At 66.8% G+C, this 56716-nt stretch carries 52 protein-coding genes and 1 tRNA gene (1 of these 53 cut by a window edge); 50 read left to right on the forward strand and 3 right to left on the reverse strand.

Translation table 11 applies throughout. The features are described 5' to 3' along the window. Positions 1 to 191 precede the first annotated feature (191 nt). The 4 genes from serS to ACO07Z_RS22215 all read left to right on the forward strand — a co-directional run bounded on the left by serS (position 192) and on the right by ACO07Z_RS22215 (position 4470). Positions 192 to 1487: a serine--tRNA ligase gene (gene serS, locus ACO07Z_RS22200; protein ID WP_421700684.1), complete on the forward strand. Its 1296-nt coding sequence runs from the start codon at positions 192 to 194 to the stop codon at positions 1485 to 1487. Between the two features lie 130 nt (positions 1488 to 1617). Then, a complete protein-coding gene (surE, locus tag ACO07Z_RS22205) occupies positions 1618 to 2406 on the forward strand; it encodes a 5'/3'-nucleotidase SurE (protein WP_421700685.1) in 789 nt (262 codons plus the stop codon). A 42-nt stretch (positions 2407 to 2448) separates the two neighbouring features. Further along, positions 2449 to 3105: a protein-L-isoaspartate(D-aspartate) O-methyltransferase gene (locus ACO07Z_RS22210; RefSeq protein ID WP_244376375.1), complete on the forward strand. Its 657-nt coding sequence runs from the start codon at positions 2449 to 2451 to the stop codon at positions 3103 to 3105. 108 nt (positions 3106 to 3213) lie between these two features. Next, positions 3214 to 4470, forward strand: coding sequence for a peptidoglycan DD-metalloendopeptidase family protein (locus ACO07Z_RS22215; protein ID WP_421700686.1), 1257 nt, complete (start codon positions 3214 to 3216; stop codon positions 4468 to 4470). Between the two features lie 91 nt (positions 4471 to 4561). Here ACO07Z_RS22215 and ACO07Z_RS22220 read toward each other — a convergent pair whose 3' ends face one another. Continuing rightward, entirely contained in the window at positions 4562 to 5458 is an 897-nt protein-coding gene (locus ACO07Z_RS22220) for an ATP-binding protein (protein WP_421700687.1), read from the reverse strand. Between the two features lie 197 nt (positions 5459 to 5655). Here ACO07Z_RS22220 and yajC point away from each other — a divergent pair, with 197 nt between their 5' ends. From yajC to ACO07Z_RS22245, 5 genes are read left to right on the forward strand one after another with little or no spacing between them, the layout of a single operon-like run. Continuing rightward, on the forward strand, positions 5656 to 5997 hold the full coding sequence (gene yajC / locus ACO07Z_RS22225; RefSeq protein ID WP_421700688.1) for a preprotein translocase subunit YajC: 342 nt from the start codon (positions 5656 to 5658) through the stop codon (positions 5995 to 5997). A 49-nt stretch (positions 5998 to 6046) separates the two neighbouring features. Further along, positions 6047 to 7645: a protein translocase subunit SecD gene (gene secD, locus ACO07Z_RS22230; RefSeq protein ID WP_421700689.1), complete on the forward strand. Its 1599-nt coding sequence runs from the start codon at positions 6047 to 6049 to the stop codon at positions 7643 to 7645. A 15-nt stretch (positions 7646 to 7660) separates the two neighbouring features. Next, positions 7661 to 8626: a protein translocase subunit SecF gene (secF, locus tag ACO07Z_RS22235; protein ID WP_244376379.1), complete on the forward strand. Its 966-nt coding sequence runs from the start codon at positions 7661 to 7663 to the stop codon at positions 8624 to 8626. A 31-nt stretch (positions 8627 to 8657) separates the two neighbouring features. Beyond that, positions 8658 to 9035, forward strand: coding sequence for an Mth938-like domain-containing protein (locus ACO07Z_RS22240; RefSeq protein WP_421700690.1), 378 nt, complete (start codon positions 8658 to 8660; stop codon positions 9033 to 9035). 39 nt (positions 9036 to 9074) lie between these two features. Then, positions 9075 to 9959 carry a phytoene/squalene synthase family protein gene (locus ACO07Z_RS22245; RefSeq protein ID WP_421700691.1) on the forward strand — a complete coding sequence of 295 codons (885 nt, stop codon included), beginning with the start codon at positions 9075 to 9077 and terminating at the stop codon, positions 9957 to 9959. Here ACO07Z_RS22245 and kdsA read toward each other — a convergent pair. Further along, positions 9956 to 10804 carry a 3-deoxy-8-phosphooctulonate synthase gene (gene kdsA, locus ACO07Z_RS22250; protein ID WP_244376382.1) on the reverse strand — a complete coding sequence of 283 codons (849 nt, stop codon included), beginning with the start codon at positions 10802 to 10804 and terminating at the stop codon, positions 9956 to 9958. The genes ACO07Z_RS22245 and kdsA overlap by 4 nt on opposite strands. A gap of 29 nt (positions 10805 to 10833) precedes the next feature. Continuing rightward, on the reverse strand, positions 10834 to 11853 hold the full coding sequence (locus ACO07Z_RS22255) for a KpsF/GutQ family sugar-phosphate isomerase (RefSeq protein WP_421700692.1): 1020 nt from the start codon (positions 11851 to 11853) through the stop codon (positions 10834 to 10836). Between the two features lie 172 nt (positions 11854 to 12025). Between ACO07Z_RS22255 and ACO07Z_RS22260 the strand changes: the two genes are divergently transcribed. The 41 genes from ACO07Z_RS22260 to lpxB all read left to right on the forward strand — a co-directional run. Next, entirely contained in the window at positions 12026 to 13138 is a 1113-nt protein-coding gene (locus tag ACO07Z_RS22260) for an AI-2E family transporter (protein ID WP_421700693.1), read from the forward strand. 102 nt (positions 13139 to 13240) lie between these two features. Then, positions 13241 to 13317: transfer RNA gene (locus ACO07Z_RS22265), tRNA-Asp, on the forward strand. Between the two features lie 194 nt (positions 13318 to 13511). Beyond that, on the forward strand, positions 13512 to 13796 hold the full coding sequence (locus ACO07Z_RS22270) for a hypothetical protein (protein WP_421700694.1): 285 nt from the start codon (positions 13512 to 13514) through the stop codon (positions 13794 to 13796). 197 nt (positions 13797 to 13993) lie between these two features. Next, the gene (locus tag ACO07Z_RS22275; protein WP_421700695.1) at positions 13994 to 15409 is read left to right on the forward strand and encodes an alanine/glycine:cation symporter family protein; all 1416 of its coding nucleotides are present in this window, start codon (positions 13994 to 13996) and stop codon (positions 15407 to 15409) included. Between the two features lie 434 nt (positions 15410 to 15843). Next, positions 15844 to 16209: an NADH-quinone oxidoreductase subunit A gene (locus tag ACO07Z_RS22280; protein ID WP_244376387.1), complete on the forward strand. Its 366-nt coding sequence runs from the start codon at positions 15844 to 15846 to the stop codon at positions 16207 to 16209. Further along, entirely contained in the window at positions 16200 to 16778 is a 579-nt protein-coding gene (locus ACO07Z_RS22285; protein WP_213372402.1) for a NuoB/complex I 20 kDa subunit family protein, read from the forward strand. The genes ACO07Z_RS22280 and ACO07Z_RS22285 overlap by 10 nt, the downstream gene beginning before the upstream one ends. A 14-nt stretch (positions 16779 to 16792) precedes the next feature. Beyond that, positions 16793 to 17407 carry an NADH-quinone oxidoreductase subunit C gene (locus ACO07Z_RS22290; RefSeq protein WP_307018086.1) on the forward strand — a complete coding sequence of 205 codons (615 nt, stop codon included), beginning with the start codon at positions 16793 to 16795 and terminating at the stop codon, positions 17405 to 17407. A gap of 15 nt (positions 17408 to 17422) precedes the next feature. After that, on the forward strand, positions 17423 to 18622 hold the full coding sequence (locus ACO07Z_RS22295) for an NADH-quinone oxidoreductase subunit D (RefSeq protein ID WP_421700696.1): 1200 nt from the start codon (positions 17423 to 17425) through the stop codon (positions 18620 to 18622). 37 nt (positions 18623 to 18659) lie between these two features. Then, positions 18660 to 19538, forward strand: coding sequence for an NADH-quinone oxidoreductase subunit NuoE (nuoE, locus tag ACO07Z_RS22300; protein WP_421700697.1), 879 nt, complete (start codon positions 18660 to 18662; stop codon positions 19536 to 19538). Between the two features lie 10 nt (positions 19539 to 19548). Then, a complete protein-coding gene (gene nuoF, locus ACO07Z_RS22305; protein WP_244376391.1) occupies positions 19549 to 20850 on the forward strand; it encodes an NADH-quinone oxidoreductase subunit NuoF in 1302 nt (433 codons plus the stop codon). 9 nt (positions 20851 to 20859) lie between these two features. Next, positions 20860 to 22938 (forward strand): NADH-quinone oxidoreductase subunit NuoG, encoded by a 2079-nt coding sequence (gene nuoG / locus ACO07Z_RS22310; RefSeq protein WP_421700698.1) that lies wholly within the window; start codon positions 20860 to 20862, stop codon positions 22936 to 22938. A 13-nt stretch (positions 22939 to 22951) separates the two neighbouring features. Next, complete coding sequence (gene nuoH, locus ACO07Z_RS22315) at positions 22952 to 23986, forward strand: NADH-quinone oxidoreductase subunit NuoH (RefSeq protein WP_244376393.1); 1035 nt, start codon at positions 22952 to 22954, stop codon at positions 23984 to 23986. A 1-nt stretch (position 23987) separates the two neighbouring features. Then, positions 23988 to 24251 (forward strand): hypothetical protein, encoded by a 264-nt coding sequence (locus tag ACO07Z_RS22320; RefSeq protein WP_421700699.1) that lies wholly within the window; start codon positions 23988 to 23990, stop codon positions 24249 to 24251. A gap of 10 nt (positions 24252 to 24261) precedes the next feature. Continuing rightward, positions 24262 to 24750, forward strand: a complete 489-nt coding sequence (gene nuoI, locus ACO07Z_RS22325; protein WP_018963955.1) for an NADH-quinone oxidoreductase subunit NuoI — start codon at positions 24262 to 24264, stop codon at positions 24748 to 24750. A 107-nt stretch (positions 24751 to 24857) separates the two neighbouring features. Then, positions 24858 to 25463 (forward strand): NADH-quinone oxidoreductase subunit J, encoded by a 606-nt coding sequence (locus ACO07Z_RS22330; RefSeq protein WP_421700700.1) that lies wholly within the window; start codon positions 24858 to 24860, stop codon positions 25461 to 25463. 3 nt (positions 25464 to 25466) lie between these two features. Then, positions 25467 to 25775 carry an NADH-quinone oxidoreductase subunit NuoK gene (gene nuoK, locus ACO07Z_RS22335; protein WP_244376396.1) on the forward strand — a complete coding sequence of 103 codons (309 nt, stop codon included), beginning with the start codon at positions 25467 to 25469 and terminating at the stop codon, positions 25773 to 25775. Positions 25776 to 25784: 9 nt separating this feature from the next. Beyond that, positions 25785 to 27716 (forward strand): NADH-quinone oxidoreductase subunit L, encoded by a 1932-nt coding sequence (gene nuoL, locus ACO07Z_RS22340; RefSeq protein WP_421700701.1) that lies wholly within the window; start codon positions 25785 to 25787, stop codon positions 27714 to 27716. Continuing rightward, on the forward strand, positions 27716 to 29230 hold the full coding sequence (locus ACO07Z_RS22345; RefSeq protein ID WP_421700702.1) for an NADH-quinone oxidoreductase subunit M: 1515 nt from the start codon (positions 27716 to 27718) through the stop codon (positions 29228 to 29230). The genes nuoL and ACO07Z_RS22345 overlap by 1 nt, the downstream gene beginning before the upstream one ends. Positions 29231 to 29261: 31 nt before the next feature. Continuing rightward, a complete protein-coding gene (gene nuoN / locus ACO07Z_RS22350; RefSeq protein WP_421700703.1) occupies positions 29262 to 30689 on the forward strand; it encodes an NADH-quinone oxidoreductase subunit NuoN in 1428 nt (475 codons plus the stop codon). Between the two features lie 2 nt (positions 30690 to 30691). Beyond that, entirely contained in the window at positions 30692 to 31447 is a 756-nt protein-coding gene (locus tag ACO07Z_RS22355; RefSeq protein ID WP_421700704.1) for a biotin--[acetyl-CoA-carboxylase] ligase, read from the forward strand. Between the two features lie 71 nt (positions 31448 to 31518). Continuing rightward, positions 31519 to 33147: a ribonuclease J gene (locus ACO07Z_RS22360; RefSeq protein ID WP_421700864.1), complete on the forward strand. Its 1629-nt coding sequence runs from the start codon at positions 31519 to 31521 to the stop codon at positions 33145 to 33147. Between the two features lie 105 nt (positions 33148 to 33252). After that, complete coding sequence (gene mce / locus ACO07Z_RS22365) at positions 33253 to 33657, forward strand: methylmalonyl-CoA epimerase (protein WP_421700705.1); 405 nt, start codon at positions 33253 to 33255, stop codon at positions 33655 to 33657. 9 nt (positions 33658 to 33666) lie between these two features. Continuing rightward, a complete protein-coding gene (locus tag ACO07Z_RS22370) occupies positions 33667 to 33942 on the forward strand; it encodes a DUF1467 family protein (RefSeq protein WP_244376403.1) in 276 nt (91 codons plus the stop codon). 418 nt (positions 33943 to 34360) lie between these two features. Further along, positions 34361 to 35683 (forward strand): proline--tRNA ligase, encoded by a 1323-nt coding sequence (proS, locus tag ACO07Z_RS22375; RefSeq protein WP_421700706.1) that lies wholly within the window; start codon positions 34361 to 34363, stop codon positions 35681 to 35683. A 50-nt stretch (positions 35684 to 35733) separates the two neighbouring features. Continuing rightward, on the forward strand, positions 35734 to 37062 hold the full coding sequence (locus ACO07Z_RS22380; RefSeq protein WP_421700707.1) for a lipoprotein-releasing ABC transporter permease subunit: 1329 nt from the start codon (positions 35734 to 35736) through the stop codon (positions 37060 to 37062). Between the two features lie 9 nt (positions 37063 to 37071). Continuing rightward, positions 37072 to 37767: an ABC transporter ATP-binding protein gene (locus ACO07Z_RS22385; RefSeq protein ID WP_244376405.1), complete on the forward strand. Its 696-nt coding sequence runs from the start codon at positions 37072 to 37074 to the stop codon at positions 37765 to 37767. A gap of 534 nt (positions 37768 to 38301) precedes the next feature. Beyond that, complete coding sequence (gene dnaE, locus ACO07Z_RS22390; protein WP_421700708.1) at positions 38302 to 41736, forward strand: DNA polymerase III subunit alpha; 3435 nt, start codon at positions 38302 to 38304, stop codon at positions 41734 to 41736. A gap of 340 nt (positions 41737 to 42076) precedes the next feature. Beyond that, positions 42077 to 42955 (forward strand): sulfotransferase family protein, encoded by an 879-nt coding sequence (locus ACO07Z_RS22395; RefSeq protein ID WP_421700709.1) that lies wholly within the window; start codon positions 42077 to 42079, stop codon positions 42953 to 42955. Positions 42956 to 43136: 181 nt separating this feature from the next. Next, complete coding sequence (locus tag ACO07Z_RS22400; RefSeq protein ID WP_421700710.1) at positions 43137 to 44135, forward strand: 30S ribosomal protein S2; 999 nt, start codon at positions 43137 to 43139, stop codon at positions 44133 to 44135. 123 nt (positions 44136 to 44258) lie between these two features. Then, positions 44259 to 45182, forward strand: coding sequence for a translation elongation factor Ts (gene tsf / locus ACO07Z_RS22405; RefSeq protein ID WP_421700711.1), 924 nt, complete (start codon positions 44259 to 44261; stop codon positions 45180 to 45182). Positions 45183 to 45283: 101 nt separating this feature from the next. Beyond that, on the forward strand, positions 45284 to 46015 hold the full coding sequence (gene pyrH / locus ACO07Z_RS22410) for a UMP kinase (protein ID WP_244376410.1): 732 nt from the start codon (positions 45284 to 45286) through the stop codon (positions 46013 to 46015). 143 nt (positions 46016 to 46158) lie between these two features. Beyond that, positions 46159 to 46722 (forward strand): ribosome recycling factor, encoded by a 564-nt coding sequence (gene frr / locus ACO07Z_RS22415; RefSeq protein ID WP_421700712.1) that lies wholly within the window; start codon positions 46159 to 46161, stop codon positions 46720 to 46722. Positions 46723 to 46837: 115 nt separating this feature from the next. Beyond that, on the forward strand, positions 46838 to 47545 hold the full coding sequence (locus ACO07Z_RS22420) for an isoprenyl transferase (protein WP_421700865.1): 708 nt from the start codon (positions 46838 to 46840) through the stop codon (positions 47543 to 47545). Positions 47546 to 47549: 4 nt separating this feature from the next. Continuing rightward, positions 47550 to 48371, forward strand: coding sequence for a phosphatidate cytidylyltransferase (locus ACO07Z_RS22425; RefSeq protein ID WP_421700713.1), 822 nt, complete (start codon positions 47550 to 47552; stop codon positions 48369 to 48371). A gap of 161 nt (positions 48372 to 48532) precedes the next feature. Beyond that, the gene (rseP, locus tag ACO07Z_RS22430) at positions 48533 to 49678 is read left to right on the forward strand and encodes an RIP metalloprotease RseP (protein WP_421700714.1); all 1146 of its coding nucleotides are present in this window, start codon (positions 48533 to 48535) and stop codon (positions 49676 to 49678) included. A 188-nt stretch (positions 49679 to 49866) separates the two neighbouring features. Then, complete coding sequence (gene bamA, locus ACO07Z_RS22435; RefSeq protein ID WP_421700715.1) at positions 49867 to 52293, forward strand: outer membrane protein assembly factor BamA; 2427 nt, start codon at positions 49867 to 49869, stop codon at positions 52291 to 52293. 87 nt (positions 52294 to 52380) lie between these two features. Further along, on the forward strand, positions 52381 to 53454 hold the full coding sequence (gene lpxD / locus ACO07Z_RS22440) for a UDP-3-O-(3-hydroxymyristoyl)glucosamine N-acyltransferase (RefSeq protein ID WP_421700716.1): 1074 nt from the start codon (positions 52381 to 52383) through the stop codon (positions 53452 to 53454). A 4-nt stretch (positions 53455 to 53458) separates the two neighbouring features. Next, a complete protein-coding gene (gene fabZ, locus ACO07Z_RS22445; protein ID WP_244376415.1) occupies positions 53459 to 53947 on the forward strand; it encodes a 3-hydroxyacyl-ACP dehydratase FabZ in 489 nt (162 codons plus the stop codon). Further along, on the forward strand, positions 53944 to 54777 hold the full coding sequence (lpxA, locus tag ACO07Z_RS22450) for an acyl-ACP--UDP-N-acetylglucosamine O-acyltransferase (protein ID WP_421700717.1): 834 nt from the start codon (positions 53944 to 53946) through the stop codon (positions 54775 to 54777). Before fabZ ends, lpxA begins: the two co-directional genes overlap by 4 nt. Further along, entirely contained in the window at positions 54752 to 55651 is a 900-nt protein-coding gene (locus ACO07Z_RS22455) for an LpxI family protein (protein WP_421700718.1), read from the forward strand. Before lpxA ends, ACO07Z_RS22455 begins: the two co-directional genes overlap by 26 nt. After that, a protein-coding gene (gene lpxB / locus ACO07Z_RS22460; RefSeq protein ID WP_421700719.1) for a lipid-A-disaccharide synthase crosses the window boundary here: on the forward strand, positions 55648 to 56716 show its 5' portion. Its footprint extends 110 nt past the window's final position; the window shows 1069 of its 1179 coding nt (coding positions 1-1069); the start codon lies at positions 55648 to 55650; its stop codon lies beyond the right edge, outside the window. The genes ACO07Z_RS22455 and lpxB overlap by 4 nt, the downstream gene beginning before the upstream one ends.

A 56716-nucleotide genomic window follows, 5' to 3' on the forward strand; every position in this document is an offset into this window, starting at 1 on the left:
CGGGCACCTCAGGATGACGTTGCTCCGGCATGGCGCGGCCCCGTCATGCTGAGGTGCGAGCGAAGCGAGCCTCGAAGCACGCACGCCCCCACGCGCTTTCGCCACGCCGCACTTGTCCCCGCCTTCCCGATTGGCTACGTCCCTCCCGTTCCGGCGCGAGGCCGGGAGCGGCGTTTGAAGGCGAGACTGCCATGCACGACATCAAGTGGATCCGCGAAGAGCCGAACGGGCTCGTCAACGCGCTGGTGCGGCGCGGCACCGATGCCTCGGAAGCGCAGGCGCTGGTCGAGGGGCTGATCGCCCTCGACGAGACCCGCCGTTCCGGCATCGTGAAGCTGGAAGAGCTGCAGGCCCGCCGCAACGCCGCCTCCAAGGAGATCGGCGCGGCCAAGAAGGCGGGCGAAAACGACCGCGCCGAGGCGCTGATGGCCGAGGTCGGCGCGCTGAAGACCGACATTCCCGCACTGGAAGAGCAGGTGAAGGCGGCCGAGACCGACCTGCACAACCGGCTCGCCGCCATTCCCAACGTGCCGCTGGACGTGGTGCCCGAGGGCAAGGACGAGCACGACAATGTCGAGATCGCCCTCGTCGGGCAGAAGATCGGCTTCCCCTTCGTGCCGAAGCAGCATTTCGAGATCGGCGAAGGCCTCGGCCAGATGGATTTCGAGGCGGCGGCAAAGCTCTCCGGCGCGCGCTTCGTGGTGCTGAAGAACAAGCTGGCGCGGCTGGAGCGCGCCATCGGCCAGTTCTTCATCAACACCCACACCGAGGAACACGGCTACACGGAAGTGGCGCCGCCGGTGCTGGTCAAGGACGAGGCCATGTTCGGCACCGCCCAGCTGCCGAAGTTCCGCGAGGATCAGTTCCGCGCCGGTGAGGACTTCTGGCTCATCCCCACCGCCGAAGTGCCGCTGACCAATCTCGTCGCCCAGTCCATCCTCTCCGAGGAAGAGCTGCCGCTGCGCTTCACCGCGCTCACCCCCTGCTTCCGCGCCGAGGCGGGGTCGGCGGGGCGCGATACGCGCGGCATGATCCGCCAGCACCAGTTCAACAAGGTGGAGATGGTCTCCATCACCACGCCGGAACAGTCGGCGGACGAGCATGAGCGCATGCTCGCCTGTGCGCAGGCGGTGCTGAAGAAGCTCGGCCTGCATTTTCGCGTGGTCACGCTCTGCACCGGCGACATGGGCTTCGCCTCGGCCAAGACCTATGACATCGAGGTCTGGCTGCCCGGCCAGAACGCCTTCCGCGAGATTTCCTCCTGCTCCACCTGCACTGATTTCCAGGCGCGGCGGATGAATGCGCGCTACCGCCCGGCGGGCGCCAAGGCGCCGCGCTACCTGCACACGCTCAACGGTTCGGGCGTCGCGGTCGGCCGGGCGATGGTGGCGATCCTGGAAAATTACCAGAACGAGGACGGCTCCGTCACGGTGCCGGACGTGCTGGTGCCCTATATGGGCGGGCTGACGCGGATCGAGCGCGCCTGAACCGGCCGCGTGCGGCGTCATCCCGGAAACGCCGTCAGGCGATATCCGGGATCGCGTGCAAATGGAGAAAGATCTCGGCTCTGCGCTTCGCTTCTGCCGGGATGACGTCGAACTTAACAAGCGAGGACAGATGCGCATCCTGGTGACGAATGACGACGGCATCCACGCGCCGGGGCTAGACGCCTGCGCCCGCATTGCCCGGGCGCTGTCCGACGATGTGTGGGTGGTGGCGCCGGAAACCGACCAGTCCGGCGTGTCGCATTCGCTCTCCCTGTCCGATCCGCTGCGGCTGCGGCAGGTGGAGGAGAAGCGCTTCGCGGTGAAGGGCACCCCCACCGATTGCGTCATCATGGCGGTGCGGCACCTCCTCGCCGACCACAAGCCCGATCTCGTGCTCTCCGGCGTCAATCGCGGCCAGAACGTGGCCGAGGATGTCGGCTATTCCGGCACGGTGGCCGGCGCGATGGAAGGCACGGTGCTCGGCATCCCCTCCATCGCCCTGTCGCAGGCCTATGGCTTCGAGACCCGCAAGGCGCCGCCCTATGATGTCGCCGAGCATTGGGGCCCGCAGGTGGTGCGCACGCTGCTGGAAGAGGGCATTCCGCCCGGCATCGTGGTCAATGTGAACTTCCCCAACCGCCCGGTGGACGAGGTGCGCGGCATCGCCGTCACCGCGCAGGGCCGGCGCGACCAGGATTTGCTGCGCATCGACGCGCGTAATGACGGAAGGGGAAACCCCTATTTCTGGATCGCCTTCGAGAAGCGTATCTTCGACACGGTCAACGGCTCGGACCTGCACGCGCTCGACGAGGGCTGCATTTCCGTCACGCCGCTGCGCCTCGACATGACCGACGAGCCGATGATGACGCGACTGGCTCAGGTCTTCGCCAAGCCCTCGGCGACCGCGAAGCCGCGCTGAGCCGGAGGCCCGGCGTTCCGGGCAGGGCAGGGGAGGTCGCCCGTGAGCGGCGCCGAGATAAGCGAGGATCTGCAGCGCGCCGAATTGCTGCTGGCACTGCGCAAGCGCGGGATGCGCGAGTGGCAGGTGATGCGCGCCATGGAACAGGTGCCGCGCGAGCGCTTCGTCGAGCCGGCCTTCCGCCCCATCGCCTGGCGCGACCTCGCTCTGCCGCTCGATTGTGGCCAGACCATCAGCCAGCCCACCGTGGTGGCGCTGATGACCGAGGCGCTGGAACTCGGCCCTTCCCATAGCGTGCTGGAGATCGGCACCGGCTCCGGCTACCAGGCCGCCATCCTCGCCAGCATCGCCGGCCATGTGGTGACGCTGGAGCGCTTCCGCACGCTGGCGGACTCGGCGGCGCGGCGGCTGGCCGCGCTCGGCTATGCCAATGTCGAGGTACTGGTGGCCGACGGGCGCGAGGGGGCTCCCCAGCGCGCGCCGTTCGACCGCATCATCCTCACCGCCGCCGTGGAGGAAGTGCCCCCGGCGCTGTTCGAGCAACTGGCCATGGGGGGCATTCTGGTGGCCCCTGTCGGGCCGCCCGAGGCGACGCAGACTCTCATGCGCTACCGGCGTGGACTGCAGGGGCTGGAGACCCGCGAACTGGCGCGCGTGCGCTTCGTGCCGATGCTCGCGGGTGTCGCGGTAGTGCTCTGAGAATGCCGGGAATCCGCCATTTTTCCTGATGTGTACGGGTCGGCTTAAGCGGCTGTTTACCTGTACGCCGCATTAATCATCCCGAGTCCAGCGTTCGGGTGGGGTGCGATGCGTAAGTTTCTGAAGGTGTCCGGTGCCGGTCCCCTCATGCGGATTTCCGCCGTCGCTCTGATGGCAGCGGGAATGGCCGCGTGCAGTGCCGATTCCGCCCGGTTCAGCGCCAATCCGAACAGCAATCCCTTCGCCTCGCAGCCGACGTACACCGGCTCCGTCGTCGCCGCGCCGACCGGCGCGGTGCAGAGCGCGCCCATGGCGGCGGCGCCCGGCAATGGAGTGCCGCTGGCCCCGGTTCAGCAGACGGCGAGCGCATACCCCGCGCCCGGCGCCGCGCCGGCCCCCTATGGCGCGCAGTCCCCCTACGGCGCCCCGGCCTATGGCGCCCCGGTGGCGACCGCCCCTTATGGTGCGCCCGCGCAGCCGGCTTCCACGCAGGTTGCGGCGGCCCCGACGCATCTCTCTTCCCCCGTCCCTGCCCAGCCGGGCTATGGCGGCACGCAGCCGCTCTATGGCAGCCAGCCGCAGCCTCTCGCCGCCGCCACGCCGGCCCCCGTCCGCACCCCGCAGGTCGCGGCGTCCGGCGGTTCGCATGTGGTGGCACCGGGCGAGACGCTGAGCTCCATCGCCCGCAATTACGGCCTGACGCGCACCGAGCTCGCCAATGCCAATGGCATCGACTTCAACACGATGGTGCGCATCGGCCAGAAGCTGACCATTCCGGGTGCCTCGGGCGGGGCGGTGATCGCCGCCGCGCCGAAGCCCGCTGCCACGCCGGCGGCGCCGAAGCCGACGCCCGTCGTCGCCACCGCGCCGGCCGCGCCTGCTGCCACTCCCGCGCCGGTCGCCCAGGCTGCGGCGCCGAAGCCGCAGACGATCGCCGCCGTCAAGCCCTCCGAGACGCCGGACGAAATCCGCACCGCCGCTGCGGGTCCGCAGTTCCGCTGGCCGGTGCGCGGGCGCGTCATCTCCGGCTTCGGGCCGAAGCCGGGCGGCCAGCAGAATGAGGGCATCAACATCTCGGTGCCGGAAGGCACGGCGGTGAAGGCCGCCGAGGACGGCGTCGTCGCCTATGCCGGCAGCGAGCTGAAGGGTTATGGCAATCTCGTCCTCATCAAGCACGCCGATGGCTGGGTGACCGCCTATGCCAATAACAGCGCGCTGGACGTGAAGAAGGGCGATACGGTCAAGCGCGGCCAGGTGATCGCCAAGGCCGGCCAGACCGGCAATGTCTCCTCGCCGCAGCTGCATTTCGAGATCCGCAAGGGCTCGCAGCCGGTCGACCCGTCGCAGTACCTCGCCGGCCTCTGAGCCGCCGCCTCTCTCCCAAGAGAAGATTTCATGGCGGAGCCGCAGTGCTCCGCCATTCGTTTCCGGCGCGACGTTTGGACCTTGGCGCCGGTCAGCGCGGGGCGGCCGGCGGTTCTGTCAGGGCCACGCCCAGCCGCCCCGCGACATCCTGCACATATTGCCAGGCCGTCCGCCCCGAACGCGCCCCGCGCGTGGTGGACCATTCCAGCGCTTCCTGCCGCAGCGTCTCCGGCGCGATGGGAATCGCGAAATGCGCGACATAGCTGTCGATCATCGCGAGATAATCGTCCTGGCTGCATTTGTGGAAGCCGAGCCACAGGCCGAAACGGTCGGAGAGCGAGACCTTTTCTTCCACCGCCTCGCCGGGATTGATCGCCGTCGAGCGCTCGTTCTCCACCATCTCGCGCGCCAGGATATGGCGGCGGTTTGAAGTGGCGTAGAAGATCACATTCTCCGGCCGCCCTTCGATGCCGCCCTCCAGTACCGCTTTCAGCGACTTGTAGGAGGTGTCGTCGGCGTCGAAGGACAGGTCGTCGCAGAAGATGACGAATCGGAACGGCGCCGGCCGCACCAGGCTCATCAGCGCCGGCAGGGTCTCGATATCCTCACGGTGGATTTCCACCAGCTTGAGCGGCGGCTTGCCCTCGCGGGCCATCTCGGCATTCACGGAGGCGTGGGCGGCCTTCACCAGCGAGCTCTTGCCCATGCCGCGCGCGCCCCACAGCAGCGCATTGTTGGCCGGCAGGTCCCGGGCGAAGCGCAGCGTGTTGTCGAGCAGCAGGTCGCGGGTGCGCTCGATGCCCTTGAGCAGGTCCATCTCCACCCGGCTGACACGCGGCACGGCCTCAAGCCGGCGCTCGTCGGCGTGCCAGATGAAGGCGTCGGCCGCGGAGAAATCCGCCGTGGCCGGCCGGGCGGGGGCGATGCGTTCGAGCGCCTCGGCAATGCGGGTGAGAACGGCGCCGAGATCATCCGGTGTGTGCGTCATGGTGGGGCTCCTCCGCGAGGGGGAATAGTCCGTGCCGCGCCGGGGGACAAGAAGAACCGTAACGCCGGGTACGCTTTGCCCGCCGGATGCCGCGCACAGTGCGGTGAGGGCGTTTGCAATCGCCGGGCGCCTCAGTATAGTCCGCGCCGCTTCGCCGGGCCTTTCGCCCGCCTTCGATCGACGGACAAGGAACCGACATGTTGATTACGCCCGCCTATGCGCAGGCCGCCCCCGCCGCCGGCGGTACCGACATGCTGATGTCGCTGCTGCCCTTCGTGCTGATTTTCGTGATCATGTACTTCCTGATTCTGCGTCCGCAGCAGAAGAAGGTGAAGGCGCATCAGGAAATGGTGAAGAGCATCCGTCGCGGCGACACGGTCGTCACCTCGGGCGGTCTCATCGGCAAGGTGGCCCGGGTGATCGACGACAGCGAGATCGAGCTGCAGCTTTCCGAAGGCGTGAAGATCCGCCAGCTGCGTGGCATGATCTCCGAGGTTCGCGCCAAGGGCGAGCCGGCCAAGGAAGAAACCGAGTCCTGAGCGCTGACCTCTTGCGGCCGTAGCCGTTCGCGCGGCCGGAAGGAACCCCATGCTTTACTTCTCGAAATGGAAGGCGTTCGCGATCCTGGCGGTCTCGGCCATCATCTGTCTGATGGCCGTGCCGAGCCTGTTGTCGCAATCCGCCTATGACAGCCTGCCGCACGTCCTCCAGCGCAAGATCGTGCTGGGCCTCGACCTTCAGGGCGGGTCCTACATCGTCCTGCAGGTCGACGCCCAGTCCGTGCGCAAGATCCGCCTTGAGCATCTGCGCGACGACGCCCGTCGCGTGCTTCGTGATGCCAAGATTGGCTACACCGGCCTTGCCATTCAGGGCGACGCGGTGCAGGTGCGCATCCGCGACGGCCAGGATGTCGACGCGGCGCTGACCCAGCTGCGGGGCCTTGCCCAGCCGCTCGGCGGCGCGATGTCCACCAGCGGCCAGCTCGACACCGATGTCTCGCGCGATGGCAACACCATCTCGCTCTCGCCCACGACGGCGGGCATCCAGTCGCGCACCATCCAGGCGGTGTCGCAGTCCATCGAGATCATCCGCAAGCGTATCGACCAGCTCGGCACCACCGAACCGTCGATCCAGCGTCAGGGTGCCGACCGCATCCAGGTGCAGGTGCCCGGCCTGCAGGACCCGTCGCGCCTCAAGGCGCTGCTGGGCCAGACTGCGCAGCTGAGCTTCCGCCTCGTCGACAACACGATGAGCGCGCAGCAGGCGCTGCAGGGGCGCCCCCCCGCCGGCACCGACGTGCTCTATTCCCAGGACAACCCGCCGGTTCCCTATCTGATCGAGCAGCGCGTGCTGGTCGCCGGCGAGGATCTCACCGACGCGCAGCCGAGCTTCGACCCGACCACGCGCGAGCCGGTGGTAACGTTCCGCTTCAACACCAACGGCGCCCGCCGCTTCGCCGAGGCGACGCAGGCCAATGTCGGTCGGCCCTTCGCCATCATTCTCGACAACCACGTGATCTCGGCGCCGGTCATCCGCGAGCCGATCATGGGCGGTTCCGGCCAGATCAGCGGCAATTTCACCGTGCAGCAGGCGAATGATCTCGCCATCCTGCTGCGCGCCGGCGCGCTGCCGGTGCCGCTGCAGGTGGTGGAAGAGCGCACCGTCGGCCCCGGCCTCGGCGCGGATTCGATCCGGGCCGGCCTCATCGCCTCCATTGTCGGCGCGACGCTGGTGGCGCTGTTCATGGTGGCGACCTATGGCCTGTTCGGCGTCATCGCCAACATCGCGGTCGCGATCAATGTCGGCATGATCTTTGGCGTGCTGGCCATGCTGGGGGCGACACTGACCCTGCCCGGCATTGCCGGCGTGGTGCTCACCGTCGGCATCGCGGTCGATTCCAACGTGCTGATCTATGAGCGCATCCGCGAGGAGGCGAGGGCGGGACGCTCGGCGATCTCCGCCATCGACGCGGGCTTCTCGCGCGCCTTGGCGACCATCCTCGACTCCAACATCACCACCTTCATCGCGGCGGCAGTGCTGTTCTATGTCGGTTCCGGCCCGGTGCGCGGCTTCGCCATCACCTTCGGCATCGGCATCATCACCACCGTGTTCACCGCCTTCACGCTGACCCGCCTTATGGTGGCGCTGTGGGTGCGCTGGCAGCGCCCCCAGCGCGTGCCGATCTGAGAAAGGCGAGCTTCCATGCGTCTGCTCCGCATCGTTCCGGACGACACGAATTTCGACTTCATCCGCTTCCGGCGGATCAGCTTCCCGATCTCGGCGCTGCTGTCGATCGTGGCGCTGGTGGCGTTCTTCACGCTCGGCCTTAACTTCGGCATCGACTTCAAGGGCGGCACGCTGCTTGAGGTGCGCTACGCCAACAACACGCTGAACATCTCCGATGTCCGCTCCCGCCTTGAGTCGCTGGACCTTGGCGAGGTGCAGATCCAGGAGATCGGCAATGACGGCGAGGTGCTGATCCGCGTCGCCCAGCAGCCGGGCGGCGAGCAGGCGCAGCAGGCCGTGGTCGGCAAGGTGCGGGCCGCGCTCGGCGACGGTGTGGAATATCGCCGCGTCGAAGTGGTCGGCCCGCGCGTCTCGCAGGAATTGCTGAGCTACGGCATCGTCGGCCTGATGATGGCGGTGTTCTGCATCCTCGTTTACCTGTGGTTCCGCTTCGAGTGGCAGTTCGCCCTCGGCGCCTCCATCGCCAACTTCCACGACATCGTGCTCACCATCGGGTTCATGGCGATCTTCCAGATCGACTTCGACCTGACCAGCGTGGCCGCGCTGCTGACCATTCTCGGCTATTCGCTGAACGACACGATCGTCATTTACGACCGCATCCGCGAAATGCTGCGGCGCTACAAGAAGATGCCGACCGAGGAACTGCTCAACGCCTCGATCAACTCCACCTTGTCGCGCTCGGTCATCACCCATGTGACGGTGACGCTGGCGCTGCTGGCGTTGGTGCTGTTCGGCGGCCGGGCGATCCATTCCTTCTCGGTGACGATGATGTTCGGCGTGGTGCTGGTCGGCACCTACACCTCCATCTTCATCGCCTCGCCGCTGCTCATCTATCTCGGGGTCTCCACCCGCGCGATGGCGGAAAAGGCGGAGAAGGAAGCCAAGAGCGCCAACACCAAGGCGGAACGCCTCGCGCCGTGAGCGCGGGCGTCCGCAAGGGGAAGGCCGGCTGATGGCGACGCCCGACGCCCATCTCCCGTATCAGGTGCCGATCGACGGCTATGCGCGCGGTGCGTTCCACTTCGCCGGCATGGCCTCGGCCGGCTCCATCCTCGCGTTGCCCTCCGGCATCCATGCCTGGGCGCCGCAGGAGCCGCGCGAGATCGACGAGGCGGCCCTCGCCCGCGTCTTCGCCGAGGCGGGCAGCTTCCAATTGCTGCTGATCGGCACCGGCGTCGATCCCTGGCCGCTGCCGGAGGCGCTGCGCTGGCGGCTGCGCGATGCCGGGCTCTCGGTCGACACCCTCCCTACACGGTCGGCCGCCTCGACCTATAATGTGCTTCTGGCGGAAGGCCGCCCGGTCGCCGCCGCGCTGCTCGCGCTGCCCTGAGGCGCGGCCGCCTCACGCCAACCCTTCCGGACCCATCACATGAGCCGTCCGAGCCTGACCACGCCGACGGAGTATTGCGCGGCGTTGGTGCGCGACCTCGACCGCGACCGCTACGTCGCCGATCTGTTCGCCCCCGCCGAGCGGCGCGGCGCGCTGTTTGCGCTGCACGCCTTCAACGCGGAAGTGGCGCGGGTGCGCGAGGCGATCACCAACCCGCTCGCCGGCGAGGTGCGGCTGCAATGGTGGCGCGAGGCGCTGGCGGGGGAAGGGCAGGCCGACGTGAGCGCCAATCCGGTGGCGGCGGCGCTGCTGGAAGCCATCGACACCCACCGCCTGCCGCGCGCGAGCTTCGAGGCGCTGCTGGAGGCGCGGCAGTTCGATCTCTATGACGACGCCATGCCGACGGTGAACGATCTCGAAGGCTATGCTGGCGAGACCTCCTCGGCGCTGATCCGCCTCGCGACGCTGGTGCTGGCGCCTGAGGCCGGCGCCGCCTCGGCGGAAGCGGCAGGCCATGCCGGGGTGGCCTATGCCGTCACCGGGCTGCTGCGGGCCTTCCCCGTGCATGCGCGGCGCGGCCAGTGCTACCTGCCGCTTGATCTGCTGATCGCCCACGGGCTAACCCGTGAGGACGCGGTGTCGGGTGTGCCCAGTCCCGCGCTCGGCGAGGTGCTTGCGGCGCTGCGGGCGCTGGCACGCCGACATCATAAGGCGGCGATGACGGCGCTTGCCGGCGTTTCGGCGGCGGAACTGCCGGCCTTTCTGCCGCTGACGCTGGTACCTAGCGATCTCGACCGGCTGGAGCGGCCGCACGATCCTTTCGCCGGTGTGCCGCCGGCGCCGGCCTTCCTGCGGCTGTGGCGGCTGTGGCGGGGCGCCGGCACATTGGCCAAGGCCGCCCGCGCCGGCGGGGCCCCGCTTTAGTTGGCGCGGTCCTTCGCTACCCGGTCGAAGGCCTGAAGCCGGGCGACGAGATCCTCGAACTGGTTGAGCGGCACCATGTTGGGGCCGTCCGACGGCGCCTTGTCCGGGTCGGGATGCGTCTCGACGAACACGCCGGCAATGCCGACCGCCACCGCCGCCCGCGCCAGCACCGGCACGAATTCGCGCTGGCCGCCGGAGGAGGTGCCCTGTCCGCCCGGCTGCTGCACCGAATGGGTGGCGTCGAAAATGACCGGCGCGCCGGTCGTCTCGGCCATGATCGGCAGCGCCCGCATGTCGGTGACCAGCGTGTTGTAGCCGAAGGACACGCCGCGCTCGGTCACCAGCACGTTCGGATTGCCGCTTTCGATCAGCTTGGCGACGACGTTCTTCATGTCCCAGGGGGCCAGAAACTGCCCCTTCTTCACATTGACCACGCGGCCCGTGGCGGCGGCGGCGATGAGCAGGTCGGTCTGGCGGCAGAGGAAGGCGGGAATCTGCAATATATCCACCACCTCGCCCACCGGCGCGCACTGGTCGTTCTCGTGCACGTCGGTCAGCACGGGCATGCCATAGCGTTCGCGAATCTCGGCGAAGACGGGCAGGGCGGCCTTGAGGCCCATGCCGCGCGCGCCCTTGATCGAGGTGCGGTTGGCCTTGTCGAAGGAGGTCTTGAACACCACGCCGATGCCCCGGCGCGTGGCGATCTCCTTGATCGCGGCGGCGCATTCCAGCGCATGCGCGGCGCTTTCCATCTGGCAGGGGCCGGCGATCAGCGCCAGCGGCAGGTCGTTGCCGAAGCGCACATCGCCAAGGGTGACCACGGAATTGGCGCCTGAGCCGCTCATGAAACGTTCCTTGGGGTCGGGCACGGGGGTCAGACGACGCCAGCGCGCAGAATGTCGTGAATGTGGAGGATGCCGACCGGCTTGCCCTCGGCCACCGCGAAAACGACGGTGATCGGCACCGGGCGCCGGTTCATCAGCCCCAGTGCGGCGCTGGCGAGTTCCAGCGGATCGACGACGAAGGGGGAGGCGGTCATCACCTTCTCCACCGGCGTCGCCAGCAGTTCGCTGCTCATATGCCGGCGCAGGTCGCCATCGGTAACGATACCGGCGAGGCAGCCTTCGCCATCGACCACGCCGCAGCAGCCGAAGCGCTTGCCGGTGATTTCGATCAGCACCTCGCTCATCAGCGTGCCGAGCCGCACCAGCGGCATTTCCGCCTCCTGGTGCATGATGTCGGCCACTTTCAGCAGCCGGGCCCCGAGCTTGCCGCCGGGATGGAAGACACGGAAATCGGACGCCGAGAAGCCCCGGCGCTCCAGCAGCGCCACCGCCAGCGCGTCGCCGATGGCAAGCTGCATCAGCGTCGAGGTGGTGGGCGCGAGCCCGTTGGGGCAGGCCTCCTCCACGCGTGGCAGCACCAGCGCGACATCGGCGGCGCGGCCGAGGGTGCTCTCGGCATTGGAGGTGATGGCGAGCAGCGGCACGGCGAAGCGGCCGGCATAGTGGACGATGTCGCCGAGCTCGGAGGTCTCGCCCGACCAGGAAATGGCGAGCAGCACATCGTCCGGCGTCACCATGCCGAGATCGCCATGGCTGGCTTCGGCGGCGTGCAGGAACAGCGCCGGCGTGCCGGTCGAGGCGAAGGTGGCAGCGAGCTTGCGCCCGATATGGCCACTCTTTCCCATGCCGGTGACGATGACGCGCCCGCGCGCGCCTTCGATCAGCGCGATGGCGCTTTCCACCGCCTCGCCGAGTTCCGCCTCGATGGCGGCGCTGAGCGCGGCGAGGCCCTTGGATTCGATGGCGAGGGTGCGCAGCACCCGTTCGCGCAGCCGGTCGTCCCGCAGGGGCGCGGCGGCGGCATTTTTCTGAGGCTGGGCCGTGCCCAAGGTTCGACTCTCCCTTGCTCGGGACCGCGGGGCGCGCTGCGCCCGGCCGCCCGTCAGCGCCACGCCGGGCGTCAATAAGCGCCAAATGCCCGCGATGCAATGGAGGAGCCGGGGAACCGGCGATACCACCCGCACGTTGGGAGGCGCTGAGACGGGGCGGGAGGAGACGGCAATGGACATGGGGCGCGGCGTGGCCGGCTCGGCGGTGGCGGCTCGGCGCGTGCCGCCGACGGAGGGGCGCACGGAACGGCTGTGGCGACGCTGCACCCAGATCGCGGTCATCGCCAGCGGGGTGGTGATCCTGGCGGCGGCGCTCGTCATCGCCAGCGCCGTGCTGATTCCCATCGTCGCCGCGGTCATCATCGGCAGCGTCATCGGCCCGGCCATTGAGGGCCTGGCCAAGCGCGGCGTGCCGAGCTGGCTCGGCGCGCTGCTGATGGTGATCGGCATCGCCGGATTGATCTATGGCCTCGCCGTGGCGCTGGCGGCGCCGCTGGCGGAATGGAGCGCCCGCGCGCCGGAGATAGGCGCCATCATGAAGGAGCGATTCGCCGCGCTGCGCCCGGTGGTGCAGACGCTCGCCTCCGTGGTCGAATCGATCCAGTCGATCGGCCGCGCCACCGAAAGGGCGCCGATGGTGGTGGAGGTGGCCGATTCAAAGATGCTGGAGAGCGTTCTCTCCATGGTCACCCCGGTCATCGGCCAGTTCATTCTCTTTCTCGGCTCGCTGCTGTTTTTTCTCGCCGGCCGTGTGCAGATCAAGCGCCGCGTCGTGCAGGTGATGACCCCGCGCCAGACCCGGCTGACGGCGCTGCGGGTGTTTCGCGAGATCGAGGACCGGCTCGGCGCCTATCTCGTCACCGCGACTTTCATCAATATCGGCCTCGGTATCGCCACCACGCTGGTGACCTGGGGGCTCGGCCTGCCGAATCCCCCGCTCTGGGGCGTGCTCGCCTGTGTGCTGAACTATGTGCCCTATGTCGGGCCGGCAGTGACGACGCTGATTCTGGCCATTGCCGGGATCGTGACCTTTCCCGGCATCCTCGAAGGGCTGCTGCCGGCGGCGGCGTTTCTGTTCATCACCAGCATCGAGGGTCAATTCCTCACGCCGATGATCGTCGGGCGCCGCGTCTCGCTCAATCCGTTCGCGGTGTTCCTGTCCATGGCGGTGTGGACCTGGCTGTGGGGACCAGCCGGCACCTTCCTGTCGGTGCCGCTGCTGATCGCGGCGATGGCGCTTGTGGATGGCATGCTGGCGAAAAGCCGTCCGCAGCTGCCGGGCTGAGACTATTCACAGGACATGTTGGGGGCGCGCTTGACACCTGCTGGGGCGTGCCTTAACACCCCGCTCACTCGCTGCGGGGCCCGGTGCTTCCGACCCGCGCAGGGGGGTGTAGCTCAGTTGGTTAGAGCGCCGGCCTGTCACGCCGGAGGTCGCGGGTTCGAGCCCCGTCACTCCCGCCATTCGCCACGAGTGGCTGCGCCAGAGGGCGTCAAAGTTCCCCCCATAACATTCCGACTCGAATGACGTGCACCGCTAACAGCGTGCCCTCGCTGCCACGCCGCACGTGCGATCGGGCTTTTGCGCCGATGCCGGCTTTTGCCGGGCGGGCGGGGCTGATAGTTTTGCCGCCGGTGATGAGTGTGAGGTAGGGCGCATGATCAAGGCATTCCCGTCGGCCATCCTTCTGGCCTCCGCGCTGCTGCTGGCGGGCGCCGCCGCGCCGGCCCTGGCCCAGGACGGCCTGAATCCGCCGCCGAACAACCAGGGCCAGAACTCCTCGCCCAACCCCTTCGTCAATGATCTCGGTCCTGACGCACCGCAGCCGCTGACGGGCGAACTCGTGCCGCTGCCCGGCCCGCCGCCGGAGGGCAAGGAAGCCGAGATCAAGCTGCCCGACTGCGCGCCGCCCAATTGCGGCACGCCGCAGATCATGGAGTAGGGCGCCCGCGCGCTCCCCGCATCGCCATAGGACGAGCGACCGGGCCGCACAGTCCTGGTGCGCGCCGGCGCGCTCTGTGGACGCCGCAGGCCGGAGGCGGCAGAGGGCGAATGCCCATGTGACAGCGGCATGAACGCCCGTGTAGCCTGGTAGCTTCTTACTGCGCTCCGGCGTGGTGATTCAGCGGGAGGGCGGGCATGGACACGATCATCGACTTTCTGAACACCATCTTCTGGGGCTACGTGCTGATCTACGGCCTGCTGGCGGTCGGCATCTATTTCACCATTCGGCTGAAATTCCTCCAGATCCTGCATTTCCCGGAGATGATCCGCTCGGTCATGGGGTCCAGCGAGACCGACCATGCCGGCATCACGCCGTTCCAGGCGTTGTGTACCAGCCTTGCCTCGCGGGTCGGCACCGGCAACATCGCCGGCGTGGCCGTCGCGCTTTATCTCGGCGGGCCGGGGGCAATCTTCTGGATGTGGGTGGTCGCCTCGCTCGGCATGGCCACCGCCTTCGCCGAGAGCACGCTCGCCCAGCTCTACAAGATCAAGGATGAGGACGGCCAGTATCGCGGCGGTCCCGCCTTCTATATGGCCAAGGGCCTCAAGGCGCCGTGGGCGGGCTCGGTGTTCTCGGTCTGCCTCATCCTCTCCTTCGGCCTCGTCTTCAATGCCGTGCAGGCCAATTCCATCGCCGACGCGATGGAAGGCGCCTTCGGCTTGCCCAAGCTCGGCACCGGCGTCGCCATCGCCGCGCTTACCGGCATCATCATTTTCGGCGGCATCGCCGCCATCGCCCGGGTGGCGGAAATCGTCGTGCCGTTCATGGCGGCTGGCTATCTCGGCATGGCGCTGTTCGCGGTGGCGATCAATATCGGCGAGGTGCCTTCCATGTTCTCGCTGATCATCGCCAGCGCCTTCGGCTTTGCGCCGGCGGCAGGCGGCGTCGCCGGCTCGGTGGCGGCAGCGATGCTCAACGGGGTGAAGCGCGGCCTGTTCTCCAACGAGGCCGGCATGGGCTCGGCGCCGAACATCGCTGCCGTCGCCACGCCCGACCCGCATCACCCGGTCAGCCAGGGCTTCGTGCAGTCGCTCGGCGTGTTCATCGACACCATCCTCATCTGCACCGCGACGGCGTTCCTGATCCTGCTCTCCGGCCTGCTGGAGCCCGGCTCCGGCCTCACCGGCACCCAGCTGACCCAGGCGGCGATGAACCACCATATCGGCTGGGCCGGCACCTATTTCGTGGCGGTTGCGATCTTCTTCTTCGCCTTCACCTCGATCATCGGCAATTATTCCTATGCCGAAGGCGCGCTGGTCTATCTCGGCATCGGCGGCCATGTCGGCCGCGCGGTGCTGCGGGTGGCGGTGCTCGGCATGGTGGTCTGGGGCGCCTACGAATCGGTGGCGACGGTGTTCAATGCCGCCGATGCCTCGATGGGGCTGATGGCCACGGTCAATCTCGTCGCCATCGTGCTGCTCTCGGGCCTTGTCGCGCGGTTGACCCGTGATTATCTGCAGCAGCGTCGGCAGGGGAAAAAGCCTCGCTTCACCGCCGCCTCCATGCCGGAACTCGCCAGCGAGATCGACACCGACATCTGGAGCCGGTGAACCCGGGCGGGCAGGGCGCCGGGGTGGACCAAGTGTCTCACCCCGGAGATTTCCGGTCCCCTCCGCGCCCGCTGTTTCGGAAGAGACCGGCCGTCTCGTGTCAGGGCTGCGGCTGGCCCTGGCGATCCGGCCGCCTCGCGGAAAGGCATCGTTCGCGCCCTTGGGGCCTCCGGTATCAGGAGGCTCAAGGCGGTACGATCAATTGAGCGAAATCCGCTGTTATTCGCGCGATTTCACGGGTTTGCGCGGGGGATCGCCGCGCCGCGCGGGACAGCTTCCGCAAGGTGTGAATTCTGTATACCAGACCTGCGCGATTGCCGAGCGATGCCCTTGCCTCGGTCAGGTCCGTGCGATAAGCCTGCCGCGTGCTTTGAATATTTCGCAACTGCGACGCCAAGGCCGACGACCCATCCTGTTCCGGGAGGATCCCATCCATGAGCAGCCTGCTTCAGGATTATCTGCCCGTCGTGATCTTCATCGGCGTCTCGGCCTTCATCGGCCTCGCCCTTCTGGTGGCGCCGTTCCTGGTCGCCTTCGGCCGGCCCGATCCGGAGAAGATGTCGGCCTATGAATGTGGCTTCAATGCGTTCGACGACGCGCGCATGAAGTTCGACGTGCGGTTCTATCTGGTCGCCATTCTCTTCATCATCTTCGATCTCGAAGTCGCCTTCCTGTTCCCCTGGGCGATCACGTTCGGGGAGCTGGGCAATTTCGGCTTCTGGTCGATGATGGTGTTCCTGGCCGTGCTGACCATCGGCTTCGTCTACGAGTGGAAGAAGGGAGCGCTCGAATGGGATTGAGCGCGAATAGCCCTCTCGTCGCCCCGGCGGCCAAGGGTATCATCGACCCCAATACCGGGCGTCCGGTCGGTGCCACCGATCCGTTCTTCGTCGAGGTCAATGCGGAGCTCGCCGACAAGGGCTTCCTCGTCACCGCGACCGACGATCTGATCAACTGGGCCCGCACCGGCTCGCTGATGTGGATGACCTTCGGCCTCGCCTGCTGCGCGGTCGAAATGATGCAGACATCCATGCCGCGCTACGATGTGGAGCGGTTCGGCTTCGCGCCGCGCGCCTCCCCGCGTCAGTCCGACGTGATGATCGTCGCCGGCACGCTGACCAACAAGATGGCGCCGGCGCTGCGCAAGGTCTACGACCAGATGCCGGAGCCGCGCTACGTCATCTCCATGGGCTCCTGCGCCAATGGCGGCGGCTATTACCACTATTCCTATTCGGTCGTGCGCGGCTGCGACCGCATCGTGCCGGTGGACATCTACATCCCCGGCTGCCCGCCGACCGCAGAGGCTCTGCTCTACGGCGTGCTGCTGCTGCAGAAGAAGATCCGCCGTACCGGAACGATCGAGCGCTGAGGGTTCGAGGCGAAATGGACGAGACGCTGAAAGAGCTGGGCGCGCATGTGAAGGAAGCGCTTCCCGACGCGGTCGAGGAAGTGCTCGTGGCCTATGGCGAGCTGACGCTGGTGGCGTCGGCGGCCGAGGTCATCAAGGTGCTGCGCTTCCTGCGTGACGACCCGTCCTGCCGCTTTGTGAGCTTCATCGACATTTGCGGTGTCGACTGGCCGCAGCGCGAGAAGCGCTTCGACGTGGTCTATCACCTGCTCTCGCCGACGCTGAACGCCCGCATCCGCATCCGCGTCGAGACCGATGAGACGACGCCGGTGGCCTCCGCCACCGCCGTGTTCCCGGGCGCCTTCTGGTTCGAGCGCGAGGCGTTCGACATGTACGGCATCCTCTTCTCCGGCCACCCGGAACTGCGCCGCATCCTCACGGATTACGGCTTCGACGGCTATCCGCTGCGCAAGGACTTCCCGACCACCGGCCTCGTCGAGGTGCGCTATGACGACGAGCGCAAGCGCGTGGTTTACGAGCCGGTGAAGCTCGCGCAGGAATTCCGCAGCTTCGACTTCCTCTCGCCCTGGGAGGGGCCCGACTACGTGCTCCCCGGCGACGAGAAGGCAACACCCCCGAAGGCGGGCTGAGGTGAGGTCCGAGCGATGAACGCACCCGGCAAGATCGACCCCAAGGTCCGCAACTTCCAGATCAATTTCGGCCCGCAGCATCCGGCGGCGCACGGCGTGCTGCGCCTCATCCTCGAACTCGACGGCGAAATCGTCGAGCGCGTCGATCCGCATATCGGCCTGCTGCATCGCGGCACCGAGAAGCTGATCGAGGCCAAGACCTATCTGCAGGCCGTGCCCTATTTCGACCGGCTCGACTATGTCGCGCCGATGAATCAGGAGCACGCCTTCTGCCTCGCCATCGAGCGCCTGCTCGGCGTCACCGTGCCCAAGCGCGGTCAGCTGATCCGCGTGCTCTATTCCGAGATCGGCCGCATCCTCTCCCACATGCTGAACGTGACCACGCAGGCGCTCGACGTCGGCGCGCTCACGCCGCCGCTGTGGGGCTTCGAGGAACGCGAAAAGCTGATGATGTTCTATGAGCGGGCCTCCGGCTCGCGCATGCACGCGGCCTATTTCCGTCCCGGCGGCGTGCACCAGGACCTGCCGCGTCAGCTGGTCGAGGACATCCTCGCCTGGACCAAGACCTTCCCGGCCTTCATGGACGACCTCGAAGGCCTGCTGACCGACAACCGCATCTTCAAGCAGCGCAATGTCGATATCGGCATTGTCAGCCTTGAGGACGCCTGGGCCTGGGGCTTCTCCGGCGTCATGGTGCGTGGTTCGGGCGCGGCATGGGACCTGCGCAAGTCGCAGCCCTATGAGTGCTATGACGAGCTGGAATTCGACATTCCGATCGGCAAGAACTGCGACAATTACGACCGCTACTGCATCCGCATGGAAGAGATGCGGCAGTCGGCGGAGATCATGCGCCAGTGTTGCGAGCGGCTGCTGAAGGAAGCGGGTCCGGTCTCGGCGGTCGACAACAAGATCGTGCCGCCCAAGCGCGGCGAGATGAAGCGCTCGATGGAAGCGCTCATCCACCACTTCAAGCTCTACACGGAAGGCTTCCACGTTCCCGCCGGCGAAGCCTATGCCGCCGTGGAAGCCCCGAAGGGTGAGTTCGGCGTCTATGTCGTCGCCGACGGCACCAACAAGCCCTATCGCTGCAAGATCCGCGCACCCGGTTTCGCGCATCTTCAGGCGATGGATTTCCTCTGCCGCGGCTACATGCTCGCGGATATTTCGGCGATCCTCGGGTCGCTGGATATCGTGTTCGGTGAAGTGGACCGCTGATCCCTGAGGGGAGGCGGTTCGATCGGAAGGGTACGGCATGTCTGTCCGTAGGCTTGCGCCAAAAGAGGTTCAGCCCGAGAGCTTCGCGTTCACGGCCGAGAATCTCGCCTGGGCCGAGAAGACCATCGCGAAGTATCCGCCGGGCCGTCAGGCCAGCGCGGTGATTCCGCTGCTCATGCGCGCGCAGGAGCAGGCGGGCGGCTGGGTGTCCGAGCCGGCGATGCGCTATGTCGGTGACATGCTCGGCATGGCGCCGATCCGTGTCTATGAGGTCGCGACCTTCTACACCCAGTTCCAGCTGCAGCCGGTGGGCAAGCGCGCGCATATCCAGGTGTGCGGCACCACGCCCTGCATGCTGCGCGGCGCGGGCGATCTCATGAAGTTGTGCAAGAGCCGCATTCATGAAGAGCCCTTCCATCTCTCCGCCAATGGCGACTTCTCCTGGGAAGAGGTCGAGTGCGCCGGCACCTGCGTGAACGCGCCGATGGTGCAGGTGTGGAAGGATGTCTATGAGGACCTGACGCCGGCGGATCTGGAAAAGATCCTCGACGCGTTCGAGCGCGGCGAGCATCCCGCCTCCGGTCCGCAGAACGGCCGCGTCACCTCCGCGCCCGTCACCGGGCTGCGCGTGCTGACCTCGCCGGAGCTGTTCGACGGCTCGATGGTCGGGCAGGGCGCCGGTCTGGCGCTGGCCCGCGAGGCGCTGGCCGCCAAGGCCAAGGGCGAGACGGCTCCGGCCGCGCCGCCCCCGGCCGCAGCTGCCGCCGCGCCGCCGCCGCCGCCGAAGAGCGATCCGGCGCCGGCCGCCGCCCCCGCCGCCAAGGCGGTCGAGGCCGCCGGCGAGGCCGACAAGGAGAAGCCGAAGAAGCCCGTCGCCCCGCCCCCCGGCGGCACGACGGACAGCAAGGCGGAATGAGGAGCGAACCATGCTTGCCGACAAGGATCGCATCTTCACCAATATTTACGGCCACCACGACTGGGGGCTGCAGGGCGCGCTGAAGCGCGGCTCGTGGGACGGCACCAAGCTGTTCCTCGACGCCGGCCGCGATTTCATCATCGAGCATATGAAGGCCTCGGGCCTGCGCGGGCGCGGTGGCGCCGGCTTCCCGACCGGCCTCAAATGGTCGTTTATGCCCAAGAACAATGACGGGCGCCCGCACTACCTCGTCGTCAATGCCGACGAATCCGAGCCCGGCACCTGCAAGGACCGCGAGATTCTGCGCCACGACCCGCACCATCTGGTCGAAGGTTGCCTGATCGCGGGCTTCGCCATGGGCGCGCACACGGCCTATATCTATGTGCGCGGCGAGTTCATCCAGGAGCGCGAGCACCTGCAGGCAGCGATCGACCAGGCCTATGAGGCCCGGCTGATCGGCAAGAACAACGTGCATGGCTGGGACTTCGACATCTATGTCCACCATGGCGCCGGCGCCTATATCTGCGGCGAGGAAACCGCGCTGCTGGAAAGCCTTGAGGGCAAGAAGGGCCAGCCGCGGCTGAAGCCGCCCTTCCCGGCGAATGTCGGCCTCTATGGCTGCCCGACGACGGTGAACAACGTCGAATCCATCGCCGTTGCGCCCACCATCCTGCGGCGCGGCGCGGCGTGGTTCTCGTCCATCGGCCGTGCCAACAATGTCGGCACCAAGCTGTTCGGCATCTCCGGCCATGTGAACACGCCCTGCATCGTCGAAGAGGCGATGAGCATCCCGTTCAAGGAATTGATCGAGAAGCATGGCGGCGGCGTGCGCGGCGGCTGGGACAATCTGCTCGCCATCATCCCCGGCGGCGCGTCCTGCCCGATCATCCCGGCCGACCAGTGCGAAGACCTGATCATGGACTTCGACGGCTGCCGCGCGGTGAAGTCCAGCTTCGGCACCGCCGGCGTGCTCGTCATGGACAAGTCTACCGACGTGGTGAGGGCGATCGCCCGCATCTCCTATTTCTTCCGGCACGAGAGCTGCGGCCAGTGCACCCCCTGCCGCGAAGGCACGGGCTGGATGTGGCGTGTGCTCGACCGCATGGTCGAGGGCCGGGCGCAGAAGCGTGAGATCGATCTCCTGTTGCAGGTCACCACCCAGGTCGAGGGCCACACCATCTGTGCGCTCGGGGATGCGGCGGCGTGGCCGGTGCAGGGCCTGATCCGGCATTTCCGTCCCGAGATCGAAAAGCGGATCGACCAGTATTCGGCGAACCCGCATTCCGACCCGGTGCCGGTGGCGGCGGAGTAAGAGAGCATCATGGCCAAGATCATCGTCGACAACATCGAGCTGGATGTTCCGCCGGAGTTCACGCTGCTCCAGGCCTGTGAGGCCGCGGGCGCGGAAATCCCGCGCTTCTGCTTCCATGAGCGCCTGTCCATCGCCGGCAATTGCCGCATGTGTCTCGTTGAGGTGAAGGGCGGCCCGCCCAAGCCGACCGCGAGCTGCGCGCAGAATGTCCGCGATCTGCGCCCCGGCCCGAATGGCGAGCCGCCGGTCATCCTCACCAAGTCGCCGATGGTGAAGAAGGCGCGCGAAGGGGTGATGGAGTTCCTGCTCATCAACCACCCGCTCGACTGCCCGATCTGCGACCAGGGCGGCGAGTGCGACCTGCAAGACCAGGCCATGGCCTATGGCGTGGACACGTCCCGCTATGCCGAGAACAAGCGCGCGGTCGAAGACAAGTATATCGGCCCGCTGATCAAGACCTCCATGACCCGGTGCATCCAGTGCACCCGCTGCGTGCGCTTCACCACCGAGGTGGCGGGCGTGGCCGAGCTCGGCGCCATCGGGCGCGGCGAGGACATGGAGATCACCACCTATCTGGAAGCGGCGCTGTCCTCGGAGCTGCAGGGCAATGTGGCGGATCTCTGCCCAGTCGGCGCGCTGACCCAGCGCCCCTATGCCTATCACGCCCGCCCGTGGGAGCTGTCGAAGACCGAATCCATCGACGTGATGGATGCGGTCGGCTCCAACATCCGCGTCGACACGCGCGGCCGCGAGGTGATGCGCGTCCTCCCGCGTCTGAATGAAGACGTGAACGAGGAGTGGATCTCCGACAAGACCCGCTACATCTGGGACGGCCTCAAGACCCAGCGCCTCGACCGCCCCTATGTGCGGGTTGGTGGCAAGCTGAAGGTCGCGAGCTGGCCGGAAGCCTTCGCCGCCATCGCCGCCAAGGTGAAGGCCGTGCCGGGCAATCGCATCGGCGGTCTGGTCGGCGATCTCGCCTCGGTGGAAGAGTCGTTCGCGCTGAAGTCGCTGCTCGCTTCGCTCGGCTCGGCGAACATCGACTGTAGGCAGGACGGGGCGAAGCTGGATCCCGCGCTCGGCCGCGCCAGCTACCTGTTCAACGCGACCATCGCCGGCATCGAGCAGGCCGACGCGCTGCTGATCATCGGCTCCAACCCGCGCCTTGAGGCGAGCGTGCTCAATGCCCGCATCCGCAAGCGCTGGCTGCAGGGCCATTTCCCCATCGGCCTCATCGGGCCGCATGTCGATTTGACCTACCCCTATGACTATCTCGGCGCCGGCTCCGACGCGCTGGCCGACCTCGTCAATGGTGGCGGCTTCGCCGAGGTGCTGAAGGGCGCGCAGCGTCCGCTGATCCTGATCGGGCAGGGCGCTCTCGCCCGTCCGGACGGCGCGGCGGTGCTGGCGCAGGCGGCACGGCTGGCGGCTGCCGTCGGCGCGGTGACGGAGGGCTGGAACGGCTTCTCCGTCCTCCACACGGCGGCGTCGCGCGTCGGTGCGCTCGATATCGGCGCGGTGCCGGGCGAGGGCGGGCTCGACGCCGTGGCGATGACCAATCCCGGCGGGTTGGACGTTCTGTTCGCCCTCGGCGCGGACGAGATCGACATCGCTCCCGGCGCCTTCGTCGTCTATCTCGGCACCCATGGTGACCGCGGCGCCCATCGCGCCGACGTGATCCTGCCGGGCGCGGCCTATACCGAGAAGTCCGGCACCTATGTGAACACGGAAGGGCGGGTGCAGGTCGCCAACCGCGCCGCTTTCCCGCCCGGGGAAGCGCGCGAGGACTGGGCGGTGCTGCGGGCGCTGTCCGATGTCGTCGGCCACCGCCTGCCCTTCGACAGCCTGGCGCAGCTGCGCGCCGCGCTCTATGCGGCGTATCCGCATCTCGCCCGGCTTGATCATGTCACGCCGGCCGATGCGGCGGCCGTGACCGCGCTGGCCGCGGCCGGCGGCACGCCGGCAAGCGGGCCTTTCACCGCCGCCGTCACCGATTTCTACCTCACCAATCCGATCGCCCGCGCCTCCGCCGTGATGGCCGAATGCTCCGCGCTCGCGTCCAGCCGCCACGCGGCGGCGGCCGAGTGAGGGGAGGGAGCACATGACCGAAACGACCTGGTTCGACACGCTGATACAGGTGCTCATCATCGTCGCGCAGAGCCTCGGGCTTCTGGTCGGCCTGCTGATCATCGTCGCCTATGTGCTGCTGGCCGACCGCAAGATCTGGGCGGCGGTGCAGTTGCGTCGCGGCCCCAACGTGGTCGGGCCGTTCGGCCTGTTCCAGTCCTTCGCCGACCTGATCAAGTTCGTGCTGAAGGAGCCGGTCATTCCCGACGGCGCCAACAAGGGCGTGTTCCTGCTCGCGCCCTTCGTCACCTGCCTGCTGGCGCTCGCCGCCTGGGCCGTGGTGCCGATCGACGCGGGCTGGGTCGTGGCCGACATCAATGTCGGCGTGCTCTACATCTTCGCGATTTCCTCGCTCGGCGTGTACGGCACCATCATGGCCGGCTGGGCGTCGAACTCGAAGTACCCGTTCCTGTCGGCGCTGCGCGCGGCGGCGCAGATGGTGTCCTATGAGGTCTCCATCGGCTTCGTCATCGTCACCGTGCTGCTCTGCGCCGGCTCGCTGAATCTCTCGGCCATCGTCGAGGCGCAGAACACCTCCTGGGGCATCCTGGGCTGGTACTGGCTGCCGCTGTTCCCGATGTTCGTGATCTTCTTCATCTCGGCGCTGGCCGAGACCAACCGCCCGCCCTTCGATCTCGGCGAAGCGGAATCCGAGCTCGTCGCCGGCTTCATGGTGGAGTACGGCTCCACCCCGTACATGATGTTCATGCTCGGCGAGTATGTGGCGATCATGACCATGTGCGCGCTGACCGCCATCCTGTTCATGGGCGGCTGGCTGCCGCCGGTGCCAATCGCGCCCTTCACCTGGGTGCCGGGCATCGTCTGGTTCCTGCTGAAGGTCCTGCTGGTGTTCTTCATGTTCGCCATGGTCAAGGCGATGGTCCCACGCTACCGCTACGACCAGCTCATGCGGCTCGGCTGGAAGGTGTTCCTGCCGATCTCGCTGGCGATGGTGGTGATCGTGGCCTCCGTGCTGCACTTCACCGGCCTTGCGGCGGCGGGGGGATGAGATGGATGAGGGCACGCTCCAGGCCCTGATGGAAGCTTCCGCCGTCGGTTGGGCGGGGGCGGCTGCGGGTGCGGTGTTTGGCGCACTCGAATGGTTCATACTGCCGCGGGTCGTCGAAACCTCGATCCGTGGTTCAAGGGAAGCCCGCAAATTGAACGCTGATCAACTCGCGGGCGTGATTTCGTGGTGGAAGACGGTGATCCGTATCTTCGCCGTTTCGATGCCGCTGGTGGGCTTCGGTCTTGCCGCGGCCATGGCCGATTGAGGAGAGCGACATGAGATTGGATCTGGCCGCACGCCAGCTGCTGCTCACCGAGTTCGTCTCGGCGTTCTTCCTGGCGATGCGCTATTTCTTCAAGCCGAAGGCGACGATCAACTATCCCTTCGAGAAGAACCCGGTGTCGCCGCGTTTCCGTGGCGAGCACGCGCTGCGCCGCTATCCCAACGGGGAAGAGCGCTGCATCGCCTGCAAGCTCTGCGAAGCGATCTGCCCGGCGCAGGCCATCACCATCGAGGCCGGCCCGCGCCGCAATGACGGCACGCGCCGCACCACCCGTTACGACATCGACATGGTGAAGTGCATCTATTGCGGCTTCTGCCAGGAAGCCTGCCCGGTCGATGCCATCGTCGAGGGGCCGAACTTCGAGTTCGCCACCGAGACGCGCGAAGAACTCTATTACGACAAGGCCAAGCTGCTCGCGAATGGCGACCGCTGGGAGCGCGAGATCGCGCGCAACATGGCGCTTGACGCGCCGTATCGTTGAGCGCTGGGGGCTGGGAACGTGAAGACCGAAACGATAAGGGCCGCTAGGGCCGTTCGCGCTGCGACCGCCGCAACGGCGGGCGCCGGAATGACTGGGGGGTGCCGGGCATGAGCCTCGCCGCGCTGTTCTTCTATCTCTTCGCCGGGGTCGCCGTGGCCTCGGCCTTCATGGTCATTGCGTCGCGGAACCCGGTCCATTCGGTGCTGTTCCTGATCCTGACCTTCGTCAACGCCTCGGGCCTGTTCATCCTGATCGGCGCCGAATACATCGCGATGCTGCTCATCGTGGTCTATGTCGGCGCGGTCGCGGTGCTATTCCTGTTCGTGGTCATGATGCTGGACGTGGATTTCGTCGAGCTGCGCCAGGGCTTCCTGCAGTATGTGCCGGTGGGCGTGCTGATCGGCATGGTGTTCCTCGCCGAGCTGGTGCTGGTCGTCGGCTCGTGGACCTTCGGCGCCGGCGTCACCGGTGCGGTCACCTCCGCCGCGCCCGGCGTCTCGAACGCGGTCGCCATCGGCCGGGTGCTGTACACGGACTATGTCTATTTCTTCCAGGCGGCGGGCTTCATCCTGCTGGTCGCCATGATCGGTGCCATCGTGCTGACCCTCCGCCACAAGGAGAACGTCAAGCGCCAGAGCATCCCGGTCCAGAACGCGCGCACCAAGGCGATGGCGATCGATGTCGTCAAGGTGCCTTCCGGCAAGGGGCTCTGAGCCATGGCGATCGGCCTTCCGCACTATCTGACCGTCGCGGCGATCCTGTTCACGCTTGGCACGCTCGGCATCTTCCTCAACCGGAAGAACGTCATCGTCATCCTGATGTCGGTGGAGCTCATCCTGCTGGCGGTGAACATCAACCTCGTCGCCTTCTCCGTCTTCCTCGGCAACATCGTCGGACAGGTCTTTGCCCTGTTCGTGCTGACGGTCGCCGCCGCCGAGGCCGCCATCGGCCTCGCCATCCTCGTGGTGTTCTACCGCAATCGCGGGTCGATCGCCGTCGAGGACATCAACACCATGAAGGGCTGAGCGGGCTTCATGTACCAGGCGATCGTATTTCTTCCCCTCGTCGGCTTTCTCATCGCCGGCCTGTTCGGCCGGCTGATCGGCGCCCGCGCCTCGGAGCTGGTGACGACCGGTCTGCTGATGATCTCCGCCTTCTTCGCGTGGATCGTGTTCTTCCAGACCGCCTTCGGCGGTCATGACGGCACGGTGGAGCTGTTCACCTGGTTTGCGTCGGGCAAGCTCGATGTGACCTGGGCGATCCGCGTCGACACGCTGACCGCGGTGATGCTGATCCTCGTCACCACCGTGTCCTCGCTCGTGCACCTCTATTCCATGGGGTACATGCACGAGGACCCCAGCCGTCCGCGCTTCTTCGCCTATCTCTCGCTGTTCACCTTCGCCATGCTGATGCTGGTGACGAGCGACAACCTCGTGCAGCTGTTCTTCGGCTGGGAGGGCGTCGGCCTCGCCTCCTACCTGCTCATCGGCTTCTGGTACGACAAGCCGTCGGCGTGCGCGGCGGCGATGAAAGCGTTCATCGTCAACCGCGTCGGCGATTTCGGCTTCGCGCTCGGCATCTTCGCCGTCTATCTCATGACCGGCTCGGTGGCTTTCGAGCAGGTCTTTGCGGCCGCGCCCTCGTTGATGGACAAGAACATCTTGTTCCTCGGCCATGAGTGGCACGCGCCGACCGTGATCTGCCTGCTGCTGTTCATCGGCGCCATGGGCAAGTCGGCGCAGCTCGGCCTGCACACCTGGCTGCCGGACGCTATGGAAGGCCCGACCCCGGTTTCGGCGCTCATCCACGCCGCCACCATGGTGACGGCCGGCGTGTTCATGGTCGCGCGGCTGTCGCCGCTGTTCGAGCTGTCCACGACGGCGCTCAATGTGGTGCTGTTCGTCGGTGCGTCCACCGCCTTCTTCGCGGCGACGATCGGCTGCGTGCAGAACGACATCAAGCGAGTGATCGCCTATTCCACCTGCTCGCAGCTCGGCTACATGTTCGTCGCGCTCGGCACCGGCGCCTATTCCGTCGGCGTGTTCCACCTGCTCACGCACGGCTTCTTCAAGGCGCTGCTGTTCCTTGCCGCCGGCTCGGTCATCCATGCGATGCACCATGAGCAGGACATGCGCCACATGGGCGGTCTGTGGCGGAAGATCCCCTTCACCTACGCCACCATGATGATCGGTGGCCTGGCGCTGACGGGCTTCCCCTTCACCGCCGGCTATTTCTCCAAGGACGCGATCATCGAGACCGCCTTCGTCAGTCACAGCCCCGCCGCCACCTATGCCTGGGTGATGACGGTGGCGGCGGCGGCGCTCACCGCCTTCTACACCTGGCGGCAGATGTTCATGACGTTCCACGGCAAGACGCGCGCGGATCACCACACCTACGATCACGCGCATGAATCACCGCTGACCATGCTCATCCCGCTCGGGGTTCTCTCGCTCGGCGCGCTGTTCGCCGGCATGATCCTCTACCCGTACTTCGTCGGGCACGATGTCGATCACTTCTTCCGGGAGTCGATCTTCATGGCGTCGGACAACAAGATCCTGGAAGAGATGCATCACATTCCCGGCTGGGCGAAGTGGGCCCCGACGGTGATGATGGCGCTCGGCTTCGCCGTCGCCTACTGGATGTACATCGCCAACACCGCCGTGCCGAAGGCGCTCGCCAAGCAGAACGACGTTCTGTACCGCTTCCTGCTCAACAAGTGGTACTTCGACGAGCTGTATGACTTCCTGTTCGTTCGCCCGACCATGTGGCTGGGCCGCTTCCTGTGGAAGCAGGGCGACATGCGGGTCATCGACGGCTACGGCCCGAACGGCGTCTCGGCCCGCGTCATCGACGTGACCAACCGCGTCGTGCGGCTGCAGACCGGCTATCTCTACCACTATGCGTTCGTGATGCTGGTGGGCGTCGCGGCCCTCATCACCTGGTTCATGTTCGGGGGCGCGCACTGATGTATGAGTGGCCCATTCTCTCCGTCGTCACCTTCCTGCCGCTCGTCGGCGCGCTGCTGATCGTCCTGATGATCCGCGGCGACGACGAGGTCGCCAAGCGCAACGCCCGCTGGGTGGCGCTGTGGGCGACCCTCGTCACCTTCGTCATCTCGCTGCTGCTGCTGGTCGGCTTCGATGCGTCGAACCCCGACTTCCAGTTCACCGAAGTCCAGCCCTGGCTGGGCGATGTCGCCGCCTACCGCATGGGCGTGGACGGCATTTCGCTGCCCTTCATCGTGCTGACCACGCTCCTGATGCCGATGTGCATCCTGGCGAGCTGGGAATCGATCCAGCACCGCGTGAAGGAGTACATGATCTGCTTCCTGGTGCTCGAAACGCTGATGATCGGCACCTTCGCGGCGCTGGACCTGCTGCAGTTCTACTTCTTCTTCGAAGGCGGCCTGATCCCGATGTTCCTCATCATCGGCATCTGGGGCGGCAGGCGGCGCATCTACGCGACGTTCAAGTTCTTCCTCTACACCCTCGCCGGCTCGGTGCTGATGATGCTCGCCATCATGGCGATGTACTGGCAGGCCGGCACCACCGACATCACCCAACTGCTGACCTTCAACTTCCCCTCGGGGATGCAGCACTGGCTGTGGCTGGCCTTCTTCGCCTCCTTCGCGGTGAAGATGCCGATGTGGCCGGTCCACACCTGGCTGCCCGACGCGCATGTCGAAGCGCCGACCGCCGGCTCGGTCATTCTGGCCGGCATCCTGCTGAAGATGGGCGGCTACGGCCTGCTGCGCTTCTCGCTGCCCATGTTCCCGGAGGCGTCGGCCTATTTCGCGCCCTTCGTCTTCACGCTCTCGGTGATCGCGATCGTCTACACCTCGCTGGTCGCGCTGATGCAGGAGGACATGAAGAAGCTGATTGCCTACTCCTCCGTCGCCCATATGGGCTATGTGACGATGGGCATCTTCACCCTGACCCAGGAAGGCATCCAGGGCGCGGTGTTCCAGATGGTCAGCCACGGCTTCGTCTCGGGAGCGCTCTTCCTGTGCGTCGGCGTGGTCTATGACCGCATGCACACCCGCGAGATTTCCGCTTATGGCGGCCTCGTGTTCCGTATGCCGATCTACGCCACGCTGTTCATGGTGTTCACCATGGCCAATGTCGGCCTGCCGGGCACGTCGGGCTTCATCGGTGAGTTCCTCACTTTGCTCGCCACGTTCGGCCGCAACACTTGGGTCGCCTTCTTCGCCACAACAGGCGTGATCCTCTCGGCGGCCTATGCGCTCTGGCTCTACCGCCGGATCATTTTCGGTCCGCTGGAGAAGGACAGCCTGAAGGGCCTCGGCGACGTGAACGCCCGCGAGATGGCCTCGCTCGTGCCGCTGCTGTTCTTCACCATCCTGTTCGGCGTCTGGCCGCAGCCGATCCTCGACGCCTGCAATGTCGCGGTGAACGCGATCGTTGCCCGCGCCGACATCGCCGTCGGCGCCGTCAAGGCCGCCGCGCTGGTGCTGCCTTGATCCGACCCATGACCATCGCGGAGCCCGTCCAATGACCCTCTCCCTCGCCGCGCTCGGCCCCGCGCTGCCCGAACTGCTGCTGGCGCTATCCGCGCTGGCGCTGCTCATGATCGGCGCCTTTGCCGGGCCGAAGTCGACCGATACGGTGAACGGGCTGGCGCTCGCCGCTTTGTTCGGCGCGCTGGTGCTGGTGCTCATCGGCCCCGCCGATGCGACGCTGTTCAACGGCGCCTTCCAGGTCGACGCGTTCGGCCGCTTCATGAAGGTGCTGGCGCTCATCGGTGCCGGCGGCACGCTGGCCATGTCGGTGGACTGGCTGAAGATCGAGAAGCAGGATCGTTTCGAGTACCCGGTTCTGGTGCTGCTCTCGACCCTCGGCATGATGGTGCTGATCTCGGCCGGCGACCTCATCGCGCTCTATATGGGCCTCGAACTGATGAGCCTCGCGCTCTACGTGATCGCCGCCAATAACCGCGATTCCGTGCGCTCCACCGAGGCCGGCCTGAAGTATTTCGTGCTCGGCGCGCTCTCCTCCGGCATGCTGCTCTACGGTGCCTCGCTGATCTATGGCTTCACCGGCTCGGTGAACTTCGCCCAGATCGCCCAGGCGGCGCGCGAGCCCTCGCTCGGGCTGATCTTCGGCATCGTGTTCACCTTCGCCGGCCTGTGCTTCAAGGTCTCGGCCGTGCCGTTCCACATGTGGACGCCGGACGTGTATGAGGGCGCGCCGGCGCCCGTCACCGCCTTCTTCGCCTCGGCGCCGAAGGTTGCGGCCATGGCGGTGTTCGTGCGCTTCGCCATGGAGGCGCTGCCCAACGTCGTTCATCAGTGGCAGCAGATCATCGTCTTCGTTTCCATCGCGTCGATGGCGCTCGGCTCCTTCGCCGCTATCGGCCAGCGCAACTTCAAGCGCCTGATGGCCTATTCCTCCATCGGCCATATGGGCTTCGCCCTGGTCGGCCTCGCCGCCGGCACGGAGCAGGGCGTGCAGGGCGTGCTGGTCTACATGGCGATCTATCTCGTCATGACGCTCGGTACCTTCGCCTGCATCCTGTCGATGCGGCGCAAGGACGGAATGGTCGAGAGCTATGACGAGCTCGCCGGCCTCGCCCGCACCAGCCCGGTGAAGGCGTTCATGCTGGCGGTGCTGATGTTCTCGCTCGCCGGCATTCCCCCGCTCGCGGGCTTCCTCGCCAAGTACTACGTGTTCCTGGCGGCCATCGAGGCCGGGCTGTACACGCTCGCCGTCATCGGCGTGCTCACCAGCGTGGTCGGCGCGTTCTACTATCTGCGCATCGTCAAGATCATGTATTTCGACGAGCCGGCGGCGGCCTTCGAGCCCATGCGCTCGGAGCCGCGGGTGGTGCTCGCCATTTCCGGCACCTTCACCCTGCTGTTCTTCGTCTATCCCGCGCCGCTCATCGCGGCGGCGGCGGCGGCGGCCCGGGCGCTCTTCTGAGAATGGCGCCCACGCCGGTCGCGACGCCGGTCGTCCGTTTCGACACCGTCGGTTCGACAAACGAAGCCGCGCTCGCCCAGGTGGGCGGCGCGGCGCCCTGCTGGTTCGTCGCTGCGCGGCAAACCGGCGGACGCGGCCGGCGCGGCCGGCCCTGGGCGTCCGAGCCCGGAAATCTCTATGCTTCGCTGCTGCTGGTCGATGCCGCGCCGGCGGCGCGCCAGCCCGAGCTCTGCTTTGTCGCCGCGCTCGCGCTCTATGACGCCGTGCGTGCCGTTACCGGCATCGACCCGCTGCGCATCGGCCTCAAATGGCCCAATGACGTGATGATTGACGGCGCCAAGCTGGCCGGAATCCTGCTAGAGGGCACGCTGGCGCCCGGCGGTCGGGCGGCGACAGTGATTGGCTTCGGGGTCAATTGCGCGCACCATCCCGCCGACACGCCTTATCCCACCACGGACCTTGCCGCCGCCGGCTACCCCACCGACCCGCCGGCGCTGCTCGCCGCGCTCGATGCGGCGATGGTGGCGCGGCTGGCGGAGTGGGCGCGGGGCGCGGGCTTCGCCGCCACCCGGGAAGCCTGGTTGTGCCGCGCCAGCGGCCTCGGCAAGGCGATGACGGCCCGGCTTGGCAGCCGGGAGGTTGCGGGAGTATTCGAGGCACTCGATTTTTCGGGCGCCATGGTGCTGCGCCGCAGTGACGGTGTGCGCGAAACGATCAGCGCCGGCGACGTGTTTCCCACGCCCGCCGCGCCAGTGTGAAAGGCAGGAATGTGAGCAAGTGGCCGGACGAACTGGTCTTCGCCCCCCTCGGTGGGGTCGGCGAGATCGGTATGAATCTCGGGCTGTATGGTCTGGGGCCACGCAACCGGCGCAAATGGCTCGCGGTCGATCTCGGCATCTCCTTCGCGCCGCCGGAAGTGCCGGGCATCGACATCATCATGCCCGATGTCGGCTTTCTCGAACGTGAGGCCGATGCCGGCAACCTCGCCGGCCTCGTCATCACCCACGGGCACGAGGACCATATCGGCGCGCTGGTGGATCTGTGGCCGCGTCTCGGCTGCACCGTCTACACCACGCCCTTCACCCATGCGCTGGCGGAGGCGCGACGCCTCGGTGAGCCGGGTGCGCCGAAGATTCCCTTCCATATCGTTCCCACGGGCGGGCGGACCAGGATTGGCCCGTTCGACGTGGAATTCGTGCCGGTCGCGCATTCCATTCCCGACAGCCATTCGCTGGCCATCCGCACCCCGCTCGGGCTGGTGGTGCACACGGGCGACTGGAAGATCGACCCGACGCCGGTGGTCGGCAACGTCACCGATCCCGCGCGCTTCACCGCGCTGGGCGATGAGGGCGTGCGGGCGATCATCTGCGATTCCACCAATGCCATTCGCGACGGCATCTCGCCCTCGGAAGTGGATGTGCAGGCCGCGCTGCACGATCTGATCGCCGCCGCCCCGCACCGTGTGGCGGTGACGACCTTCGCTTCGAATGTGGCCCGCATCCGCTCCATCGCCGAGGCGGCGGTGAAGGCCGGGCGCGAGGTGGTGCTCGTCGGGCGGGCGATGGAACGGGTGATCGGCGTGGCGCGCGAGCAGCACATGCTCGACGGGCTGCCGCCGTTCCGTCCCGTCGATGCCTATGGGTTCCTGCCGCGCGACAAGGTGGTCGCCATCCTCACCGGCAGCCAGGGCGAGCCGCGCGCGGCGCTGGCGCGCATTGCCGATGACGACCACCCCGACATCGCCCTGTCGCCGGGCGACCATGTGATCTTCTCCTCGCGCACCATTCCCGGCAATGAGCGGGCGGTAAACCGCATCATCAACGCGCTGGTGCTGCAGGGCATCAAGGTCATCACCGACCGCGACGGGCTGGTGCATGTGTCCGGCCATCCGCGCCGGGGCGAGCTGGAGCAGATGTATAAATGGCTGCGCCCGCAGGTGGCGGTGCCGGTGCATGGCGAGCCGCTGCATCTGTCCGAACATGCCGAGCTCGCCCGCCGCATGGGCGCGCGCGAGGTGATCCGGCTGGTCGATGGCGATGTGGTGCGCCTCATCAGCGCCGATCCCTCGCTGGGGGCGGAGGTGATCGAGGAGATTCCCTCCGGCCGGCTCTACAAGGACGGGCAGGTGCTGGTCGGCGCCGAGGACCCGGCGATTTCCGAGCGGCGGCGGCTGTCCTTCAGCGGGCTGGTGTCGGTCGCCATCGCCATGTCGTCCAAGGGCGAGGTGGTCGGCGACCCCATGATCGACCTCTCTGGCCTGCCGCGCCTCGGCATTGGCGGCACGCCGCTCGACGAGGTGGTGGAGGACGCCGTCCTGAACTGCCTCGACGGCCTGCCCAAACCGCGCCGGCGCGACCCGGATGCGGTCGCGGAATCGGTGACGCGGGCGGTGCGCGCCCAGATCAACGCCGCCTGGGGCAAGAAGCCGCTCTGCCATGTGCTTGTGATCACGGTATGACAGGCGGGCCGGGAGCCGGCGGGCGCGGGAGGTGAGCCCTTTCCGTGCCGCCGGCGTATCCCCGGTGCCGGCGCGTCCGCGCGGCGGAACGGGGAGGGGACTTGCATGATCGGCCGTCTGAACCACGTCGCCATCGCCGTGCCGGACCTTGAGGCGGCGATCGCCACCTATCGCGACACGCTCGGCGGCGAGGTGTCCGGCGTCACGCCGCAGCCGGAGCATGGGGTGAACACGGTGTTCGTCACCCTGCCCAACACCAAGATCGAGCTGCTCGGCGCCCTCGGGGAGAACTCGCCCATCGCGAAGTTCCTCGAACGCAACCCGGAAGGCGGCATTCATCATCTCTGCTACGAGGTCGAGGACATTCTTGCCGCCCGCGACCGCCTGCTGGCGGCGGGGGCGCGGGTGCTGGGCTCGGGCGAGCCGCGTCTCGGCGCGCATGGCAAGCCGGTGCTGTTTCTCCACCCCAAGGATTTTCTCGGCACGCTGGTCGAGCTGGAACAGGCGTGAGGCGGCATAATGGGCGTCGGCACCTATATCGCGATCTATTTCATCGTCTGGTGGGTGGTGATTTTCACCGTCCTGCCCTTCGGCGTGCGCTCCCAGCATGAGGACGGCGCGGTCGAGGACGGCACCGAGCCGGGCGCGCCGCAGCAGCCCATGCTGCTGCGCAAGGCGCTGGCGACGACGGTGATCTCCGCCATCCTCGTTCTCATCTTCGCCTGGCTGGTGGAGACGGACCGGCTGAACTCCGACATGCTGCCCATGCCGTTCCCGCTCTATCAGGCCAAATAGGCGGCGCCCTGCCGGCAAAAAGGCAAAAAAAGAGGCGGGACCGAAGTCCCGCCTTCCTTATCTGGCCGCCCGCACCTGATTCCGCGCCGTTTCGACGTCTGCCAGGGGGCTTTCTTAGCCGTCATTCCTCCCGAGACCTGGACCGATCAGCACGCTTCTCAAAGCGTTCAGCGGACCTCTTTCTAGAGGCCGGCACTCTAGCAAAATTTAGAACCTTGTCATCCTTGCGTCGCAATACGAGTATGGTGCGATGCAACAAAAATGGGCGCGGATCGGGCATCAAGCCTTAAGTTGAGGCAGTCTTTGCGCCATTCGCCCGAGCCAATGGGGCAAGGGCTTGTGTTTTGTGAGGCGATCCGGTTTCACTCCGCCATCGCCGCCACGCAGCCGATCCCGGCCGAATCGTGAGTTTCCGCTGATGCGCCTTTCCCGCTACTTCCTTCCCATCCTCCGCGAAGTCCCGAAGGAAGCGGAAATCGTCTCGCACCGCTTCATGCTGCGCGCCGGCATGATCCGGCAGGAGAGCGCCGGCATCTATGCGTGGCTGCCGCTGGGCAAGCGCGTGCTCGACAAGATCTGCAACATCATCCGCGAGGAGCAGAACCGCTCCGGCGCCATCGAGATCATGATGCCGACCATCCAGTCGGCCGATCTCTGGCGCGAAAGCGGGCGCTATGACGACTATGGCAAGGAGATGCTCCGCATCAAGGACCGGCACGAGCGCGACATGCTCTACGGGCCGACCAATGAGGAGATGCTGACCGAGATCGTCCGCGCCTATGTGAAGTCCTACAAGGACTTGCCGCTGAACCTCTACCACATCCAGTGGAAGTTCCGCGACGAGGTGCGCCCGCGCTTCGGCGTCATGCGCTCGCGCGAATTCCTGATGAAGGACGCCTATTCCATCGATCTCGACTTCGAGAGCGCGGTCGTCGCCTATAACCGGATGTTCGTGGCGTATCTGCGGACCTTCGCCCGGCTCGGGCTGAAGGCGATCCCCATGGTCGCCGACACCGGCCCGATCGGCGGCAATCACAGCCATGAGTTCATCATCCTCGCCTCGACCGGCGAGAGCCAGGTGTTCTGCCATGCCGACTATCTCGACATGGCCACGCCCGAGGCGGGCGTCGACTTCCGCGATCCCGCCGGCCTGCAAGACATCGTGAACCGCTGGACCAGCCTTTATGCGGCCACGGAAGAGAAGCATGACGAAGAGGCCTTCGCGGCGATTCCCGAGGAACAGCGGGTGTCGGCGCGCGGCATCGAGGTGGGTCACATCTTCTATTTCGGCACCAAATATTCCGAGCCGATGGGCGCCAAGGTGACGGGCCCCGATGGCGTGGAGACGCCCGTGCATATGGGCTCTTACGGCATCGGTCCCTCGCGTCTCGTCGCCGCCATCATCGAGGCGTCGCATGACGAGAACGGCATCATCTGGCCGGAGGCGATCGCGCCGTTCCGCGTCGGCCTCTTGAACCTCAAGGTGGGCGATGCGGCGACGGACGAGGCCTGCGAGGCGATCTATGCCGAGCTGACCGCGCGCGGCGTCGATGTGCTCTATGACGACACTGCGGAGCGGCCCGGCTCGAAATTCGCCACCGCCGACCTGATCGGCCTTCCCTGGCAGATCATCGTCGGGCCGAAGGGCCTGGCGGCCGGCACGGTGGAGCTGAAGCGGCGAGCGGATGGTTCGCGCGAGACGCTGACCATCGCGGCGGCGCTGGAGCGGATCATCGGTTGAGTTGAAGGCGCGTGCCGGCCGATCAGGGCCGGGCGAGGGGCGGAGCAGGCATGGCGGCCAAGAGCGCAGCGCGTCGGACCAAGGCAGCGAAGACCGCGTCGGCGGGCGCCGGCGCGGAGCCCACGGGCTCCAGGCCGTTCAGCGCCTTCGAGTGGATGCTGTCGCTGCGCTATCTGCGCGCGCGCCGCAAGGAAGGCTTCATCTCGGTCATCGCCGGCTTCTCCTTTCTCGGCATCATGCTCGGCGTGGCGACGCTCATCATCGTCATGGCGGTCATGAACGGCTTCCGCACCGAGCTGCTGTCGAAGATTCTAGGGCTGAACGGCCATATGCTGGTGCAGCCCATCGACGGGCCGCTCACCGATTATGACGCCGTCGCCAAGCGCATTGCCGGCGTACCGGGGGTCAAGCTCGCCGTGCCGCTGGTGGAAGGCCAAGCGCTCGCCTCCTCCGCCTTCAATGCCGGTGGCGTGCTGGTGCGCGGCCTCTCGGAGGCCAGCCTGCGGGCGCTGCCGGCCATCGGCTCCAATATCCGCACCGGCACGCTGGACGGCTTCGACGAGGGTTCCGGCGTCGCCATCGGCAGCGGCCTCTCCAAGCAGCTCTCGCTGCAGGCCGGCGACAATCTCACCCTCGTCGCCCCGCGCGGCGCGGTGACGCCCATGGGCACGACGCCGCGCATCAAGGTCTACAAGATCGCGGCTGTGTTCGAGATCGGCATGTCGGAATATGACAGCGCCTTCGTGTTCATGCCGCTGGCGGAAAGTCAGGCCTATTTCAACAAGGATGGCGATGTGACCGCCATCGAGGTCTATGTCGACCATCCCGATGATGTGGAGCGCTACCGCCCGCTGGTGCAGGCGGCGGCGGAGCGGCCGATCTACATCGTCGACTGGCGCCAGCGGAACGCCACCTTCTTCAACGCGCTGCAGGTGGAGCGGAACGTGATGTTCCTGATCCTCACGCTGATCGTGGTGGTAGCGGCCTTCAACATCGTCTCTGGCCTCAACATGCTGGTGAAGGACAAGGGGCGCGACATCGGCATATTGCGCACGATGGGCGCCACCAGCGGGGCGATCATGCGCATCTTTCTCGTCACGGGCGCCGCCATCGGCGTGGTCGGCACGCTGGCCGGCTTCCTGCTCGGGCTCATCGTCTGCCTCAATGTGGAGGAGATCCGCCAGTTCATCTCCTGGCTCACCGCCACCGAGCTGTTCTCGCCGGAGCTGTACTATCTCAGCCGCCTGCCGGCCGAGCTGAACGCCGGCGAAACCGCCACCGTGGTGCTGATGGCGCTCATCCTGTCCCTTCTCGCCCCGCTCTACCCGTCCTGGCGCGCCGCGCGCCTCGATCCGGTGGAAGCGCTGCGCTACGAATAGGAGGGCGCCATGTCGACCGCTCACCCCAAGGCTGCGCTGCGGCTTGAGAGCATCGAACGCCGCTACGCCCAGGGCGAGGGCACGCTGGAAATTCTGCGCGGCACCAATTTCACCGTGATGGAAGGCCAGTCCGTGGCGCTGGTCGCCCCTTCCGGCACCGGCAAGTCCACCCTGCTGCATATTGCCGGCCTGCTGGAACATCAGGACGCCGGCGAGGTGTTCATCGGGGACACCGGCACCGCCGGCCTGTCGGACGCCGAGCGCACCCGCATCCGCCGCGTCGATGTCGGCTTCGTCTACCAGTTTCACCATCTGCTGCCCGAATTCTCCGCGCAGGAGAATGTGATGCTGCCGCAGATGATCCGCGGCCTGCCGCGCCGGGAGGCGGCGCAGCGGGCGAAGGAACTGCTCAGCTATCTCGGCCTCGGCAAGCGGCTGGAACACCGGCCGGGCGAACTTTCCGGCGGCGAGCAGCAGCGCGTCGCCATCGCCCGCGCCGTCGCCAACGCGCCGCGCGTGCTGCTGGCCGACGAGCCGACCGGCAATCTCGACCCGCACACCGCCGACCATGTATTCCACGCGCTGTCGCAGCTGGTGGAGGCGACGGGGCTGGCGGCGGTGATCGCCACCCATAATCTCGACCTCGCCGACCGCATGCACCGCCGGGTGACGCTCCGCGAGGGACAGGTCGTGGAACTCGCCTGACACGGACGAACCACAAGTGCGCAACGTCATCCTGAGGTGCGCGGCGGAGCCGGGCCTCGAAGGAGGAAGGCTTGGCGCAGCCTACTCGCGCGGCCCGGCATGACGTACGGCGATTCGGCGTGCAGGCGTCGGGAGCGTTTTCGTTTCGTCAACCATGAACCGGAACGAAAGAAGAACATGGCTTGATCATGTGGATTGCGGGAGTCATGTTCTCTCTATGTTCCAGGGAGGTCGACATGATCCGTGTTCTCGTTCAGGAAGCCGCCGCTCTCGCGTCCATCGCTCTGTTCGTCGCCATGATCGGCCTGTGGGCCGGGGTGATCACCGGGGTTTGAGGGTGTGGAGCCCCGCTCACGGGCTATGAAGGCCGATGGCCCGTCCGCCCGGGGGCATGAAGGCTTGCAGCCTTCAGCCCGGGGGCAGAAAGGCGTTCCGCCTTTCGCCGGGGATAGCGGGGAGGACGGCCGCGACGGGTGGACGCCGCCGGCGGCGATGCCCACCATAGGGAGTTTCGAGTCGCAGGAGGGATGTGAGATGGCGCAGGCTGATGTCGGGTTCGTGCATCTGCATGTTCATTCCTCCTTCTCCCTGCTGGAAGGCGCGCTGAGCATCGGCAAGCTCGCCGATCTCGCCAAGAAGGACCGCCAGCCCGCCATCGCCCTCACCGACACCGGCAATCTCTTCGGCGCGCTGGAATTCTCGGAGAAGATGGCCGGCGCCGGCATCCAGCCAATTCTCGGCTGCGCCGTGGCGGTGGATTTTCCCGGCACCGCTCCCCGCGGCCCCGCCGGGCAGGAGCGCCCGCGCATCGTCCTCCTCGCGATGAACGAGGAGGGGTGGACGAACCTCATGGAGTTGGTGTCGCGCTCCTTCCTCGACACCGCCTCCGACGGCGCCCCCCACATCAAGGCGGACTGGCTGGAGGGCCGCTCCGCCGGTCTCATCGCTCTCACTGGCGGTCCCATCGGCCCCATCGACCGCGCGCTCGCGGCCGGCAGCGCCGACCATGCGGAGCAGCGCCTGGCCACGCTGCACGCCCTGTTCGGCGACCGGCTTTACGTGGAAATTCAACGCCATGGCGTCGCCGAGGAACGCCGGGTCGAGCCGGCGCTGATAGAACTCGCCTACCGCCTCGACTTGCCGCTGGTGGCGACCAACGAACCGTTCTTCGCCGCCCAGGACGATTATGAGGCCCATGACGCCCTCATCTGCATCGCCGAAGGCCGCCTCGTCGCCGAGCCCGACCGGCGCCAATTAACGCCGGAGCACCGTTTCCGCACCCGCGGGGAAATGGCGGAGCTGTTCGCCGATCTTCCGGAAGCCCTTGCCAATACGGTGGAAATCGCCCAGCGCTGCGCCTATCGCCCGCGCACGGTGAAGCCGATCTTGCCGCGCTTCACCCTCGACCGCGACGAGGCAGAGGAGTTGCGGCTGCAGGCCGAAGAGGGGCTGCGCAACCGTCTGGCGGTCCACGGGCCGACGGAGGGTCTGACGGTCGCGGACTATGAGGCGCGGCTGGCCTTCGAGCTCGGTATCATCGAGCGGATGAAGTTCCCCGGCTACTTCCTCATCGTGTCGGACTTCATCAAATGGGCGAAGGCACAGGGGATTCCGGTCGGCCCGGGCCGTGGCTCCGGCGCGGGTTCGCTGGTCGCCTATTCGCTCACCATCACCGATCTCGATCCGCTGCGCTTCGGCCTGCTGTTCGAACGCTTCCTTAATCCCGAGCGCGTGTCGATGCCGGACTTCGACATCGACTTCTGCCAGGAACGCCGCGACGAGGTGATCCGCTACGTCCAGCAGCGCTATGGCCGCGATCAGGTGGCGCAGATCATCACCTTCGGTACGCTACAGGCGCGCGGCGTGCTGCGCGATGTCGGCCGGGTGCTGGAAATGCCCTATGGCCAGGTCGACAAGTTGTGCAAGCTGGTGCCGCAGAACCCGGCCAATCCGGTGACGCTGAAGCAGGCGATCAACGACGAGCCGCGCCTGCAGGGCGAGAGCGACGCCAACCCGGTGGTCAAGCGCGCCTTCGACATCGCCACCCGGCTGGAGGGCCTTAACCGCCACGCCTCCACCCATGCGGCCGGCATCGTCATTGGCGACCGGCCTCTGGCGCGACTGGTGCCGCTCTATCGAGACCCGCGCTCGGACATGCCCGTCACCCAGTACAACATGAAATGGGTGGAGCAGGCGGGGCTGGTGAAGTTCGACTTCCTCGGCCTCAAAACCCTCACCGTCCTGCAAACCGCCGTCCGTCTGGTCGCCCAGCGGGGAATCACGCTCGACCTGTCGACGATTCCGCTCGACGATAAAAAGACTTACGACATGCTGACCCGCGGCGAGACGGTCGGCGTGTTCCAGGTGGAAAGCGCCGGCATGCGGCGGGCGCTGGTCGACATGAAGCCGGACCGGCTGGAGGACATTATCGCCCTCGTCGCCCTGTACCGGCCGGGCCCGATGGCCAATATCCCCGTCTATTGCGCGGTCAAGAACGGTCAGGAAAAGGCGGCCTATGCGCACCCGGCCCTGGAAGCCAGCCTGAAGGAGACCTACGGCGTCATCATCTACCAGGAACAGGTGATGCAGATCGCGCAGACGCTCTCCGGCTATTCGCTGGGCGAAGCCGATCTTCTGCGCCGCGCCATGGGCAAGAAGATCCGCGCCGAGATGGACAAGCAGCGTGAGCGCTTCGTCAGCGGTGCGGTGGAACGCGGCGTGCCGAAGGCGAAGGCGTCGGAGATCTTTGACCTGCTCGCCAAATTCGCCGATTACGGCTTCAACAAGAGCCACGCGGCCGCCTATGCGCTGGTGTCCTACCAGACCGCCTATATGAAGGCGAACTACCCGACCGAGTTCATGGCCGCCTCCATGACGCTGGACATGGGCAATACCGATAAACTGGCGGAATTCCGGCAGGAATCGCAGCGTCTCGGCATCGAGGTCGTGCCGCCCTCGGTAAATCACTCCGGGCGCGACTTCGCCGTGAAGGACGGGCGCATTCTCTATGCGTTGGCGGCGATCAAGGGGGTCGGCGGCCATTCGGTCGACGCCATTGTCGAGGCGCGGGGCGAGCGCCCCTTCACCAGCCTCGCCGACTTCGCCTCGCGCATCAACGCCAAGGCGCTGAACAAGCGGACGATGGAAAGCCTGGTCAATGCCGGGGCATTCGATGCGCTGGAGAAGAACCGCGCGCGGGCCTCGGCGGCGATCGACTGCATGCTCGCCCATGCGGCATCGGTCGGGGCCGAGGTGGCGTCGGGGCAGGGCAACATGTTCGGCGGGCCGTCGGTCGCGGCGGAACTGCCGATTCCCAGCGCCGCGCCGTGGCTGCCGGCGGAGAAGCTCCAGCGCGAGTACGATGCCATCGGCTTCTTCCTCACCGGCCACCCGCTGGACGATTACGGCAAGGCGCTGGACCGGCTGCGCGTGCAGCGCTGGACCGATTTCACGCGTTCGGTGCGGGCCGGCTCCATGGCCGGGCGGCTTGCCGCGACCGTGGTGAGCCGGCAGGAGCGCCGCACCAAGACCGGCAACAAGATGGGTATTGTCGGCCTTTCCGATCCGTCCGGGCAGTTCGAAGCGGTGCTGTTCTCCGAAGCGCTGGCGCAGTACCGGGAGTTGCTTGAGCCCGGCAAGGCCCTGCTGCTGCAGGTGTCGGCTGAGTTGCAGGGCGAGGATGTGCGCGCGCGTATCCAGACCGTGGAGCCGCTCGACCAGGCGGCCTCGAAAATGCAGAAGGGCATGCGCGTGTTCCTGCGCTCGCCCGAGCCCTTGGAAAGCGTGGCAACCCGGCTCGGGTCGCTCGGTGGCGCACGGGGCGACGGCGAGGTGTCGCTGGTGCTTTTGTTGGGTGAGCGCGGTGACACCGAAGTCGAGGTCAAGCTCCCCGGCCGCTTCAGCCTGTCGCCGCAGATCGCTGGCGCTCTGAAGGCGGTGCCCGGTGTCGAAATGGTCGAGATGGCGTGACGCCACCGCGAAAGGCGCCTGCGCGACGCGTGCAGCGTTAGAGGCCCCGGTCCGGGCTGCCTCTACTTGCCGATTCTCCTCTTCCTGTGGCGCGCTTCATCATGCCCGCCGGGTCCAGCGTGCAATTCAGAGTCTGTTCCCGGTTGTATTCAACCTTAGTGACGTGCAGTGCTGCGTCGCCAAGGGCGGAAACGCGATGTTTCGGAGTGTGGTGCGGTATGTCTGTGTGTTTCTGAACAAATGCGCAGATTTTATTCGATTACTGAGTTTCGTTTGTGCTTGATCTTTGCGGCAGGCATGCCCTTTTTACCGCGCAGCACAAGGGAAGGTGTTCGGGGCGGTGGTATTCGAGGGTTCAACGACACGTCGGGCGATTTTGATCCTGGGCATGCATCGCGGCGGTACGTCGGCGCTCACGCGCACGGTCAATCTGCTGGGGGCGGCCACGCCGCAGACCTTGATGGGTGCGACCTCGAACAATCTGCGCGGTCACTGGGAATCCAAACCGATCGTCGATCTCAACGACGAAATCCTCGCCGCGTGCGGGCACCGCTGGTATTCGCGCCAGCGGATCGCGGTCTGTGCGAGCGAGGTCGTGCGGGCGCGGGGCATGTGGTCCCTGCTGCGTGATACGCTGGAAAGTGAGTTTGGCGGCGCCTCCACGGTGGTGCTGAAGGACCCGCGCATCAGCCGGCTGGTTCCGCTCTATCGGGACGTCCTCGACGAACTGGGCTATGCGACCGAGGCTGTTCTCACCTTGCGCAACCCGCTGGAGGTTGCGCAATCGCTGGCGCGCCGCGACCAGATGGAGCCGCGGCGGGCTATCGGTGTGTGGATGCGTTACACGCTGGATGCCGAGCGGGAGACACGCGGCCTGCCCCGGGCTCTCGTCGTCTATGAGGAATTGTTGGCGGATTGGCGCGCCGCCACCAGCCGGATGAAGCAGCATCTGGGTGGATCCTGGCCGGAGGTGTCCGCGGAGGCGGCCGCCGACATCGACGCCTTCCTCACGCCTGAACTACGTCATCATACGATTGAGTTGCCCGGCGCCGGGTTTGGTCGCGCCGCGATTGCCGGCTTGCTGTACCGTGACATGGCGCAGGCTCTCACGGAGCGGCCCGCCGCCACGCCGGGTCTCGTCGCCTCCACGCTGGCGGAGCTTAGCCTGCGGACCGGCCGCGCCTCGAGCGGCCTTGTGGCGCACAACGCTGCGCGCTGACGCGCGGCGGACTTGCCACGGGAACGGCGCTCCCCTATAAGCCGCGCCATTCCGCACGCGGACTCGCGGCCGGGAGCCCCTCGTCACAACCTGACGCTGGCTTCATGACCGCTCCGGTGCCGTCAGCCGAATTCCTCGGCACGGCCATGTCCGCGGAGGCCCAACCGGATGAGAGACGACAATGGCGCTTCCTGACTTCACCATGCGCCAGCTCCTGGAAGCTGGCGTGCACTTCGGGCATCAGTCCCACCGCTGGAACCCGAAGATGGCTCCGTTCATCTTCGGCACCCGCAACAACATCCACATTCTCGACCTGGCCCAGACCGTGCCGGCGCTGCACCGCGCCCTGCAGGCGGTGTCCGACACCGTGGCCCGTGGCGGCCGCGTGCTGTTCGTCGGCACCAAGCGTCAGGCGGCCGATGCCGTGGCGGATGCCGCCAAGCGCTCGGCGCAGTATTATGTGAACTCCCGTTGGCTCGGTGGCATGCTGACCAACTGGAAGACCATTTCCCACTCCATCGCCCGCCTGAAGAAGCTCGAAGAGCTGCTCGCGGCCGGCGAGGGCGTCGGCTACACCAAGAAGGAGCGCCTGACGCTCCAGCGCGAGAAGGAAAAGCTCGATCGCGCCCTTGGCGGTATCCGTGACATGGGTGGCATTCCCGACCTGCTGTTCGTGATCGACACCAACAAGGAAGACCTCGCCGTCGCCGAGGCCCGCCGCCTTGGCATTCCGGTCGCGGCCATCCTCGACACCAATTGCGATCCGGACGGCATCGCCTTCCCGGTTCCCGGCAATGACGACGCCGGTCGCGCCATCAACCTCTATTGCGACCTCGTAGCCCGCGCCGCCATCGACGGCATCGGCCGCTCGCATGGCGATCTCGGCATCGACGTTGGCGCGGCCGAGGCCCCGCTGGTCGAGGACCTGCCGGCGGAGACCGCCTGGACCAGCCTCGAAGCCCTCTCGGGTCCGCGCGGCATCGCCGATGACCTGAAGAAGCTCATCGGCGTGTCGCCGGCGATCGAGAAGCAGCTGACCGACCTCGGCATCTTCCACTTCTGGCAGATCGCCGCCCTCAATGCCGACGACGCCCATCGTCTCGGCGAAGAAGTCGGTCTGCCGGGCCGTGTCGATGGTTGGGTGGCGCAGGCCAAGGAGCTGACCGCCGAGGTCGAGTGACCCCGGCGTCCGCTTCGCGACGGCGTCACATTCCGGCGCCAAGCATTGTATCGCACGGCCGGCCCGGATTTTGTCCGGCCGGCCGTGTCGTCGATAGACACAGAGATCGTTGAGGAACGGAACATGGCCAACATCACCGCGGGCATGGTGAAGGAGCTGCGCGAGAAGACCGGCGCCGGCATGATGGACTGCAAGGCCGCGCTGACCGAGGTCGACGGCGACATCGAGGCCGCCATCGACTGGCTGCGCAAGAAGGGTCTCGCCAAGGCCGCCAAGAAGGCCGGGCGCGTCGCCGCCGAGGGCCTGATCGGCCTCGCCGTATCGGGCACCACGGGTGTCGTCGTCGAAGTCAACTCCGAAACCGACTTCGTCGCGCGCAACGACCAGTTCCAGCAGCTCGTGCGCGACATCGCCACCGTCGCGCTGAGCGCCGAGGACGATGTCGAGGCGGTGAAGGCCGCGGCCTATCCGGCCGGCGGCACCGTCGCCGAGGCGATCAACAACGCGGTCGCCACCATCGGCGAGCACATGAACCTGCGCCGCTCCAAGAAGCTGGCGGTGTCGGCGGGCGCCATCGGCGCCTATGTCCACGGTTCGGTGGGCGAAGGCCTCGGCAAGATCGGCGTGCTGGTCGCGCTGGAATCCGAAGGCAAGGCGGATGAACTCGCCGCGCTCGGTCGCCAGATCGCCATGCATGTCGCGGCTGCCAACCCGCAGGCGCTCGACGCCGCCGGTATCGACGCCGACGTGATTGCCCGCGAGAAGGGCGTGCTCGCCGAGAAGGCCAAGGCCTCCGGCAAGCCCGACAACGTGGTCGAGAAGATCGTCGAGAGCGGCCTGAAGACCTTCTACAAGGAAGTGACTCTCGTCGAGCAGGCGTTCATCCACGATCCGTCCAAGACGGTCGCCCAGGCGGTGAAGGAGAGCGAAGGCAAGGTCGGCGCGCCGATCAAGCTGGTCGGCTTCGTCCGCTTCGGCCTCGGCGAGGGCGTCGAGAAGCAGGAAAGCGACTTCGCCGCCGAAGTCGCGGCCGCTGCCGGCGTCTGAGCGCGTTGTTACGTTGATAAGTCACGCCGGGCCGCCCACGGGCAGTCCGGCGTGTTTTACTGTGCGCGCCACCCCGAGTCGCGCCAAGCCAGAGGTGCCCCATGTCGATCCCCGAGCCGCACGGCGCCCTTTTCGAGCGCGTCCTGGTCAAGGTGTCCGGTGAGGCGCTGATGGGGAACGAGGCGTTCGGGCTGCACTGGCCGACCATCGAGCGCATCGCTCAGGATCTCGTGGAGGCCCGCGCCACCGGAACCGAGATCGCGGTTGTCGTCGGCGGTGGCAACATCCTGCGCGGCGCCAGCGTGGCGGGGCAGGGGCTCGACCGCGCCACGGCCGACCATATGGGCATGCTGGCGACGGTGATGAACGCGCTGGCGCTGGAGAAGGCGGTCGAGAAGGCCGGCGTTCCGGCCCGCACCCTTTCCGCCATTCCCATGCCGACCATCTGCGAGCCCTATGCCCGCCAGACCGCCTCGCGCCATCTGGGGCGCGGGCGCGTCGTTTTGCTGGCCGGCGGCACGGGCAACCCCTATTTCACCACCGACACCGGCGCCGTGCTGCGCGCCGCCGAGCTTGAATGCGACGCGGTTATGAAGGCGACCAATGTCGACGGCGTCTACACCGCCGATCCCAAGCACGATCCGTCGGCTCGGCGCTATGAGCGGCTGACCCATGACGAGGCGCTGGCCAAAGACCTGAAGGTGATGGACGCTGCCGCCTTCGCGCTGGCGCGGGAATCGAAGCTGCCGATCGTCGTGTTCTCGATCCGCGAGCCGGGGGCGATTGCCGCCGCCATTCGCGGCGAGGGGCGCTCCACGACGGTAGCGCCGTAGCCTTCGCCACCAAATTGGCGTCCCGCGCCCGTGGTGCGGGCATGGTTGTCGCCTAACGCTTGCCATGCGCGCCGTTAGGTTGGATAAGCCGCCAACCGGCGCCCGTCGGCCTCGGGCCGGCTGATGAATGAATGAGGTTCGTGATGAGCACTGGTCCGATCGACATTGCCGATATCAAGCGCCGCATGACGGGCGCAATCTCCGTTCTCAAAACCGAGCTTTCCGGCCTGCGCACCGGCCGCGCCTCGGCCAGCCTGCTGGAGCCGATCCAGGTGGATGCCTATGGCAGCCACATGCCGCTGAATCAGGTCGCGTCTGTCAATGTGCCGGAGCCGCGCCTGCTCTCGGTGCAGGTGTGGGACCGAGGAATGGTGGCGGCGGTCGAGAAGGCCATCCGCGATTCCAATCTCGGCCTGAACCCGCAGACCGAAGGGCAGGTACTGCGTGTGCGCATCCCCGAGCTGACTCAGGATCGCCGCCAGGAACTGGTCAAGGTAGCGCATAAATATGCTGAAGCCGCGCGCGTGTCGGTGCGTCATGTGCGCCGCGACGGGCTCGACATCATCAAGAAGGCGGAAAAGGACGGCGAGATGAGCTCGGATGATCTCGACCGGCTCGCCGACCAGGTCCAGAAGGCGACGGACCAGTTCATTGCCGAGATCGATCAGGTCGTGGCCGCGAAGGAAAAGGAAATCCTCGCGGTTTGATCGGCGGGCGCCGAACAGGGCGCCATGGGGGGGGTCCGTGAACATTGCAAGGCGCGGCGAGGCCTCTGGGGCCGCCATCGAGACCGAAGGGCGCGCGGCCGCGTCGCTCTTCCCGGTGCCGCGCCATATTGCCATCATCATGGATGGCAACGGGCGATGGGCAAAGGGCCACGGCCTTCCGCGCTTCGAGGGGCATCGGCGGGGCGCCGAAGCCGTCCGCCGCACGGTGGCCGATGCCCGGGAACTCGGCATCGAGGCGCTGACCCTCTACAGCTTCTCCAGCGAGAACTGGTCGCGCCCGGAGCGGGAGATCGGCGAGCTCATGGGGCTGCTGAAGCGCTTCATCCGCTCCGATCTCAAGGAGCTTCATGCCAAGAATGTCCGCCTGCGCATCATCGGCGAGGGACATCCGACCGACAGCGAAGTGCAAGCGCTGTTCGATGAAGCACAGGCGCTGACCCGCGACAATACCGGCGTGCGCCTTACCGTGGCGTTCAACTATGGCGCGCGTGGCGAAATCGCCCGCGCGGCGCAGGCACTGGCCCGGCAGGTGGCGGCGGGCGAGTTGCGGCCCGAGGACATCACACCGGAACGTTTTGCGGAGGCGCTCGACACGGCGGGGCTACCGCCGCTCGATCTCGTCATCCGCACCAGCGGCGAGCAGCGCCTGTCGAACTTCCTGCTCTGGCAGGCGGCCTATGCCGAACTGGTCTTCCTGCCCGTGCTGTGGCCGGATTTCGATCGCGGCTGGCTGGAGCAGGCGCTCTGCGAATATCGTCGGCGCGAGCGCCGCTTCGGCGGCGTCGAAGCGGCGGAAAGCTGAGCTCTTGCGGATCGGAGAGGATTTCCTGCCGCGGCTCGCTTCGGCCCTGGTGCTGGGGCCGTTGGTGATGCTGGTCGCCGTGGCCGGCGGCTGGGCCTTCAGTGCCCTCGTCGCGCTCTCTTCCGTGATCGTGCTGTGGGAATGGCTGCGCATGATCGGCGCCAAGCCCCGCACGCCGCTGCTGGTGATCGGCGCCGCGACACTGGTCGTGGCCGTCCTGCTGCTCGCTATCCGCCCGCCGCCCGCCGCGATCGGCATTGTGGTGCTTGGCGCCATCACGGCCGCGCTGGTGGCACGTTCCAACCGCGAACGGCGGACATGGGCGCCATTCGGCGTGCTTTATGCTGGCGCGCTGGCGCTGCCGACGCTAATTCTGCGCCAGGACGGAAGCCTCGGCCTGGTGAGTCTGGTGTGGCTGCTCGCCGTGGTCTGGTCGACCGACATCGCCGCCTATTTCTGCGGTCGCCTCATCGGCGGCCCCAAGCTCTGGCCGCGCGTCAGCCCGAACAAGACCTGGGCAGGCTCGCTGGGCGGGGCTTTGTTCGGCATGCTGGCGGGAATGGCGACGCTGTACCTCGCGAGGGTCGAGACAGCCTTGCTCGCCGCCCCGGTCGCGTTGCTGGCGAGCTTTGCCAGCCAAAGCGGCGACCTGTTCGAATCGGCGATGAAGCGGCGTTTCGGCGTGAAGGATTCCAGCCATCTCATCCCCGGCCATGGTGGCCTGATGGACCGACTCGACGGTTTCATCGCGGCGGCGGCGGTGATGCTGTTGATCGGTCTGCTGCGCGCGCCGGACGCGCCCGCGCGCGGCTTCCTGCTGTGGTGAAACGGCCGGGGGCTCCCCGCGCTGCCAGCCCGCGCTGCCAGGTCGCACGCGATTCCTGCCGCAAATTCCGATATCGCGCCGCATTTTACCCACCTTCGCCTTAAACGCTCCTTATGGAACATGCGGCGCGCCCGTCGGCGTGCCTGTCTGGGAAATCGCTGATGGACTTTCTTGCCTCGATGGGCGGCACCGCGGGCTGGCTGCTCGGCTATGTCGTGCCGTTTCTGTTCGTGCTGACGATTGTCGTGTTCTTCCACGAGCTGGGCCATTTCTGGGTCGCGCGGCGGGCCGGGGTGCGGGTGGTGGCGTTCTCGATTGGCTTCGGGCCGGAGATTGTCGGCTTCAACGACCGCCACGGCACGCGTTGGAAACTCTCGGCGATTCCGCTCGGCGGCTATGTGAAGTTCCTCGGCGACGAGAACGCCGCCAGCGCCCCCGACCGTGGGGCGATCTCGCATATGAGCGAGATGGAGCGCCGCGAGAGCTTCTTCCACAAATCGGTCGGCGCCCGGGCAGCGATCGTGGCGGCGGGACCGATCGCGAATTTCATCCTGGCCATTGTCATCTTCGCCGGCCTGTTCATGACGGTCGGCCGGCAGGTGACGACGCCGCAGGTGGATGCGGTGCAGGCTGGCAGCGCCGCTGAGCGCGCCGGCTTCCAGCCGAGCGACCTCATCCTCACCATCAATGGCGCGAAGATCGACTCGTTCGGCGACATGCAGCGCGTCGTCAGCGCCAATGCCGGCGAGCCGCTCGCCATCGAGGTCGAGCGCGGCGGGCAGCGACTCACGCTCGAAGCGACGCCGGATCTGCGAGAAGTCACCGACACCTTCGGCAATGTGCACCGCATCGGCGTACTCGGCATCTCCCGCGACACCGGGGGAGGGCAGGTCCGCACCGAGCGATTCGGCCCGGTTCAGGCTGTGACCCAAGCGACGGCCGAGGTCTGGTTCATCGTCGATCGCACCTTCAGCTATCTCGGCGGCGTGGTGACCGGACGCGAGCGTGCGGACCAGCTGGGCGGCCCGATCCGCATCGCCCAGGTGTCCGGGCAGGTCGCCACCTTCGGAATCGCGGCGCTGCTGCAGCTGGCGGCGGTGCTGTCGGTGTCGATCGGACTTCTTAACCTCTTTCCTGTACCGCTACTGGATGGCGGACACCTGCTTTTCTACGGGATCGAGGCGCTGCGCGGCCGGCCGCTCAGCGAACGAGCCCAGGAGGTGGGTTTCCGCATCGGCCTGGCGCTCGTGCTGATGTTGATGCTGTTTGCAACGTGGAACGATATTCTCAATATATCAAAATCTTGACGAGGATTCGGGACGGCGTTGCCAAGCGGCCACGCCGTCCGGAAAAGGCACTGAAAGCGGCAGGTCCGGTTTGCAGGCTCTGGAAAAGTCTGTATCAAACGGAGTGCAGGGTGAGGAGTGTCGCCGGTTGCGCATCTTCGGGTGTGTCGGTGGTCGTCTCCCAGAACAACGGTAAGGTTGCGCACCAAATGGCTCGTTCCCGGTTCGTGAGTAGATTGGCGTCGGCAGTCGGCTTTGCCCTTCTTGTGGCGGTCGGCGGTGTTTCCGGTGCCGTCATGGCGCCCGGGGTGGCCATGGCTCAGTCGGCGAACTCGATAGTTGTCGAGGGGAATCAACGCGTTGATGCCGACACCATCCGCTCCTATTTCCAGACCTCGCCCGGCCAGTCGCTGACGCCGGCCAAGATCGACGAGGCGCTCAAGGGGCTCTACGCCACTGGGCTTTTCTCCGACGTCACTATCAGCAACCGCGGTGGGCGGATGGTTGTGACTGTCGTCGAGAATCAGGTGATCAACCGCGTCGCCTTTGAGGGCAACAAGAAGGTCAAGGACGACCAGCTGTCGCTCGAAGTGCAGTCCAAGGCTCGCAGCCCGCTGTCGAAGACCACGGTTCAGGCCGATACGCAGCGCATCATCGATATCTATCACCGCGCCGGCCGCTACGATGTGCGCGTCGAGCCGAAGATCATCGAGCGCGGCCAGGGTCGCGTCGATCTCGTGTTCGAGATCACCGAGGGTGACAAGCTCGGCGTGGCCGAGATCAAGTTCGTCGGCAATAAGGCCTATTCGGCCTACAAGCTGAAGGACGAGATCACCACTACCGAGACCAACTGGCTCTCCTGGCTTAAGAATTCCGACATTTACGATGTTGACCGCATCAACACCGATCAGGAACTGCTGCGCCGCTTCTATCTGAAGCACGGCTATGCCGACTTCCGCATCATTTCGGTGACCGCTGATCTGGATCGTCAGCGCGATGGCTTCGTCCTCACCTACGTGATCGACGAAGGCCCACAGTATCGCGTCGGCACCGTCGATGTCGTTTCCGGCATCAAGGATGTGGACATCAAGGATCTGCGCGCCGCTATCCGCGTGGCGCCGGGCCAGGTGTACAATGCCGAGCTGGTGGAGAAGTCGGTCGAGAACGCGACCATCGAAGTCTCCAAGGCCGGTTACGCCTTCGCCCAGGTTCGTCCGCGCGGCGATCGCAATGTCGAGACCCGTACCATCTCGCTGGTCTTCGCCGTCGAGGAAGGTCCGCGCGTCTATGTCGAGCGCATCGAAATTCGCGGCAACACCCGTACCCGTGACTGGGTCATCCGCCGCGAGTTCGATTTCGCCGAAGGTGATGCCTATAACCGCGTGCTGGTCGATCGTGCAGAACGCCGTCTGCGCAACCTCGGCTACTTCAAGGATGTGAAGATCACCAATGAGCCCGGCACGGCGCCGGACCGCATCATCCTCGTGGTGACGGTCGAGGATCAGCCCACCGGTGAGTTCTCGGTCTCTGGCGGCTATTCGACGACGGATGGCTTCATCGGCGAAGTGGCGATTTCGGAGAAGAACTTCCTCGGTCGTGGCCAGTATGTCCGTCTGGCCGGTCAGCTCGGCGAGAACGTGCAGGGCGCGGATTTCAGCTTCACCGAGCCCTACTTCCTCGATTACCGCATGGCGGCCGGCTTCGACCTGTTCTGGAAGACCACCAGCGCGACCAGCTACAGCCAGTACGATACGCAGACCGCTGGCGGCACGCTGCGCGTCGCTCTGCCCCTCACCGACGAGCTTACCCTCGGCCTGCGCTACATGCTGTCGCAGAAGGAGATTTCGGTCAGCGTCGAGGACGAGATCTACAACAACATCTCGTGGGCGCTGCTGGAGATCAATAACGAGTCCATCCTTACCTCGGCGGTCGGCTACACGATCTCCTACAACATGCTGGACAACAACAAGAACCCGTCCAACGGTTACTTGCTGGAGCTGAAGCAGGATTTCGCTGGTCTCGGTGGCGACTCTCAGTACGTGCGCACCACCTTCGACGCACGCTACTACATGCCGGTGGTCGGTGATGCGGTGCTGCTGCTGCGTGGCCAGGCGGGTAACGTCGCCGCCTGGGGTAATGAAGACCTGCGCATCACCGACAACTTCTTCAAGGGCCCCGACCTCGTCCGTGGCTTCGCCCCGAACGGTATCGGCCCGCGCGACCTTGCGTCCGGTGCCTTTGGCCAGGACATGGACGCCCTCGGCGGCACGCTGTTCTGGGGTGCGACGGCGGAAGTGCAGTTCCCGCTCTCCTTCCTGCCCAAGGATTTCGGCCTGAAGTTCGCCGTGTTCGCCGATGCCGGTTCGTTGTGGGACTATCAGGGCAACACCACCTTCCCGAACATCCCGGGTTGGCAGAACAACCTCGTCGACTGCAGCGCGTTCTCGGGTTCGAAGACGCAGGGGCTCGCCAATGTCTGCGTCGCCGACAGCGATCTGATCCGCTCCTCGGTCGGTGTCAGTCTGATCTGGGCCTCGCCCTTCGGTCCGCTGCGCTTCGACTACGCCTGGGCGCTGACCAAGGAATGGTACGACGAGGTTCAGGAGTTCCGCTTCAGCGGCGGCACCACGTTCTGATACACTCCATCTCATGAGATGCAGGGCGGTCCGGTCATCCGGGCCGCCCATGCGTTTGGGAAGTGCCACGGCAGTCGACAGGCGGCGATGAACGATCCCTTCTTCCATCCGGTGCCGGCGGCGCTGACACTGACCGAGATCGCGGCACTGGTTGCGGCGGACCTGGCGGCGCTTCCGTCCTCTGCGGCGGCGGTGCGCCTTTCCGGTGTTGCCTCGCTCGAAGAGGCGGGCCCGCACGATCTCGCCTTCATGGACGGGGCCCGCCATGTCCCCGCGCTCCACGCCACCCGCGCCGGCGCCTGCCTCGTCACCGAACGCTTCGCCGCCCATGTGCCGGCCGGCACGGTCGCGCTTCGCGTGGCCAAGCCCCATGCCGCCTTTGTCACTGTTGCCCGGCGGCTTTATGCCGGCAGCCTGCAGCCGGGCTCGATGTTCGGCCAGGCCGGCGTCGCCGCGGGCGCCATGGTCCACCCGCAGGCGCGGCTGGAAGCGGATGTGACAGTCGATCCCGGTGCGGTGATCGGGGCCGGGGCGGAAGTCGGCACGGGCACGGTGATCGCGGCTGGCGCCGTGATCGGGCAGGGGGTGCGCATCGGCCGTCACTGCTCTATCGGCGCCGGCGTCACGCTGCAGCACACATTGGTCGGCGATCGCGTCATCATCCATCCCGGCGCCCGTATCGGCCAAGATGGGTTCGGCTATGTCGGCGGCGCCAAGGGGCACGCCAAGATTCCGCAGATCGCCCGCGTCATCCTGCAGGACGATGTCGAGATCGGCGCCTCCACCACCATCGACCGTGGCGGCCTGCGCGATACGGTGATCGGCGAGGGGACCAAGATCGACAATCTGGTGCAGATCGCGCACAACGTGGTCATCGGGCGACACTGCATCGTGGTCTCGCAGGCCGGCATCGCCGGCAGCGCGACCCTGGGCGATTTCGTCATGCTGGGCGGGCAGGTCGGTGTCATCGGCCATGTCCATATCGGCGACGGCGCGCGCATCGCCGCGTCGAGCAATGTGAAGGACGACGTGCCGCCGGGTGTCGAATGGGGGGGCTCTCCCGCCAAGCCGATGCGCGACTGGTTCCGCGAGGTGATGGCGGTCCAGCGCCTCGGGCGCGGCGAAATCGGCGCCCGTCGCGGCGAACAACAGGGGCAATGAAGGAATGGACGTGCAGGTCGAAGCCGCAGTCGAGCCGACAGCGCTCGGCACCGCCGATATCAAGCGCATTCTGGCGGCTCTGCCGCACCGTTATCCGTTTCTGCTGGTCGACAAGATCGTCGGCATCGAAGGCGACCGGAAGGCGATCGGCATCAAGAACGTTACCGCCAATGAGCCGCATTTCCAGGGCCATTTCCCGGACAATCCGGTTATGCCCGGCGTGCTCATTCTCGAGGGCATGGCCCAGACTGCCGGCAGCATCTGCCTGCTGAACCGGCCGGAAGACGGCGCACCGTCGCTCGTCTATTTCATGACCATCGACAAGGCGAAGTTCCGCAAGCCGGTGGTGCCGGGCGACGTGCTCGAATATCACATGACGCAGATGTCCAAGCGGCGGAACATGTGGTGGTTCCGTGGCGAGGCGAAGGTCGACGGCCAGATCGTCGCCGAGGCCGAGGTGGGCGCGATGATCGCCCGCGAGGGACGTAAATGACCGTTTCCGAGGCGAAGATTGACCCGTTGGCGCGCGTGGAAGCGGGTGCCGTTCTCGGCGCCGGCGTCGAGATCGGTCCGTTCTGCACCGTGGGTCCGCATGTGGTGCTGGGCGAGGGCGTCAAGCTGCTCTCGCATGTCGCCGTCAGCGGCCACACCACGCTTGGCGCGGGAACGGTCGTCCATCCCTTCGCCGCGCTCGGCTCGGCGCCGCAGTCGCTCGGCTATAAGGGCGAGCCGACGAAGCTGGTGATCGGTCGCGACTGCATCATCCGCGAACATGTGACGATGAACACCGGCACCGCCAACGGCCATGGGGAAACGGTGGTCGGCGACAATTGCTTCTTCATGGTCAACGCCCATGTCGCGCATGACTGCATCGTCGGCAACCATGTGATCTTCGCCAATAACGCGACCCTCGCCGGCCATGTCACGGTCGGCAACAATGTCTTCCTTGGCGGCCTGTCGGCGGTGCATCAGTTCGTGCGCATCGGCGACAATGCCATTGTCGGCGGGCTGTGCGGGCTGCAGCACGATCTCATTCCCTTCGGCGCGCTGATCTATGGCCGCAGCGGGCTCGGCGGGCTCAACATCATCGGCATGAAGCGGCGCGGCCTCACCCGGCCGCAGATCCACGCGCTGCGTGCCGCCTATCGCGAGCTGTTCTATTCCGGCGGCACGCTGGCCGAGCGGGTGGAGCGCGTCGCCGGGCACTATGGCGACGATGCCAATGTGATGCAGGTGGTCGATTTCGTGCGCAGCGGCGCCAAGCGTCGCTTGATCGTTCCCAGCGATGCGGCCGACCATGGCGCCGAACCCGACGCCGCCTGAGGCGCCGTCCCGGGAGGTGGAGAGCGCCGCGCCGCTGGCGATCATCTGCGGCGGCGGTACATTTCCCCTCGCCGTGGCGGAAGGTGCGCTCAGGGCCGGGCGCCCGGTGGTGCTGTTCCCGGTGCGGGGCTTTGCCGACGCGGATTTCGCTGCCTGGCCGCATGAATGGGTGTCGCTGGGCGGTTTCGGTTTTCTAAAGCGCGAGATGCGCCGCCGCGGCTGCCGCGATGTGGTGTTCATTGGCAATGTGCTGCGTCCGCGCATCCGCGATCTCCGGCTCGACTGGGCGACGCTGCGGCTGATGCCGCGGGTGCTTCGTCTGTTTCGCGGCGGTGACGATTTCCTGCTCACCGGCCTTGGGCGGTTGATGGAGGAGTCCGGCTTCCGCCTCGTCGGCGCGCATGAGGTGGCGCCGGAAATCCTCATGCCGGCGGGCCAGCTCGGCGCGGTCGCGCCGGATGCGGCGGCGCGCGCCGATATCGCCCGTGGGCGCGAGGCGCTCGCGGTGATGGGGCCGCTCGACATCGGCCAGGGACTGGTGGTGATGAACCGCCATGTGGTGGCAGTCGAGGCGGCCGAAGGCACCGATCTCATGCTGGCGAGGGTGTCGGAGCTACGGGGTAATGGCCGGGTCAAGATGCCCGCGCGTTGCGGGGTGCTGGTGAAGCGCCCGAAGGCGGGGCAGGATCGACGGATCGACCTGCCGTCGCTCGGTGCGCGCACAGTGGAGGGCGCGGTGCGCGCAGGGCTGGCCGGCATCGCGGTTGAGGCCGGCGGCGTCATCGTCGCCGACGGTGCGGAACTGATCCGCCGCGCGGATGAGGCGGGGCTCTTCATCCTCGGCTTCGAGCCTGGCGATGGAGGCACCTCATGAGCGGCCAAGCGCCGCTCGATGTGTTCATCGTCGCGGGCGAGGAATCGGGTGACGTGCTCGGCGCCGGGCTTCTGGCGGAGCTGAAGGCACTGCATGCGCGTGATGTGCGCTTTCGCGGCGTCGGTGGCGCGCGCATGCAGGGACAGGGGCTTGTGCCGCTCTTCCCCATGGAGGAGATCACGGCGATGGGCTTCGCGCAGGTCGTGGCCGGTCTGCCGCGCATCCTCCGGCGGATGGGCGAGACGGTGGGCGCCATCGTGGCCAGGCCACCGGATGTGCTGGTGCTGGTCGATGCTCCGGACTTCACCCACCGTGTCGCCCGCAAGGTGCGTAAGCGCCTGCCGGAGTTGCCGATCGTCAAATATGTCGCCCCGACGGTCTGGGTCTGGCGACCCGGCCGCGCGCGGGCGATGGCGCCGCATGTCGATCGGGTGTTGGCGCTGCTCCCGTTCGAGCCGGAGGTGATGCACGCGCTTGGCGGGCCGCCGACCACCTATGTCGGCCATCCCCTGCTCGGTGAACTCGCCAGCTTGCGGCCGGATGCGGCGGAGGCCGCCCGCCGTGCCGCGTCCCCGCCCGTGCTGCTGGTACTGCCCGGCAGCCGGCGCTCGGAGCTGGCGCGGCTTGGCGCGACTTTCGGTGAGGTTCTGGAGCGGCTGAGGGCCGAGGTGCCGGATATCGAGCCGGTGCTGCCGACCTTGCCGGCCCGGCGGGCGCAGGTCGAGGCGATAGTGGCCTCCTGGGCGGTGAAGCCACGGATCGTCGTCAGCGATGAGGAGAAGCGTGCGGCCTTCCGCATTGCCCGCGCGGCGCTGGCGGCGTCGGGCACGGTGACGCTGGAGCTCGCGCTGGCGGGCGTGCCGACCGTTGCCGCCTACCGCGTGCCATGGCTGGAAGGGCGTATCGCGCCCTTCATCATCCGGGTGAAGACGGCGATCCTGCCCAATCTCATTCTCGATGAGCCGGCTATGCCGGAATATCTGCAATGGCACATCGACCCGCCGGCCATGGCCGCGCAGCTGGCGCGGCTGATCGTCGGCGGGCCGGAGCGTGAGGCGCAGCTTG

The organism is Ancylobacter sp., assembly GCF_965229075.1.
Classification (GTDB): domain Bacteria; phylum Pseudomonadota; class Alphaproteobacteria; order Rhizobiales; family Xanthobacteraceae; genus Ancylobacter.

What these genes read in the sequence shown, in the direction of transcription:
- serS (WP_421700684.1), top strand. Translation starts at nt 192, where the DNA reads ATGCACGACATCAAGTGGATCCGCGAAGAGCCGAACGGGCTCGTCAAC.
- surE (WP_421700685.1), top strand. Translation starts at nt 1,618, where the DNA reads ATGCGCATCCTGGTGACGAATGACGACGGCATCCACGCGCCGGGGCTA.
- ACO07Z_RS22215 (WP_421700686.1), top strand. Translation starts at nt 3,214, where the DNA reads ATGCGTAAGTTTCTGAAGGTGTCCGGTGCCGGTCCCCTCATGCGGATT.
- ACO07Z_RS22220 (WP_421700687.1), bottom strand. Translation starts at nt 5,458, where the DNA reads ATGACGCACACACCGGATGATCTCGGCGCCGTTCTCACCCGCATTGCC.
- yajC (WP_421700688.1), top strand. Translation starts at nt 5,656, where the DNA reads ATGTTGATTACGCCCGCCTATGCGCAGGCCGCCCCCGCCGCCGGCGGT.
- secD (WP_421700689.1), top strand. Translation starts at nt 6,047, where the DNA reads ATGCTTTACTTCTCGAAATGGAAGGCGTTCGCGATCCTGGCGGTCTCG.
- secF (WP_244376379.1), top strand. Translation starts at nt 7,661, where the DNA reads ATGCGTCTGCTCCGCATCGTTCCGGACGACACGAATTTCGACTTCATC.
- ACO07Z_RS22240 (WP_421700690.1), top strand. Translation starts at nt 8,658, where the DNA reads ATGGCGACGCCCGACGCCCATCTCCCGTATCAGGTGCCGATCGACGGC.
- ACO07Z_RS22245 (WP_421700691.1), top strand. Translation starts at nt 9,075, where the DNA reads ATGAGCCGTCCGAGCCTGACCACGCCGACGGAGTATTGCGCGGCGTTG.
- kdsA (WP_244376382.1), bottom strand. Translation starts at nt 10,804, where the DNA reads ATGAGCGGCTCAGGCGCCAATTCCGTGGTCACCCTTGGCGATGTGCGC.
- ACO07Z_RS22260 (WP_421700693.1), top strand. Translation starts at nt 12,026, where the DNA reads ATGGACATGGGGCGCGGCGTGGCCGGCTCGGCGGTGGCGGCTCGGCGC.
- ACO07Z_RS22270 (WP_421700694.1), top strand. Translation starts at nt 13,512, where the DNA reads ATGATCAAGGCATTCCCGTCGGCCATCCTTCTGGCCTCCGCGCTGCTG.
- ACO07Z_RS22275 (WP_421700695.1), top strand. Translation starts at nt 13,994, where the DNA reads ATGGACACGATCATCGACTTTCTGAACACCATCTTCTGGGGCTACGTG.
- ACO07Z_RS22280 (WP_244376387.1), top strand. Translation starts at nt 15,844, where the DNA reads ATGAGCAGCCTGCTTCAGGATTATCTGCCCGTCGTGATCTTCATCGGC.
- ACO07Z_RS22285 (WP_213372402.1), top strand. Translation starts at nt 16,200, where the DNA reads ATGGGATTGAGCGCGAATAGCCCTCTCGTCGCCCCGGCGGCCAAGGGT.
- ACO07Z_RS22290 (WP_307018086.1), top strand. Translation starts at nt 16,793, where the DNA reads ATGGACGAGACGCTGAAAGAGCTGGGCGCGCATGTGAAGGAAGCGCTT.
- ACO07Z_RS22295 (WP_421700696.1), top strand. Translation starts at nt 17,423, where the DNA reads ATGAACGCACCCGGCAAGATCGACCCCAAGGTCCGCAACTTCCAGATC.
- nuoE (WP_421700697.1), top strand. Translation starts at nt 18,660, where the DNA reads ATGTCTGTCCGTAGGCTTGCGCCAAAAGAGGTTCAGCCCGAGAGCTTC.
- nuoF (WP_244376391.1), top strand. Translation starts at nt 19,549, where the DNA reads ATGCTTGCCGACAAGGATCGCATCTTCACCAATATTTACGGCCACCAC.
- nuoG (WP_421700698.1), top strand. Translation starts at nt 20,860, where the DNA reads ATGGCCAAGATCATCGTCGACAACATCGAGCTGGATGTTCCGCCGGAG.
- nuoH (WP_244376393.1), top strand. Translation starts at nt 22,952, where the DNA reads ATGACCGAAACGACCTGGTTCGACACGCTGATACAGGTGCTCATCATC.
- ACO07Z_RS22320 (WP_421700699.1), top strand. Translation starts at nt 23,988, where the DNA reads ATGGATGAGGGCACGCTCCAGGCCCTGATGGAAGCTTCCGCCGTCGGT.
- nuoI (WP_018963955.1), top strand. Translation starts at nt 24,262, where the DNA reads ATGAGATTGGATCTGGCCGCACGCCAGCTGCTGCTCACCGAGTTCGTC.
- ACO07Z_RS22330 (WP_421700700.1), top strand. Translation starts at nt 24,858, where the DNA reads ATGAGCCTCGCCGCGCTGTTCTTCTATCTCTTCGCCGGGGTCGCCGTG.
- nuoK (WP_244376396.1), top strand. Translation starts at nt 25,467, where the DNA reads ATGGCGATCGGCCTTCCGCACTATCTGACCGTCGCGGCGATCCTGTTC.
- nuoL (WP_421700701.1), top strand. Translation starts at nt 25,785, where the DNA reads ATGTACCAGGCGATCGTATTTCTTCCCCTCGTCGGCTTTCTCATCGCC.
- ACO07Z_RS22345 (WP_421700702.1), top strand. Translation starts at nt 27,716, where the DNA reads ATGTATGAGTGGCCCATTCTCTCCGTCGTCACCTTCCTGCCGCTCGTC.
- nuoN (WP_421700703.1), top strand. Translation starts at nt 29,262, where the DNA reads ATGACCCTCTCCCTCGCCGCGCTCGGCCCCGCGCTGCCCGAACTGCTG.
- ACO07Z_RS22355 (WP_421700704.1), top strand. Translation starts at nt 30,692, where the DNA reads ATGGCGCCCACGCCGGTCGCGACGCCGGTCGTCCGTTTCGACACCGTC.
- ACO07Z_RS22360 (WP_421700864.1), top strand. Translation starts at nt 31,519, where the DNA reads ATGAATCTCGGGCTGTATGGTCTGGGGCCACGCAACCGGCGCAAATGG.
- mce (WP_421700705.1), top strand. Translation starts at nt 33,253, where the DNA reads ATGATCGGCCGTCTGAACCACGTCGCCATCGCCGTGCCGGACCTTGAG.
- ACO07Z_RS22370 (WP_244376403.1), top strand. Translation starts at nt 33,667, where the DNA reads ATGGGCGTCGGCACCTATATCGCGATCTATTTCATCGTCTGGTGGGTG.
- proS (WP_421700706.1), top strand. Translation starts at nt 34,361, where the DNA reads ATGCGCCTTTCCCGCTACTTCCTTCCCATCCTCCGCGAAGTCCCGAAG.
- ACO07Z_RS22380 (WP_421700707.1), top strand. Translation starts at nt 35,734, where the DNA reads ATGGCGGCCAAGAGCGCAGCGCGTCGGACCAAGGCAGCGAAGACCGCG.
- ACO07Z_RS22385 (WP_244376405.1), top strand. Translation starts at nt 37,072, where the DNA reads ATGTCGACCGCTCACCCCAAGGCTGCGCTGCGGCTTGAGAGCATCGAA.
- dnaE (WP_421700708.1), top strand. Translation starts at nt 38,302, where the DNA reads ATGGCGCAGGCTGATGTCGGGTTCGTGCATCTGCATGTTCATTCCTCC.
- ACO07Z_RS22400 (WP_421700710.1), top strand. Translation starts at nt 43,137, where the DNA reads ATGGCGCTTCCTGACTTCACCATGCGCCAGCTCCTGGAAGCTGGCGTG.
- tsf (WP_421700711.1), top strand. Translation starts at nt 44,259, where the DNA reads ATGGCCAACATCACCGCGGGCATGGTGAAGGAGCTGCGCGAGAAGACC.
- pyrH (WP_244376410.1), top strand. Translation starts at nt 45,284, where the DNA reads ATGTCGATCCCCGAGCCGCACGGCGCCCTTTTCGAGCGCGTCCTGGTC.
- frr (WP_421700712.1), top strand. Translation starts at nt 46,159, where the DNA reads ATGAGCACTGGTCCGATCGACATTGCCGATATCAAGCGCCGCATGACG.
- rseP (WP_421700714.1), top strand. Translation starts at nt 48,533, where the DNA reads ATGGACTTTCTTGCCTCGATGGGCGGCACCGCGGGCTGGCTGCTCGGC.
- bamA (WP_421700715.1), top strand. Translation starts at nt 49,867, where the DNA reads ATGGCTCGTTCCCGGTTCGTGAGTAGATTGGCGTCGGCAGTCGGCTTT.
- lpxD (WP_421700716.1), top strand. Translation starts at nt 52,381, where the DNA reads ATGAACGATCCCTTCTTCCATCCGGTGCCGGCGGCGCTGACACTGACC.
- fabZ (WP_244376415.1), top strand. Translation starts at nt 53,459, where the DNA reads ATGGACGTGCAGGTCGAAGCCGCAGTCGAGCCGACAGCGCTCGGCACC.
- lpxA (WP_421700717.1), top strand. Translation starts at nt 53,944, where the DNA reads ATGACCGTTTCCGAGGCGAAGATTGACCCGTTGGCGCGCGTGGAAGCG.
- ACO07Z_RS22455 (WP_421700718.1), top strand. Translation starts at nt 54,752, where the DNA reads ATGGCGCCGAACCCGACGCCGCCTGAGGCGCCGTCCCGGGAGGTGGAG.